This is a genomic window from Streptomyces sp. NPDC001980 (assembly GCF_040296885.1).
GTDB lineage: Bacteria > Actinomycetota > Actinomycetes > Streptomycetales > Streptomycetaceae > Streptomyces.
Genome location: NZ_JBEOYD010000007.1, coordinates 284,275 through 341,526, shown reverse-complemented (window position 1 = coordinate 341,526; position 57,252 = coordinate 284,275). Strand labels below are relative to the sequence as shown.

The 57,252-nt window shown below is 70.8% G+C and carries 52 protein-coding genes and 2 riboswitches (2 of these 54 cut by a window edge); of the genes, 39 read left to right on the top strand and 13 right to left on the bottom strand.

Annotated features, from left to right (window positions below):
• From ABT137_RS14040 to ABT137_RS14020, 5 genes are all read left to right on the top strand, one after another.
• Positions 1-1,400, top strand: the end of a protein-coding gene (locus ABT137_RS14040; RefSeq protein ID WP_351707457.1) for a type VII secretion EssC family protein. The gene continues 2,836 nt to the left of window position 1, outside the view; only the last 1,400 of its 4,236 coding nucleotides appear in the window; its start codon lies beyond the left edge, outside the window; it ends in the stop codon at positions 1,398-1,400.
• Positions 1,401-1,563: 163 nt separating this feature from the next.
• Entirely contained in the window at positions 1,564-1,854 is a 291-nt protein-coding gene (locus ABT137_RS14035; protein WP_351707454.1) for a hypothetical protein, read from the top strand.
• Positions 1,855-1,896: 42 nt separating this feature from the next.
• Complete coding sequence (locus ABT137_RS14030; RefSeq protein WP_351707451.1) at positions 1,897-3,555, top strand: protein kinase domain-containing protein; 1,659 nt, start codon at positions 1,897-1,899, stop codon at positions 3,553-3,555.
• A gap of 46 nt (positions 3,556-3,601) precedes the next feature.
• Positions 3,602-3,904, top strand: coding sequence for a hypothetical protein (locus ABT137_RS14025; protein ID WP_351707448.1), 303 nt, complete (start codon positions 3,602-3,604; stop codon positions 3,902-3,904).
• Positions 3,905-3,915: 11 nt separating this feature from the next.
• The gene (locus ABT137_RS14020; RefSeq protein WP_351707445.1) at positions 3,916-5,325 is read left to right on the top strand and encodes a hypothetical protein; all 1,410 of its coding nucleotides are present in this window, start codon (positions 3,916-3,918) and stop codon (positions 5,323-5,325) included.
• Between the two features lie 15 nt (positions 5,326-5,340).
• On the opposite strand, the gene ABT137_RS14015 is transcribed toward ABT137_RS14020, so the two are convergent.
• A complete protein-coding gene (locus ABT137_RS14015; RefSeq protein ID WP_351707442.1) occupies positions 5,341-6,141 on the bottom strand; it encodes a helix-turn-helix domain-containing protein in 801 nt (266 codons plus the stop codon).
• A 177-nt stretch (positions 6,142-6,318) separates the two neighbouring features.
• On the opposite strand from ABT137_RS14015, the gene ABT137_RS14010 reads away from it, so the two are divergent.
• A complete protein-coding gene (locus ABT137_RS14010) occupies positions 6,319-10,101 on the top strand; it encodes an nSTAND1 domain-containing NTPase (RefSeq protein WP_351707439.1) in 3,783 nt (1,260 codons plus the stop codon).
• A 283-nt stretch (positions 10,102-10,384) separates the two neighbouring features.
• Here the strand turns inward: ABT137_RS14010 and ABT137_RS14005 are convergent, their stop codons facing one another.
• From ABT137_RS14005 to gcvT, 4 genes are all read right to left on the bottom strand, one after another.
• Positions 10,385-11,752, bottom strand: a complete 1,368-nt coding sequence (locus ABT137_RS14005; RefSeq protein WP_351707436.1) for an L-serine ammonia-lyase — start codon at positions 11,750-11,752, stop codon at positions 10,385-10,387.
• Between the two features lie 56 nt (positions 11,753-11,808).
• A complete protein-coding gene (gene glyA / locus ABT137_RS14000) occupies positions 11,809-13,071 on the bottom strand; it encodes a serine hydroxymethyltransferase (protein WP_351707433.1) in 1,263 nt (420 codons plus the stop codon).
• Positions 13,072-13,110: 39 nt separating this feature from the next.
• Entirely contained in the window at positions 13,111-13,488 is a 378-nt protein-coding gene (gene gcvH / locus ABT137_RS13995; RefSeq protein ID WP_351707430.1) for a glycine cleavage system protein GcvH, read from the bottom strand.
• A gap of 123 nt (positions 13,489-13,611) precedes the next feature.
• Positions 13,612-14,739 (bottom strand): glycine cleavage system aminomethyltransferase GcvT, encoded by a 1,128-nt coding sequence (gcvT, locus tag ABT137_RS13990; RefSeq protein ID WP_351707427.1) that lies wholly within the window; start codon positions 14,737-14,739, stop codon positions 13,612-13,614.
• Between the two features lie 48 nt (positions 14,740-14,787).
• A riboswitch (glycine riboswitch) is annotated at positions 14,788-14,897 on the bottom strand.
• A riboswitch (glycine riboswitch) is annotated at positions 14,898-14,996 on the bottom strand.
• A gap of 183 nt (positions 14,997-15,179) precedes the next feature.
• Between gcvT and ABT137_RS13985 the strand changes: the two genes are divergently transcribed.
• The 10 genes from ABT137_RS13985 (at position 15,180) to ABT137_RS13940 (ending at position 26,692) form a co-directional block, all read left to right on the top strand.
• The gene (locus tag ABT137_RS13985) at positions 15,180-15,854 is read left to right on the top strand and encodes an AAA family ATPase (RefSeq protein WP_351707515.1); all 675 of its coding nucleotides are present in this window, start codon (positions 15,180-15,182) and stop codon (positions 15,852-15,854) included.
• A gap of 115 nt (positions 15,855-15,969) precedes the next feature.
• Complete coding sequence (locus ABT137_RS13980) at positions 15,970-16,761, top strand: enhanced serine sensitivity protein SseB (protein ID WP_351707424.1); 792 nt, start codon at positions 15,970-15,972, stop codon at positions 16,759-16,761.
• A gap of 150 nt (positions 16,762-16,911) precedes the next feature.
• A complete protein-coding gene (locus ABT137_RS13975) occupies positions 16,912-17,709 on the top strand; it encodes an enhanced serine sensitivity protein SseB C-terminal domain-containing protein (protein WP_351707421.1) in 798 nt (265 codons plus the stop codon).
• Positions 17,710-18,065: 356 nt separating this feature from the next.
• Complete coding sequence (locus ABT137_RS13970; RefSeq protein ID WP_351707418.1) at positions 18,066-19,064, top strand: ABC transporter permease; 999 nt, start codon at positions 18,066-18,068, stop codon at positions 19,062-19,064.
• Between the two features lie 58 nt (positions 19,065-19,122).
• Positions 19,123-20,877 (top strand): ABC transporter substrate-binding protein, encoded by a 1,755-nt coding sequence (locus ABT137_RS13965; RefSeq protein WP_351707415.1) that lies wholly within the window; start codon positions 19,123-19,125, stop codon positions 20,875-20,877.
• 72 nt (positions 20,878-20,949) lie between these two features.
• Positions 20,950-21,957 carry an ABC transporter permease gene (locus tag ABT137_RS13960; RefSeq protein ID WP_351707412.1) on the top strand — a complete coding sequence of 336 codons (1,008 nt, stop codon included), beginning with the start codon at positions 20,950-20,952 and terminating at the stop codon, positions 21,955-21,957.
• Positions 21,954-23,045, top strand: coding sequence for an ABC transporter ATP-binding protein (locus ABT137_RS13955; RefSeq protein ID WP_351707409.1), 1,092 nt, complete (start codon positions 21,954-21,956; stop codon positions 23,043-23,045). The genes ABT137_RS13960 and ABT137_RS13955 overlap by 4 nt, the downstream gene beginning before the upstream one ends.
• Positions 23,046-23,074: 29 nt before the next feature.
• Complete coding sequence (locus ABT137_RS13950; protein ID WP_502984514.1) at positions 23,075-24,493, top strand: ABC transporter ATP-binding protein; 1,419 nt, start codon at positions 23,075-23,077, stop codon at positions 24,491-24,493.
• Between the two features lie 100 nt (positions 24,494-24,593).
• On the top strand, positions 24,594-25,985 hold the full coding sequence (locus tag ABT137_RS13945) for a M1 family metallopeptidase (protein WP_351707403.1): 1,392 nt from the start codon (positions 24,594-24,596) through the stop codon (positions 25,983-25,985).
• 47 nt (positions 25,986-26,032) lie between these two features.
• Positions 26,033-26,692: a trimeric intracellular cation channel family protein gene (locus ABT137_RS13940; RefSeq protein ID WP_351707400.1), complete on the top strand. Its 660-nt coding sequence runs from the start codon at positions 26,033-26,035 to the stop codon at positions 26,690-26,692.
• On the opposite strand, the gene ABT137_RS13935 is transcribed toward ABT137_RS13940, so the two are convergent.
• Positions 26,601-27,830, bottom strand: coding sequence for an alpha/beta hydrolase (locus tag ABT137_RS13935; protein WP_351707397.1), 1,230 nt, complete (start codon positions 27,828-27,830; stop codon positions 26,601-26,603). The two genes, ABT137_RS13940 and ABT137_RS13935, sit on opposite strands and share 92 nt — an antisense overlap.
• Positions 27,831-28,006: 176 nt before the next feature.
• Between ABT137_RS13935 and ABT137_RS13930 the strand changes: the two genes are divergently transcribed.
• Entirely contained in the window at positions 28,007-28,858 is an 852-nt protein-coding gene (locus ABT137_RS13930) for a thioesterase family protein (protein ID WP_351707394.1), read from the top strand.
• Positions 28,859-29,085: 227 nt separating this feature from the next.
• Positions 29,086-29,466, top strand: coding sequence for a hypothetical protein (locus ABT137_RS13925; RefSeq protein ID WP_351707391.1), 381 nt, complete (start codon positions 29,086-29,088; stop codon positions 29,464-29,466).
• Between the two features lie 79 nt (positions 29,467-29,545).
• Here the strand turns inward: ABT137_RS13925 and ABT137_RS13920 are convergent, their stop codons facing one another.
• Positions 29,546-30,175 (bottom strand): TetR family transcriptional regulator, encoded by a 630-nt coding sequence (locus ABT137_RS13920; protein WP_351707388.1) that lies wholly within the window; start codon positions 30,173-30,175, stop codon positions 29,546-29,548.
• Positions 30,176-30,295: 120 nt separating this feature from the next.
• Between ABT137_RS13920 and ABT137_RS13915 the strand changes: the two genes are divergently transcribed.
• From ABT137_RS13915 to ABT137_RS13900, 4 genes are all read left to right on the top strand, one after another.
• The gene (locus ABT137_RS13915) at positions 30,296-30,463 is read left to right on the top strand and encodes a hypothetical protein (protein WP_351707385.1); all 168 of its coding nucleotides are present in this window, start codon (positions 30,296-30,298) and stop codon (positions 30,461-30,463) included.
• Positions 30,464-30,498: 35 nt separating this feature from the next.
• Positions 30,499-30,777 (top strand): DUF4190 domain-containing protein, encoded by a 279-nt coding sequence (locus tag ABT137_RS13910; protein WP_351707512.1) that lies wholly within the window; start codon positions 30,499-30,501, stop codon positions 30,775-30,777.
• A 123-nt stretch (positions 30,778-30,900) separates the two neighbouring features.
• Positions 30,901-32,064 carry a cysteine desulfurase family protein gene (locus tag ABT137_RS13905; RefSeq protein ID WP_351707382.1) on the top strand — a complete coding sequence of 388 codons (1,164 nt, stop codon included), beginning with the start codon at positions 30,901-30,903 and terminating at the stop codon, positions 32,062-32,064.
• A gap of 146 nt (positions 32,065-32,210) precedes the next feature.
• On the top strand, positions 32,211-33,065 hold the full coding sequence (locus tag ABT137_RS13900) for an intradiol ring-cleavage dioxygenase (protein ID WP_502984512.1): 855 nt from the start codon (positions 32,211-32,213) through the stop codon (positions 33,063-33,065).
• Positions 33,066-33,071: 6 nt separating this feature from the next.
• Here ABT137_RS13900 and ABT137_RS13895 read toward each other — a convergent pair whose 3' ends face one another.
• Positions 33,072-34,397, bottom strand: coding sequence for a hydroxymethylglutaryl-CoA lyase-like TIM-barrel protein (locus tag ABT137_RS13895; RefSeq protein ID WP_351707380.1), 1,326 nt, complete (start codon positions 34,395-34,397; stop codon positions 33,072-33,074).
• A gap of 179 nt (positions 34,398-34,576) precedes the next feature.
• On the opposite strand from ABT137_RS13895, the gene ABT137_RS13890 reads away from it, so the two are divergent.
• The 8 genes from ABT137_RS13890 (at position 34,577) to ABT137_RS13855 (ending at position 43,515) form a co-directional block, all read left to right on the top strand.
• Positions 34,577-35,413, top strand: a complete 837-nt coding sequence (locus ABT137_RS13890) for an SDR family NAD(P)-dependent oxidoreductase (protein WP_351707378.1) — start codon at positions 34,577-34,579, stop codon at positions 35,411-35,413.
• An 82-nt stretch (positions 35,414-35,495) separates the two neighbouring features.
• Positions 35,496-36,452: an amidohydrolase family protein gene (locus tag ABT137_RS13885; RefSeq protein ID WP_351707375.1), complete on the top strand. Its 957-nt coding sequence runs from the start codon at positions 35,496-35,498 to the stop codon at positions 36,450-36,452.
• Positions 36,453-36,548: 96 nt separating this feature from the next.
• Positions 36,549-37,919, top strand: coding sequence for an FAD-binding oxidoreductase (locus ABT137_RS13880; RefSeq protein WP_351707372.1), 1,371 nt, complete (start codon positions 36,549-36,551; stop codon positions 37,917-37,919).
• A 26-nt stretch (positions 37,920-37,945) separates the two neighbouring features.
• Positions 37,946-38,953, top strand: a complete 1,008-nt coding sequence (locus ABT137_RS13875) for an ABC transporter substrate-binding protein (protein ID WP_351707369.1) — start codon at positions 37,946-37,948, stop codon at positions 38,951-38,953.
• Complete coding sequence (locus tag ABT137_RS13870) at positions 38,950-39,717, top strand: ABC transporter permease (RefSeq protein WP_351707366.1); 768 nt, start codon at positions 38,950-38,952, stop codon at positions 39,715-39,717. Before ABT137_RS13875 ends, ABT137_RS13870 begins: the two co-directional genes overlap by 4 nt.
• Entirely contained in the window at positions 39,714-40,538 is an 825-nt protein-coding gene (locus tag ABT137_RS13865) for an ABC transporter permease (RefSeq protein ID WP_351707363.1), read from the top strand. The genes ABT137_RS13870 and ABT137_RS13865 overlap by 4 nt, the downstream gene beginning before the upstream one ends.
• Positions 40,535-41,344, top strand: coding sequence for an ABC transporter ATP-binding protein (locus ABT137_RS13860; protein WP_351707360.1), 810 nt, complete (start codon positions 40,535-40,537; stop codon positions 41,342-41,344). Before ABT137_RS13865 ends, ABT137_RS13860 begins: the two co-directional genes overlap by 4 nt.
• Before the next feature lie 131 nt (positions 41,345-41,475).
• Entirely contained in the window at positions 41,476-43,515 is a 2,040-nt protein-coding gene (locus tag ABT137_RS13855; protein WP_351707357.1) for a hypothetical protein, read from the top strand.
• 169 nt (positions 43,516-43,684) lie between these two features.
• On the opposite strand, the gene ABT137_RS13850 is transcribed toward ABT137_RS13855, so the two are convergent.
• On the bottom strand, positions 43,685-44,467 hold the full coding sequence (locus ABT137_RS13850; protein ID WP_351707354.1) for an SDR family NAD(P)-dependent oxidoreductase: 783 nt from the start codon (positions 44,465-44,467) through the stop codon (positions 43,685-43,687).
• Between the two features lie 30 nt (positions 44,468-44,497).
• A complete protein-coding gene (locus tag ABT137_RS13845) occupies positions 44,498-45,241 on the bottom strand; it encodes an SDR family NAD(P)-dependent oxidoreductase (RefSeq protein WP_351707351.1) in 744 nt (247 codons plus the stop codon).
• 107 nt (positions 45,242-45,348) lie between these two features.
• Between ABT137_RS13845 and ABT137_RS13840 the strand changes: the two genes are divergently transcribed.
• The 6 genes from ABT137_RS13840 (at position 45,349) to ABT137_RS13815 (ending at position 51,160) form a co-directional block, all read left to right on the top strand.
• The gene (locus ABT137_RS13840; RefSeq protein ID WP_351707348.1) at positions 45,349-46,233 is read left to right on the top strand and encodes a fumarylacetoacetate hydrolase family protein; all 885 of its coding nucleotides are present in this window, start codon (positions 45,349-45,351) and stop codon (positions 46,231-46,233) included.
• Between the two features lie 7 nt (positions 46,234-46,240).
• A complete protein-coding gene (locus ABT137_RS13835; protein ID WP_351707345.1) occupies positions 46,241-47,062 on the top strand; it encodes a fumarylacetoacetate hydrolase family protein in 822 nt (273 codons plus the stop codon).
• Positions 47,059-48,279 carry an amidohydrolase family protein gene (locus ABT137_RS13830; protein WP_351707343.1) on the top strand — a complete coding sequence of 407 codons (1,221 nt, stop codon included), beginning with the start codon at positions 47,059-47,061 and terminating at the stop codon, positions 48,277-48,279. Before ABT137_RS13835 ends, ABT137_RS13830 begins: the two co-directional genes overlap by 4 nt.
• Positions 48,276-49,739, top strand: a complete 1,464-nt coding sequence (locus tag ABT137_RS13825) for a carboxylesterase/lipase family protein (RefSeq protein WP_351707340.1) — start codon at positions 48,276-48,278, stop codon at positions 49,737-49,739. Before ABT137_RS13830 ends, ABT137_RS13825 begins: the two co-directional genes overlap by 4 nt.
• A 30-nt stretch (positions 49,740-49,769) precedes the next feature.
• Positions 49,770-50,321, top strand: coding sequence for a carboxymuconolactone decarboxylase family protein (locus tag ABT137_RS13820; protein ID WP_351707337.1), 552 nt, complete (start codon positions 49,770-49,772; stop codon positions 50,319-50,321).
• Between the two features lie 98 nt (positions 50,322-50,419).
• A complete protein-coding gene (locus tag ABT137_RS13815; RefSeq protein ID WP_351707334.1) occupies positions 50,420-51,160 on the top strand; it encodes a GntR family transcriptional regulator in 741 nt (246 codons plus the stop codon).
• Positions 51,161-51,194: 34 nt separating this feature from the next.
• On the opposite strand, the gene ABT137_RS13810 is transcribed toward ABT137_RS13815, so the two are convergent.
• Positions 51,195-51,983 carry an SDR family NAD(P)-dependent oxidoreductase gene (locus ABT137_RS13810; protein WP_351707331.1) on the bottom strand — a complete coding sequence of 263 codons (789 nt, stop codon included), beginning with the start codon at positions 51,981-51,983 and terminating at the stop codon, positions 51,195-51,197.
• Positions 51,984-52,304: 321 nt separating this feature from the next.
• Between ABT137_RS13810 and ABT137_RS13805 the strand changes: the two genes are divergently transcribed.
• Together ABT137_RS13805 and ABT137_RS13800 are read left to right on the top strand one after the other, a co-directional pair.
• Entirely contained in the window at positions 52,305-53,333 is a 1,029-nt protein-coding gene (locus tag ABT137_RS13805; RefSeq protein WP_351707328.1) for a formylglycine-generating enzyme family protein, read from the top strand.
• A 40-nt stretch (positions 53,334-53,373) separates the two neighbouring features.
• The gene (locus tag ABT137_RS13800) at positions 53,374-54,507 is read left to right on the top strand and encodes an FG-GAP repeat domain-containing protein (RefSeq protein ID WP_351707325.1); all 1,134 of its coding nucleotides are present in this window, start codon (positions 53,374-53,376) and stop codon (positions 54,505-54,507) included.
• Between the two features lie 74 nt (positions 54,508-54,581).
• Here the strand turns inward: ABT137_RS13800 and ABT137_RS13795 are convergent, their stop codons facing one another.
• Together ABT137_RS13795 and ABT137_RS13790 are read right to left on the bottom strand one after the other, a co-directional pair.
• The gene (locus ABT137_RS13795) at positions 54,582-56,198 is read right to left on the bottom strand and encodes a multicopper oxidase family protein (RefSeq protein ID WP_351707322.1); all 1,617 of its coding nucleotides are present in this window, start codon (positions 56,196-56,198) and stop codon (positions 54,582-54,584) included.
• A 223-nt stretch (positions 56,199-56,421) separates the two neighbouring features.
• Positions 56,422-57,075: an N-acetylmuramoyl-L-alanine amidase gene (locus ABT137_RS13790; RefSeq protein ID WP_351707319.1), complete on the bottom strand. Its 654-nt coding sequence runs from the start codon at positions 57,073-57,075 to the stop codon at positions 56,422-56,424.
• 60 nt (positions 57,076-57,135) lie between these two features.
• Here ABT137_RS13790 and mnmA point away from each other — a divergent pair, with 60 nt between their 5' ends.
• Positions 57,136-57,252 carry the beginning of a tRNA 2-thiouridine(34) synthase MnmA gene (gene mnmA / locus ABT137_RS13785; RefSeq protein ID WP_351707317.1) on the top strand. 1,020 nt of this gene lie beyond the right edge of the window, so the window shows 117 of its 1,137 coding nt (coding positions 1-117); the start codon lies at positions 57,136-57,138; its stop codon lies beyond the right edge, outside the window.

The following is a 57,252-nucleotide window of genomic DNA, read 5'->3' as shown; positions in this document are numbered from 1 at the left end:
CCGAGACCCCCGGCCTGCCCGCCTACGCGCTCGCCGACGACCCCGATCGCCAGCGGCAGTACCCGGTTGGCTGGGATCCGTCTGCGGGCAACGTGCTGATCTACGGAAGCGGCGGCTCCGGAACGTCCACCGCCCTGGCCGCACTCGCCCTGGCCGTCGCCGCCGCCCGACCGCCCGCACAGTGCCATGTCTTCGCCCTGGACCTCGGCGCCGGCGACCTCGCGCCGCTGACCGGCCTGCCGCACACCGGTGCGCACATCGGGTCGGCCGAACGGGAGCGGCAGGTGCGGCTGATCAGACTGCTGCGCAGGGAACTCGACGCACGCAAGTCCCGCGGTGCCGCCGACGCCCCCGACTGGCTGGTCCTGATCGACAACGTCGGGGCCCTGATCTCGGACTTCGACAAGGACGTGGCCGGGATGAACCTCATCGACGAGCTCGCCCGGGTCTATGCCGACGGCCCCGCCGTGGGCATCCGGTTCGCCGTCACCGCCGACCGCTCCGGTGCCGTCCCCGCGTCGTGGGCCGCCCTGACCCTGCAGAAGCTGCTGATGCGCATGGCCGACCCGGGGGAGTACGGGTACTTCGACGTGCCGCGCGGCTCCGTCCCCACGTATGTGCCGGGCCGGGCGGTGGTGGCGGCCAACCGCCGGGTCATCCAGATCGCCTGGCCCGGTGACGACCTCGACGCCGCTGTCACCACGACCGCCGCCCGCTGGGCGGCGTCGCCCCGCACGGCGCCGCGCATCGGCCTGCTGCCCTCCGAAGTACCGCTGACCGGCCTGACGACACCGGCCTCGGTGGCGGCCGAACCATGGCGGGTGCCCGTGGGCGTGGACGCCGACAGCCTCGACTGCGCCGCCCTGCGGATGTACGAGCACGAACACGCCCTGATCGCCGGCCCCCAGCGCTCCGGCCGTAGCACCGCCCTGTGCACCATCGCCCGCGTCGTCACGGCCACGGAGAACCCGCCCGCCGTCATTGCCTTCGCACCACGCCGCTCACCGCTGCGCGACCTGCCGGGCCTCACCGCCCTGGCCACCGCCTACGGTGACCTGGCGGAGACCCTCCTGCGGCCGGCCGGCCCCACCCTCCTGCTGGTCGACGACGCCGACACGGTGGACGACGACCATGGCACCCTGGAGAACTGGCTCGCCACGGCCGGCCCCGGCAGCCACCTCGTCGCCGCCGGCCGCGCCGAGGCCCTGCGCCGCCTCTACGGCCACTGGACCGGCCGGGCCCGCGACAGCCGCTGCGGCATCCTGCTCTCCCCCGACCACGACCTCGACGGCGACCTCCTCGGCACCGCCCTGCCCCGCCACGACCGGATGGCGGCCCTCCCGGGGCGGGGATACCTGGTCGTCGACGGGGTGGCGAGCGGGGTGCAGGTGGCGTGGTGAGGGGGTGTCGCACGCTGCGCACAAGGTCAACGAGACGGCGCCGGCGGTCAATGACTTCCGTCTGCCCCGGCGGAAGACTTTTCACGGTCGCGCATTCCGGGGCACCGCCGAACGGGTCCCGGCGAGTGCCCGATGAACATCCGGATATGAGGAGAGCCATCCCATGAGCCATGACGGACAGCACGTCGGGGTTGACGGAGCAGCACATGCCGCCAGCCGGAAGTTCCTGAGCATCATCCACGGAGGGCTTTCGGAGTCCATCAACCAGTTGGCGGCGGCCGGCAACACATTGAGCGACCAGTCCCACTGGAGCGGCCGGTACGCCGACGAGTTCCGGCAGGCCTGGGCGGGTGCGCAAACGGACCTGCACAAGATCAGTCAGTCGCTTCAGGAGTTCCAGCACAGGTTCGACAAGGTGCTGAACGACATCTCCACGGCAGGCGGCAACCACTGAACGGGCCGAACGCCACCCGCTTCACCGCGCCTTGAGGAAACCATGTCCCAGACAGAGTCGTCCCAGTCACCGGCCGAGGAACTGACACCAGCCGACCTCGACCGCCTCGGCGCACGGCCGCAGCACCGGTCGGACCCGCCGCACATCGGGGCGTACCGAGTGCTGGCCCGGCTCGGTGGCGGCGGCATGGGGCGGCTCTATCTCGCGCGGCTCGAGACCCAGGAAGGGGAGTACACGGCCCGATCGCTCGTCGCCGTCAAGGTGATCCGGCCGGAGTACGCCGAGGACGAGCGGTTCCGGCGGCGCTTCAACCGCGAGGTGGCGACGGTACGGCGGGTGCAGGGCACACACACGGCGGCGCTGCTCGACTCGGGCTTCGACGACGAGGAGCGCCTGTGGATGGCCACCGCGTACGTCCCCGGGCTGAGTCTCGCGGACGCGGTGGGCCGGGTCGGCCCGCTGCCTGCGCCGGTCGTGTGGCGGCTCGCCCACGAGGTCGGGCAGGCGCTGACCGCGTTCTCCGCGGCCGGGATCGTCCACCGGGACCTGAAGCCGTCGAACGTGCTGCTGGGTGCCGACGGCGCGCGGGTCATCGACTTCGGTGTCGCCCACGCCGCCGACACCAGCGCGCTGACGATGACCGGCCAGCACGTGGGCACCCCCGCGTACATGTCGCCGGAGCAGGCCGATGGCCACGCTGTGGGCACCGCCTCGGACGTCTTCTCCCTCGGCTCGGTACTCGCCCTGGCCGTCACCGGCACGGCCCCCTTCGGCGAGGGATCGACGGGCGACGTCATCCACCGTGTCATCTACTCGCCGCCGAGCGAGCAGGTGCTCGCCGAGGTGGCGGAGCGCGACGCGTCCCTCGCGGACCTCGTCAACCGCTGTCTGGACAAGGACGCGGAGCTAAGACCGAGCCCGCAGGACATCGTCAACGCCGCGCGGGAGCACACCCTCGCGAAGAGCTGGCCCGAGCCGGTCGCCGAGGTGATCGCCTCCCGCGACTCCTGGAGCGGTCGGGCGCTGGTCGTGCCGCCCATGGACCAGCCGACGGTCCTGCGCCGCCCGGAGCCGGAACGGAGCGAGCGGCGGGCGACCGCGAAGAGCCGGCGCCCTCTGGTGATCGCCGCGGCGGCGGCCCTTGCGGCGGTCGCCGCCGTCATCGCCTTCGTCGTGCCGGGCCACCAGGCCGCCCCTCGCGACACGCTCGCCGGACAGCACTCCTCGGTCACGGCCTCTTCGCCGTCCCATCCGACACCGACACACACGGCGTCGCGACCGTCCAAGCCGTCCGTTGGCACGACGGTCACTGTCGTGCCCCAGGCGCCGATACCGCAAGGCGGAAGCGGGGGAGGGGACGGCGGAGGGGGAGCCACAACTCCCACCACAGCGCCGAGTCAGGCACCCCTGCCCCGTCCCACCAGGACTGTCACCGCCACCGCCAAGCCGCCGTCCTCGAAGCCCTGGAAGTCGTGCACCTACTACTCCGGCACGGCCCTCACGGTGTACGGGCAGCGGAACAACCGGGTGGTGGAGTTGCAGTGCATCCTCAAGGCCCGCGGTTACGACATCGGGTCACACGGAGTGGACGGCGACTTCGGCCCCGACACCCTGACCGCGGTCAAGAAGTTCCAGAAGAACCACGGCCTGCGGGTCGACGGCGAGGTGGGGGTGAACACATGGGGGGCACTGCGGGGGTGACGGACCTCCCACAATCGGTTTCCACTCCTTCCGAAAAGAGCAGTCCATGTCTCAACCCAAAGGCGTCGCCTACGACTTCCAGGTGGCGCACGACCTGGTCCGAATCTGCAGTCAGCTCAACGAAAAGATCCATCAGCTGAACACACTGCGCGGTCCGGGCAGTAAACAACTCCTCGAGTCCTGGACCGGCGCCAGGCGCAGAAAGTTCGACACGGACCTCGGCACCGAGACCGCAGCGCTGAACTCCCTGGCCAATCAGATCAGGACGCTCATAGGGCTTGTCCACGAGGCGAATGAGGCGGCGACAGTGGAAGCAAAGAGGCTGCTCATCTCCGGCTCGGGGAGATGAAAGGAGCAACAGTGGGTGGAGACGATCGTGCGTCCGCGATTCCCCAGAAACTCTACGACTACTCGGATCAGCGTGTGCATGCCGCTCAGGAACTGCAGGACTGGGTGCGCACGGTTTTCACGCCCATGGTCCACGCCTACCTGAGCGGTGCCGTGGCCAAGGCAGATTATGCAGCCATTGACGTCAGCCGGGTGGTAAAGTTCACCCAGGGCTTCCTGGGTGATCTCCCAGCGCACATCGCGGCAGTCTACTATACCGACCGCGGTGTACGACTTACCGGCAGAGCGTTCGTCGAGGCGGACAGCGGCTGGCAATTCACGCACAAGGCATTTGTGACCCCGGTGGATCCGAACCGGCTCATCAACACTACCGACGCTGCTGTCGCCGACGCGCCGCGACGGATCGGGATTCGGGCGGCGGCCATCCTGATGACCGACCCGGCAGGGGCATTCAGAACGCTACAGGCCAACTCCGACGATCCAGCCGTATGCGCGGCCTTCCTTAAAGCACTCTCGCTCGCGCAGCGAAAATTCTTCCTCACGATAGGCTTCAAAGGGTACGCCAACGGTATCGACCTTCATGACCAGCGGACAACGCTGTCGATTCCCGATCCAGATGCCCCGGAACTGACTGGTTACCAGAAGCTGGTCCTGGCGGTGCTGGGATGTGGAATGCAGGGCATGCCCACTGCCGACACCAAGAAACTCATGACTGAAGTCCAGCCCTACGTCGCGGCTGTCACTCCGCACAGGCTCAGGGACATTCTCCCTGCTCTTACCCAATTTTTGCTGTCCGGAGTGGCCAACTCGACCGATCCCCCGGGTGATCAGCCTCCGGAGGACTGGGCACCCGGCTTTGGCGGGAGCGTGGCTTCGGAAATCGACCCCTACCTCGCCATTCTGAAGAAGGCAGACCTGGCGATAGACGACCATAATGCCCTCGTTGTGAGTATGGTACAGGGGGCCGCAATCAATGTCCTCACCGGGTTCGTGCCCGTCCCGCCGTTGAGGATAGCTTCCGCTGCTGCCCTCAATGCCGTCGTCGGCGCCATGCAGAGTTATGTCGGCTCGGTGGATCCCACGAACTCACTCGGTGTCGGTGGTCTGATGAGAGATTACAACGGAAACCAAGACGTTCTCACGCTGAATGCCTTGATCAGTGCGCGTGCCGGATATTCGGCGATGATTTCATCGCTGATTGCGAACGGGAAGCTGGTGGACAAACATGGAAAGGTGCTCAAGCTCCAAGGCGGGCCAGAAGACGGAGCATTGATCACCGAGGTGATCGATCATTCCCGCGACTATCATTTCAAAGGGCGTTCCGGTCTGACTATGACGTTTCTTCTGTACGGATTCAATGACGGGGCTCACAATATCGACCCCACATCCAGGCTCGCGCAGATCCTGATGACAGGGGGTTGAACATCACGCCGCACCTCACCGCCGATACTGCGCGGGCGAGACCCCGTACACCTTCTTGAAGGCCCGGCAGAACACCGCCGCGTCCTGGAAGCCCCACCGGGCCCTGATCTCAGCCACCGTGCGGGTGGCCAGTACGGGGTCGGCCAGGTCGGCGCGGCAGCCTTCCAGCCGGGTGGCTCGCAGGAAGCCGCTGACGGTCTGCTTGTCCTGCTGGAAAAGGCGTTGGAGGTAGCGCAACGAGATGTGATGGGCTCGGGCGATCCGCGCCGGCGACAGGTCCGGGTCGCCGATGTGGCGGCGGATGTACGCCTTGACGTCGTCCACGAGCTCGCTCTGCAGGGACCGCACCGGGCGCGCCGCGTCGGTCACGAACGCGGCGGCGAGATCGAGCGCCGCGTCCCCGAGCCTGCCCGCCGGCCCTGCCCGAAGCGTCTCCGCCTGTGCCGCGACCTCCTCTATGAACCGGGCGAGCACGGCCGCCGGACCGTGGTCCGTAGGCACCGGATGTCGCGCCAGTTCCCGCAGTTCGCGGTCGGAGACGGCCAGCACGTGGCGCGGCAGATGCAGTGTCAGCAGACGGAACGGCCGCCTCCCGGTTGGGACGGCGCAGTGTGGCGGCTCGGCCGGCCACACCACCAGTTGCCCTGGGCGCAGCAGGACCGCGTCCGGGTCCTGGCCCAGGGCCAGCGGGCCGTCGCAGGCCAGGCCCACCACGCACTCCGGCCGGGAGTCCTCACCGGTCGACGGGGCTGCTCCCGGTAGCGTCACCGTCATCCGTACCGACCCGAGCTCGATGTCCCCCTCGGCGTACCGCATCGCGCAGTCCACTGCTTCCCCCGTTCTCCGAAAGGCTTGTGCGCTCCTCCAGAGGCCCATGCGGGCCCGTGTTCCGCTGCCGATTCCAGCGGCCGGCGAATTGATCCGGCACCCTCTTCCGGCACCTGGATCAATGGCTAAGCTGCTGGCCCCGGGGCAACACGAGGGGGACATGCCATGGCGGGGCGTCCTGAGCAGCCGGTCGATCCTGCGGCCGGCCCGGTGCAGCGGCTGGCGTACGAACTGCGCGCGTTACGCGAGGCAGCGGACAGTCCGACCTACCGGGCGATGGCGGCGTGCACCGGGGTCGGGGCCAGCACGCTGTCCCGGGCGGCGGCCGGGCAACAGCTGCCGACACTGTCGGTAGTACTGGCGTACGTGCGGGCCTGCGGTGGCGACGAGGCGGAGTGGGAACGCCGCTGGCAGCGCGCGGCCGAGGAAGTGGCCGCAGTACCGCGCTCGGAGGACGACGCCACCTCAGCGCCGTACCGGGGACTCGCACGGTTCGAACCAGGCGACCGTGAGCTGTTCTTCGGGCGCGACCGGCTCGTCGCCGACCTGTTACGCGTGGTGCGAGCGCACCGGATCAGTGCGGTGGTCGGTGCTTCCGGCTGCGGTAAGTCATCACTGTTGCGGGCCGGTCTGGTGCCCGCCCTCGGGGAGCCCGACGACGAGGGCCGGCTCCCTGCCGCCATCCGGATCCTCACCCCCGGTCCGCGCCCGGCCTCCGCCCACCGGGCCCTACTGACGGCGGCGCCGGGCGACGGCGACACCGTGCTCCTGATCGACCAGTTCGAAGAACTGTTCACCCTGGCCACGGAGGCCGGAGAACGTACCGGATTCCTGGAGATGCTGCTGGCCGCTGCACAAGCCGGTAGCCGACTGCGGGTGGTGATCGCGGTACGGGCCGACTTCCTGGACCGGTGCGCCAAGCACCACCGGCTTGCCGAGGCGCTGCGCGAGGCCACCCTGCTGGTCGGCCCGATGAGTCCGGAGGAGCTGCGGGAGGCAGTGGTCAAGCCCGCCGCGGCCGCGGGTCTGACAGTGGAACGGGCGCTGACCGCGCAGATCGTCGACGACGTCGGCGCGGAACCCGGTGGCCTGCCGCTGATGTCGCACGCGCTGCTGGAGACCTGGCGGCGGCGCCAGGGCCGTACCCTGACCAAGGGCGCCTACGACGCGGTGGGCGGTGTGCACGGCGCCCTGGCCCGCACCGCCGAGGAACTGTACTCCGGGCTCACTCCCGAACAGGCGCAGACCGCCCAGCACATCATGCTGCGGCTGATCACCCCCGGTGCCGGCGCCCAGGACACCGGCCGTCCCGCAGACCGCGCCGAATTCGAGCCCGGTGGAGCGGGGAACGCTGCGGGCCTGGTCGAGCAGCTGGCCAGGGCCCGGCTGATCACGCTCGACGGCAACACCGCCACTCTGGCGCACGAAGCACTGATCACCGCCTGGCCCAGGCTTGGTGCCTGGATCGACTCCGAACGCGACCGGCTGCGCCTGCACCGCCAGCTCACCCGGGACGCCCAGGCCTGGCAGGCGCTCGGCCGCGACGCGGGCGCTCTGTACCGAGGAACCCGACTGGGCATGGCGGAGGAGACGTTCTCGGCCGACCGGCGGGGCGATCTGACGGCCCTGGAGGCGGAGTTCTTCTCCGCGAGTCTGGAGGTACGCGACCGCGAGCGCCGTACCGCCTCCCGCACCGCCCGACGTTTCCGGGCGCTGCTGGCCGCGCTGTCCGTCCTGCTGCTGCTCGCCTCGACGGCCGCCGCTGTCGCCTTCCAGCAGCGCTCGCTGGCCCGCTCCGACCGCGACCGGGCGGTGGCCGAGCAGGTGATGGCCGAGGCGGGCCAGCTGACCGCGACCGATCCGTCACTGGCGGCGCAGCTGTATCTAGCGGGGTACCGGCTGCGGTCGGCCCCCGAGGCGGCCGCAGGACTGCTGGACGCCCAGAACTCACCACTGTCCACCGTGCTGTCCGGACACACCCAGGCGGTCTACGCGGTGGCGTTCTCACCGGACGGCCGCATCCTCGCCACCGGCGCCGGTGACAACACGATCCGGCTGTGGAGCCTTGCCGACCCCGCCCACCCCGTCCCCCTGGGCAGGCCCCTGACCGGGCATACCAGCTGGGTGTACTGGCTGCAGTTCTCGCCCGACGGCCACACCCTGGCCAGCGCGAGCCGGGACCGCACGGTACGGCTGTGGGACGTCCGGAACCCCTTGCACCCCGCGGCCCTCGGCGCGCCGCTGACCGGGCACCGCGACTACGTGTTCTCCGTCTCGTTCAGTCGCGATGGCCGTACGCTGGCCACCGCGAGCCACGACCGCACCGTGCGACTGTGGGACGTTTCCGACCCCGCGCACGCCAGGGCGCTGGGCCACCCGCTCACCGGTGCGGGCGACTCCGTCGCCTCGGCCGCGTTCAGCCCGGACGGCAGAACGGTGGCGGCCCCCGGCCACGACCACATGATTCGGCTGTGGAACGTCACCGACCGGACACATCCGAAGCTGTGGCGAACGCCGCTGGGCAATCCCGATGTCGTCTACGCGGTCGCCTTCCGCCGGGACAGCCGACTGATGGCCAGTGTGGGCAACGACCGCACTGTGCGGCTGTGGGACGTCTCCGACCCGGCGCATGCCAGGGCGCTTGGCACACCGCTCAAGGGGCACACCGACACCCTCCTCGCGGTGGCGTTCTCACCGGACGGCCGGACGCTGGCCACCGGAGGCGCAGACCACACAATCCGGCTGTGGGACGTCTCCGACCCGCTGCACCCTGCTCCCCTGGGGCAGCCGCTGATCGGCCACACGGGCTTCGTGAACTGGCTTTCGTTCAGCCCGGACGGCCGGTCGCTCGCCAGCGCGAGCGATGACCACACCGTCCGGCTGTGGCACCTCCCGAACACCGCTCTGACCGGCCACACGAGCGCTGTCAACTCCGTGGCCTTCAGTCCGGACGGCCGCACTCTGGCCAGTGCGGGCGACGACCGGACGATACGGCTGTGGGACGTCCGCGCATCGGCGCCCGACCGGCGGCTGAGCGAACTGACAACCGGGCAGCCCGCCACCCGGGTGGTGTTCCGCCCGGACGGCCGCCTGCTGGCGAGTGCGGGCGCGGACGGCACCGTGCGGCTTTGGGACGTCACCCTTCCCAGGCGCCCCCGTCCGGTCGGCACGGTCCGCACCGGCGGCACCGACCCGGCCTACGTGCTGGCGTTCACACCCGACGGGCGCGTGCTGGTCACCGGCGGCCCGGAGCACAGCCTCCAGCTGTGGGACGTCTCCCGCCCGGCCCACCCCACCGCGCTCGGCAGCCCGCTGACCGGACACATCAGTGTCGTCCACTGGGCGGGGGTCAGCCCGGACGGCCGCACCCTGGCCAGCACCAGCGAGGACGACAAGGTGCGGCTGTGGGACATCGGCGATCCGGTGCACCCCCGGCCCCTGCCGGACATCCGTACCGGCGACACCGGCGGCACCCTCTGGGGCACGTTCAGCCGTGACGGGCGGATGCTGGCCACCGCCGGCGTCGGCCACGACGCGCGGCTGTGGGACGTCTCCGATCCCGCGCACGCGACCGCCCTGGGCAACCCGCTGACCGGCCACACCAGCGCGGTGACCTGGGTGGGGTTCAGCTCGGACGATCGCACCCTGGCCGCCGCCGGCGAGGACCGGACCGTCCTGCTGTGGAACGTGACCGACCCGGCGCACCCGGCTGCGTGGGGCAAGGGGATCACCGCCGCCCATACCGACGCGATCGCGACGGCCGCCTACAGCCCGGACGGGCGGTTGCTCGTCACCGCCGGACCGGACCGCGCGATCGAACTCACCCCTGTCGGCGTCGACCGGGCGGTCCGGTGGGTCTGCGCAGGCACCGCCACACTGCTCACGGCACCGCAGTGGCGACAGTACATACCGGAACTTCCCTACGCCCAGCCATGCCGAGGTCAGTGAGGTGTTCTGCACCCGACGTCGGATCGGCCCCTCCACCACGGCGCGATACGTCCGGGGCCGGGCTCCACGGCTACCGAAGACGCCGGCGCAGGCCGACGCGTCAGGAACGCCGGTCCTCCTGCAGCCGGACCCGTGCCCACCCGCAGACAGCGACGTGCTCCGAGGGACATCCTGGGGACTTTCAAGCCTGTCCCAGGGACTTCTCGGGGACTTTCCGCCCCGTAAGCGGGGAAGGCCCCGACAGCGCCGAAAGACAGTAACGGGCCGGTCAGGGCCCATTCCCCTAGCACTCGATGATGTTCACCGCCAGCCCGCCCCGGGCCGTCTCCTTGTACTTGACGCTCATGTCGGCGCCGGTGTCCTTCATGGTCTTGATGACCTTGTCGAGGGACACCTTGTGGGAGCCGTCGCCGCGCATGGCCATGCGGGCCGCGGTGACCGCCTTGACCGCGGCCATGCCGTTGCGTTCGATGCAGGGGATCTGGACCAGGCCGCCGACCGGGTCGCAGGTGAGGCCGAGGTTGTGCTCCATGCCGATCTCGGCCGCGTTCTCGACCTGTTCCGGGGAACCGCCGAGGACCTCGGCGAGCGCGCCCGCCGCCATCGAGCAGGCCGAGCCGACCTCGCCCTGGCAGCCGACCTCGGCGCCGGAGATGGACGCGTTCTCCTTGAAGAGCATGCCGATCGCGCCGGCCGCGAGGAGGAAGCGGACCACGCCGTCCTCGTCGGCGCCGGGCACGAAGTTGAGGTAGTAGTGCAGGACCGCCGGGATGATGCCGGCCGCGCCGTTCGTGGGCGCGGTGACCACGCGGCCGCCCGCCGCGTTCTCCTCGTTCACGGCCATCGCGTAGAGCGTGATCCACTCCATCGCGTGCGCCAGCGGGTCGCCCTCGGCGCGCAGCTGGCGGGCGGTCACGGCGGCCCGGCGCTTCACCCGGAGCCCGCCCGGCAGGATGCCCTCCCGGGACATGCCGCGGGAGACGCAGGCCTGCATCACCCGCCAGATGTCCAGCAGGCCCTCGCGGATCTCCTCCTCGGTGCGCCAGGCCCGCTCGTTCTCCAGCATCAGCGCGGAGATCGACAGACCGGTCTCCTGCGTCAGGCGGAGCAGCTCGTCGCCGGTGCGGAAGGGGTACTTCAGGACGGTGTCGTCGAGTTTGATGCGGTCCGCGCCGACCGCCTCCTCGTCGACGACGAACCCGCCGCCGACCGAGTAGTACGTCTTGGAGAGGAGCTCGGCCCCGGACGCGTCGTAGGCCCAGAGGGTCATCCCGTTCGCGTGGTACGGGAGCGTCTTGCGGCGGTGGAGTTTCAGGTCGTCGTCGAAGGAGAACGCGATCTCGTGCTCGCCGAGCAGCGACAGGCGCTTCGTGGCCTTGATCGCCTCGATCCGGTCGTCGGCCGTCTCCACGTCCACCGTGCGCGGCGAGGCGCCCTCCAGACCGAGCAGCACCGCCTTCGGGGTGCCGTGGCCGTGGCCGGTCGCGCCGAGGGAGCCGTACAGCTCGGCGCGTACGGCGGCGACGGAGGGCAGCAGGTCCTCGTTGTGCAGGCGGCGGGCGAACATGCGGGCCGCGCGCATCGGCCCGACGGTGTGGGAGCTCGACGGGCCGATGCCGATCGAGAACAGGTCGAAGACCGAGATGGCCACGGGAACTCCTCCAAAGAGGGTGGGGGCACACGCCTTCGGGTGCCCCCACCAGGGAACTACTTGTTCAGACCGGGGTAAAGCGGGTGCTTCGCCGTCAGTGCCTCGACCCGGGCCTTGAGGGCCGCCGCGTCGTAGGACGGCTTCAGCGTCTCGGCGATCACGTCCGCGACCTCGGCGAAGTCCTCGGCCGTGAAGCCGCGGGTGGCCAGCGCCGGGGTGCCGATCCGCAGACCCGAGGTGACCATCGGCGGCCTCGGGTCGTTCGGGACGGCGTTGCGGTTGACCGTGATGCCGACCTCGTGGAGACGGTCCTCGGCCTGCTGCCCGTCCAGCTCGGACTCGCGCAGGTCCACGAGGATCAGGTGGACGTCCGTACCACCGGACAGGACGTTCACGCCGGCCTCGCGGGCGTCGGCGGCGGTGAGCCGCTCCGCCAGGATGCGCGCACCCTCCACGGTACGACGCTGGCGCTCCTTGAAGTCCTCGCTCGCCGCGACCTTGAAGGAGACCGCCTTCGCCGCGATCACGTGCTCCAGGGGACCGCCCTGGAAGCCCGGGAAGACGGACGAGTTCAGCTTCTTCGCGAAGGCCTGGCGGGCCAGGATGATCCCGCCGCGCGGGCCGCCGAGCGTCTTGTGGGTGGTGGAGGTGACCACGTCCGCGTAGGGGACCGGGTTCGGGTGCAGCCCCGCCGCGACCAGGCCGGCGAAGTGCGCCATGTCGACCCACAGGTACGCCTCGACCTCGTCGGCGATCCGGCGGAACTCCGCGAAGTCCAGCTGCCGCGGGTACGCCGACCAGCCCGCGATGATCACCTTCGGCCGGTGCTCCTTGGCGAGCCGCTCCACCTCGGCCATGTCGACGAGACCGGCGTCGTCGACGTGGTACGCGACCACGTTGAACTGCTTGCCGGAGAAGTTCAGGCGCATGCCGTGGGTCAGGTGGCCGCCGTGGGCGAGGTCCAGGCCCAGGATGGTGTCGCCGGGCTGGGCCAGCGCGAACAGGGCCGCCTGGTTGGCGGAGGCACCGGAGTGCGGCTGCACGTTGGCGTACTCGGCGCCGAACAGCTCCTTCACCCGGTCGATGGCGATCTGCTCGGTGACGTCGACGTGCTCGCAGCCGCCGTAGTAGCGGCGGCCCGGGTAGCCCTCGGCGTACTTGTTGGTGAGGACCGAGCCCTGCGCCTCCATGACCGCGAGCGGAGCGAAGTTCTCCGAGGCGATCATCTCCAGGGTGGACTGCTGGCGCGCCAGCTCGGCGTCGACCGCGGCGGCTACCTCGGGGTCGAGCTCGTGCAGGGGCGTGTTCAGAACGGACATCTGTTTCTACGACTCCTAGGCCGGGGTCTGCGGCGGCTCTCAGCCGGCGGTGAAGGCGGTGTACTCGTCGGCGGCGAGCAGGTCGTCGGGCTCGTCCGTGACCCGCACCTTGAACAGCCAGCCGCCCTCGAAGGGGGCCGAGTTCACCAGGGACGGGTCGTCGACGACGTCCTCGTTGACCGCGGTGATCTCACCGGTGACCGGCGCGTACAGGTCGGACACCGACTTGGTCGACTCCAGCTCACCGCAGGACTCGCCCGCGGTCACCGTGTCGCCGACCGCCGGGAGCTGGACGAAGACGACGTCACCGAGCGCGTTGGCCGCGTGCTCCGTGATGCCGACCGTCGCCACGCCGTCCTCGGCGGCCGTCAGCCACTCGTGCTCCTTGCTGTACCGCAGCTGCTGGGGGTTGCTCATGGCCTGAATTCTCCTGTACGCGGGGGAGTGCTGGTGAATGAGGAACTGCTGGGAACGTGCGTGACCAGCGGCGATGTGCGCCAGGTCACGCCCGGTGGCTGCTGCCGACGCCGGTAGCGGCGATCACTTCTGGCGCTTGTAGAACGGCAGCGGCACGACCTCGTACGGCTCGTGACTGCCCCGGATGTCCACGCCGACGCCCGCCGTGCCCGGCGCCGAGTGCGCCGCGTCGACGTACGCCATGGCGATCGGCCTGCCCAGGGTCGGGGAGGGGGCGCCCGAGGTGACCTCGCCGATCACCTCGCCGCCGGCGACCACCGGGTATCCGGCGCGGGGCACCCGGCGGCCCTCGGCGACCAGGCCGACGAGCACGCGCGGCGGGTTCTGCTCCGCACGGGCGGCGGCCTCGGCGAGCGCCGCGCGTCCCACGAAGTCGCCCTCCTTCTCGAACTTCACCACCCGGCCGAGCCCGGCGTCGAAGGGGGTGAGCGAGGTGGTGAGCTCATGGCCGTACAGCGGCATGCCCGCCTCCAGCCGCAGCGTGTCCCGGCAGGACAGCCCGCACGGCACCAGGCCCACCGCGGAACCCGCCTTGGTCAGCGCCTGCCACAGCTCCACCGCGTGCTCCGGCTTCACGAACAGCTCGAAGCCGTCCTCGCCGGTGTAGCCGGTGCGCGCGATCAGCGCCGGGACGCCGGCGACGGTGCCGGGCAGCCCGGCGTAGTACTTCAGCCCGTCCAGGTCGGCGTCCGTGAGGGAGGCGAGGATGCCCGGGGACTCCGGGCCCTGGACGGCGATCAGCGCGTACGCGTCCCGGTCGTCGCGCACCTCGGCGTCGAACCCGGCGGAGCGGTCCACGAGCGCGTCGAGGACGACCTGGGCGTTCGAGGCGTTGGCGACGACCAGGTACTCGGTCTCGGCCAGCCGGTAGACGATCAGGTCGTCCAGGATGCCGCCGTCGGCGCGGCAGATCATGGTGTAGCGGGCCCGGCCCACGCCGACGGAGGCGATGTTGCCGACCAGGGCGTGGTTCAGCAGGGCGGCGGCCCGGGGGCCGGTCACGGTGATCTCGCCCATGTGGGAGAGGTCGAAGAGCCCGGCCCTGCTCCGTACCGCGACGTGCTCGTCGCGCTCGGAGCCGTAGCGCAGGGGCATGTCCCAGCCGGCGAAGTCGGTCATGGTCGCGCCGAGCGAGCGGTGCAGGGCATCGAGCGCGGTACGGCGGGGTGCGGCGGAATCGGTACTGCTCATCGGTCGGTCGTCTCCCGAAGGTCCCAAGGGCATGACAGGCGAGGGCTGTCCTCCCCATCTGTCATCGGAACCTGAGAGGTTCGCCCTGACCACGAACGTGATCACGGCTTGCACCTTGGGTGGAGCCACTGACACAGCGGCCCGCTTTTCAGATGTGCCTCGCCCGCGCGGTAACGGGGGCCTGAGAGATTCAAGGGAGGGACTTGCTCCTTCGGCGCCCCAGCGAAGACGGCTGGGGACTCTCCCGCGCGGATTCAAGCGGCCGGTATGCAGTTGGCGCGGACATCATTGCACGCCGCCCGGGGCCGTGGCAGGCCGGACGTGCCCCTCCGTTCTGTGACGGGCCTGTGGCAGGACGCGAACGGAACCGCGAGACACCGTGCATTACCTTCTCTTTACGTTAAGTGGGGAGAACCTTTCCTGAATCCCCAGGGAGGACGATCACGGTGACAAGGACCACGGCATACGCGACGACGACGGGCCTCGCCCTGCCCCAGCAGTCGACGGCCCCGGCCCGCGAGCGGTGCGGCGACGGCCCCGCACCGGTCGTCCGCGACCTGCGCGACCGCGCCGGGCACAGCCCGCACGGCCTGCTCTTCGGCCCCCGGGACCTGGTCGTGGTCACCGGGCTGCCCGGCAGCGGCAAGTCCACCCTGATGCACCGCACCGTCCAGGGCATCCGCATCGACTCCCAGGACACCCGCGACCGCTGGGACGCCCGCCTGGCCCGTCTCCTGCCGTACGCCGTCTACCGCCCGCTGGTCCGCCTCGCCCACTACGCCGGGCTGCGCCGGGCCCTTCGCACCGGCGAGGGCGTGGCCGTGCACGACTGCGGGACCCAGGCCTGGGTGCGGGACTGGCTGGCCCGGGAGGCCCGCCGCCGCGGCGGCACCCTGCACCTGCTGCTCCTCGACGTCACGCCGGGCACGGCACTGGACGGCCAGCGCGAGCGCGGCCGGGGCGTCTCCCGGTACGCCTTCCTGCGCCACCGCCGGGCGGCCGGCCGGCTGCTGCGTGCGGCGGAGAAGGGGAAACTGCCCGAGGGCATCGGCTCGGCGGTCCTCCTCGACCGGGACGCGGCGGACGTCCTGCGCCGGATCGCCTTCGCGGGCTGAGATCGCCTTCGCCGAGATCGCTTTCGCGGCCCGAATCGGCTGGTGGGGTGGCTTTGTCGGCGTCACCCGCTAGCCTTTCCAGCCTCAGCAGCGGTTTCCAGCAGGCGGTAGGCAGATGGACTTCCCGGCGGACATTCCCGCGGACTTCCCGGCACAGGCGCACCCCCACCCGCACGGCGGGTGGCCCGGCAACGAACTGGAGGAGGTCCTGTCGGCCTCCCTCGGCGTGCCCGCGGCGGCGGGCCGGCTCATCGAGGTACTGGGCCGGAGTTTCCTGTGGATCCCGCTGCCGGAGGGCGGCGGCCCGCACAGCGGCCCGCTGGACCTGCCCACCACACAGATCGAGGGCCGGGTGTACGTGCCGGTCTTCAGCTCCGAGGAGCAGTTCCGCCTGGTGGCCGGCTCCCACCTGTCGTACACGATCGCCCCGGCGGTCGAGTTCGCCCGCGGCCTGCCCCCGCAGGTCGGCATCGCCGTGAACCCCGGCGGAGTGGTCGGTGTCCCGCTGCCGCCGGAGGCGGTCGCCCAGCTCTGCCGGACCGGCCGCACCGAACTGGACGGCCCCGCCTCCGGCGGCCGGGTCCGCCTCTTCGAACCGGACTGGCAGGACGACCCGATGGACTTCCTGACCGCGGCGTCGGCGGAGTTCGCGGCGATCGGCGTGGTCGCCACGGCCCGCCGTTGCCTCGCCGCGATCGAGACGGCGGACCCGGTGATGTTCGTGGGCGTCGAACTCTCCCAGTGGGAGGGCGACATGCGCGCCCTGCCCCTGGAGGCCCTGGGCAAGGCGCTGGGCCGGGTCCCGGTGCGGTGGCCGGTGAACCTGGTCCTGCTGGACGTGGCGGACGACCCGGTGGCGCACTGGATGCGCGAGAACGTGCGCCCCTTCTATCAGTACGGCCACTAGAAACGCCCTCGGGGCAGCCAACCCAGGGGCGCGGAGACCTGCGCGAAGTAACACCACGATCCCGCACCCGCGCACGGGCAATCGGCCCCCGCCCCCTGGGCGCATAAGCTGTCTCCGAACGCGGGGCACCAGATGAAGGGGCGGTAACACGTGAGCGCCAGCGGCACCGCGGCGACCGGACAGGTCGAGCACATGCTGCGCCAGGTAACCCCCGGGCGCTACGACGCCTACGAGGCACTCCTCCGCGCCCTCGCCACGCCCTCCTCCGGCCAGATCTGGATGCTGCTCTGGCACGGCCAGGCCGGCTCCCCCGACGCCCAGTACGGGAACATGGAGGTCGACGGCCACGGCTACGCCCCCTGCGTGACCTCGGCCCAGGAACTCTCCGCGAGCGGCTGGAACCGCTCGTACGAGGTGGTCGACGGCATCGACGTGGCCCGCACGCTCTACCCCGACCACTTCGGCCTCTGGCTCAACCCGCACGCCCCGGGCGGCGGTGTCGGCATTCCCTGGCTGGACCTGCGCCGCATCGCCACCGGCCTGGACCGCCAGCCGGCCGGCCCGCTGCGGCTCACCGAACCGGCGATCGAGGTTCCGCAGTTCTACGCGCTGCTCGCGCAGAACGCCCACCGCACCCCCGCGGTCCGCTCGCTGCGCCGCGCCTGGGTGCAGCCGGCCCTCGGGGCGCCGTATCTCGCGATCGGTCTGGACGTGTACGACACCTCGCCGCCGACCGTGGACTCGGTGCGAGGGATGATGCAGCAGTCGATCGGGGCGGTGCCGGACGGGCTGCCGGTGTCGACGGTCGCGATGACCGACGAGTACGACCCGGTCGTGATGTGGATGCGGGCGACGGCACGGCCGTTCTACGACCGCGAGGCCCACGGGGCGCTGCCGCCCGCACCGGCGACGGGGTACGGGTATCCGCCGGCCCAGGGCGGTTACTGACGCGACGGGACGCTCTCCGCTCGGGTCGGTCGGGCGGGTTCACAAGATTTACGTAACGAACACATTTCTCCGCGCGTAGATAGCGGTGGAACGTTCCGTTCCGGCCGGATTCGGCGTTCTGTCCCAACTGACCGGCGTCCGAGGGGCGTTACCCACTGTTCGGATAACGGAATCCCTCGGACTGCATCACGGTTGCGCATACTTTCTTCGCCAGATCTGGCGGGTGATCGCGACGACGCTGAAGACTCGCCAGTCAGACGTGAGGTCTGTTTAAACCTCATGATCGAGCAAGTCGACAAAGCCGCAATCCGCGGCTGGCGTAGGCCGGTCACCGCCGGCGAGAGGGGTCGCTCACCGTGACCGCACCGATCGAGACCACCGGGGCGTCATCCGAGGCGCAGCCGGAGGCTGTGCTGGAGGGTGCCGGTAAGGGGCAGATCGAGGGTCGTTCCCTCGGGCAGATCGCCTGGACCCGGTTCAAGAAGGACAGGGTCGCCGTGGCCGGCGGCATCGTTGTCGTTCTGCTGATTCTCGTCGCGATCCTCGCCCGCCCCATCCAGGCCCTGTTCGGTCTCGACCCCAACGCCTTCCACCAGGAGCTGATCGACGCCAACACCTCGCTGCCCACCGGCGGCTGGGGTGGCATGAGTCTTGATCACCCGCTGGGTGTGGACCCGAAGTTCGGCCGTGACATCGCCACCCGCGTCCTGGAGGGCTCCTGGGTGTCGCTGGTCGTCGCCTTCGGCTCGACGATCCTGTCCAACGTGATCGGCGCGATCATGGGCGTCGTCGCGGGCTACTACGGCGGCCGGGTCGACTCGGTCATCAGCCGGCTGATGGACACCTTCCTGGCCTTCCCCCTCCTGCTGTTCGCCATCGCCATCTCCGCCACCCTGCAGGGCGGCGCGTTCGGCCTGAACGGACTGCCGCTGCACCTCAGCGTGCTCATCTTCGTCATCGGCTTCTTCAACTGGCCCTACCTGGGCCGGATCGTGCGCGGCCAGACCCTCGCCCTCAGGGAGCGCGAGTTCGTCGACGCCTCCCGCGGCATGGGCGCCAAGGGCCCGTACATCCTGTTCCGCGAGCTGATGCCCAACCTGGTCGGCCCGATCATCGTCTACTCGACGCTGCTGATCCCGACCAACATCCTCTTCGAGGCGTCCCTCAGCTTCCTCGGCGTCGGCATCCAGCCCCCGCAGGCTTCCTGGGGTGGCATGCTCCGCGAAGCGGTGACGTACTACCAGGTCGATCCCGAGTACATGATCGTGCCCGGCCTTGCCATCTTCGTGACCGTGCTGGCGTTCAACCTGCTCGGTGACGGTCTCCGCGACGCTCTCGACCCGCGCAGCCGCTGACGCCTGCTGTCACCGAGAGCCCGAAAAGTTTCCGACAATGGAGGGGAACCCGCCCATCATGCGAAGGTCAGCGCTGGCCGCGATCGCGGCCATCGGCTCCGCCACCCTGCTGGTTGCAGGGTGCAGCAAGGCCGATGACAACAAGGACGGCAACAACGGCGGCAGCTCCGCCGCGGCCAACGCCGCCACCAAGGGTGTCGTCAACGCGTCCGACAAGAAGGGCGGGACGGTCACCTACGAGCTGTCCGACGTCCCGGACTCGTTCGACCCCGGCAACACGTACTACGCGTACATGTACAACTTCAGCCGGCTGTACGCCCGCCCGCTGATGACGTTCCAGCCCGGCCCCGGTTCCAAGGGCAACACCCTGGTCCCGGACCTCGCCGCGAGCAAGGGTGTCTCCAGCGACGGCGGCAAGACCTGGACGTACAAGCTGCGTTCGGGCCTGAAGTACCAGGACGGCACGGCGATCACGTCCAAGGACGTCAAGTACGCCGTCGAGCGCTCCAACTTCGCGCGTGACGTGCTCTCCCTCGGCCCGAACTACTTCCAGCAGTTCCTGGTCGGCGGCGACAAGTACAAGGGCCCCTACAAGGACAAGAGCGCCAAGGGCCTCTCGTCCATCGAGACCCCGGACGACACCACGATCGTCTTCCACCTGAAGCAGGCCTTCCAGGAGTTCGACTACCTGGTCTCGGCCCCGCAGACGGCCCCGGTCCCGCAGGCCAAGGACAACGGCGTCGACTACGTCAAGAACATCGTGTCCTCGGGCTCGTACCAGTTCCAGAGCTACCAGGACGGCAAGCAGGCCGTGCTGGTCCGCAACAAGAACTGGGACGCGAAGACCGACCCGCTGCGCAAGCAGCTGCCGGACAAGATCGTCGTCAACCTGAAGGTCAACCCGGAGACGATCGACAAGGACGTCCTGGCCGGCGACGCGATCGACCTCGCCGGATCGGGTGTCCAGGCCGCCACGCAGGCCCAGGTGCTCACCGACGCCAGCAAGAAGGCCAACACGGACAACACCTACGGTGGCCGTCTGGTCTACATGGCGATCAACACCAAGCTGAAGCCGTTCGACAACGTCGCCTGCCGCAAGGCCGTCGAGTACGCGATCGACAAGGTCTCGGTGCAGACCGCCGAGGGCGGCCCGATCCGCGGTGACATCGCCACCACGGTGCTGCCCCCGGACATCCCGGGCTACTCCAAGGCGGACGTCTACGCCACCACCGGCAACAAGGGTGACGTCGCCAAGGCCAAGGAGCAGCTGAAGGCCTGCGGCAAGACGTCGATCAACACCAACATCACGGCCCGCTCGGACCGTCCGCAGGAGATCGACGCCGCCACGGCGATCATCAACTCGCTGAAGAAGGTCGGCATCAACGCGACCCTCAAGCAGTACCCGTCGGGCAAGTACTTCACCGACTACGCCGGTGTCCCGAACTTCGTCAACAAGCAGAACGTCGGCCTGATGATGATGCAGTGGGGTGCCGACTGGCCGTCCGGCTACGGCTTCCTGCAGCAGATCCTGAACGGCCAGGCGATCAGCCAGTCCGGTAACACCAACCTGTCGCAGTACGACAACAAGTCGGTCAACACCCTGCTGGCCAAGGCGATCGGGACGCAGGACGACACCGAGCGCAACAGCATCTACAAGCAGATCGACGCGCAGACCATGGACGACGCCGCCCTGGTGCCGTTGACCTACTTCAAGGTCCTGCTGGCCCGCCCGACCACCTTCACCAACCTGGTCTCCACGGCGGCATTCAGCGGCGAGTACGACTACCTCAACATCGGCGTCGCGTCGAAGTAGCAGCCCCGGAAGGCAGGTGAAGGCATTGGTGCCCGCGGGCCGCGAGGCCCGCGGGCACCAGCGCCGATCCCCGTGATCTCGTACATCCTCCGTCGGACGCTCGCAGCGGTGATCCTGCTGCTGGTCGTCTCCGCGGTCACCTTCGCCATCTTCTTCGTGCTGCCGCGACTCGCCGGGCAGACCGCTGATCAGCTGGCGCAGCAGTACATCGGCAAGAGCCCGTCGAAGGCGGACATCGCCGCGGTCAAGCACAACCTCGGTCTGGACCAAGCCGTCTACGTCCAGTACTGGCACTTCATCAAGGGGATCGTCTCCGGCGCCACCTATGATCTGGGCCCCACCACGGTGCACTGTGACGCACCGTGCTTCGGCTACTCCTTCAAGACCCACCAGGCGGTCTGGCCGCAGCTGACCTCCCGGATGCCGGTGACCCTGTCGCTGGCCCTCGGCGCGGCCGTGCTGTGGCTGGTCTCCGGCGTGGCGATCGGCGTGGTCTCCGCGCTGAAGCCGCGTTCCTTCTTCGACCGCACCTTCATGGGTGTGGCCCTCGCCGGCGTCTCGCTGCCCATGTTCTTCACGGGCAATCTGGCGATCCTGCTCTTCACCTACCAATGGCCGATCTTCGGCCGAACGTACGTCCCGTTGACCGAGAACCCGGCGCAGTGGGCCAACACCCTCATCCCCGCCTGGTGCTCGCTCGCTCTCCTGTATTCGGCCATCTACGCGCGGCTCACCCGCTCGGGCATGCTGGAGACGATGAACGAGGACTACATCCGCACCGCCCGCGCCAAGGGCCTGCGCGAGCGCAAGGTCGTCGTCCGGCACGGACTGCGCGCCGCGCTCACCCCGATCATCACCGTCTTCGGCATGGACCTCGGTCTGCTGCTCGGCGGCGCGGTGATCACCGAGACCGTGTTCTCGCTGCACGGCATCGGCCAGTACGCGGTGCAGGCCATCGACGACAACGACCTGCCCCCGATCCTCGGCGTGACCCTGCTCGCCGCCTTCTTCGTCGTGATCGCAAATCTCCTGGTGGACCTGCTCTACGCGGCCGCCGACCCGCGGGTGAGGCTCTCGTGACCGAACTCTCCAAGACCGGCGCTGCCGTGGGCGAGCCCACGCCGGCCGCCCCGTCCGACGCCTTCCTCGAAGTCCGCGACCTCAAGGTGCACTTCCCGACGGACGACGGCATCGTCAAGTCCGTCGACGGCCTCAGCTTCTCGCTGGAGAAGGGCAAGACCCTCTCCATCGTCGGCGAGTCCGGCTCCGGCAAGTCCGTCACCTCGCTGGCCATCATGGGCCTGCACCGGCTCGGCGCCCGCGGCAAGAACGTGCAGATGTCCGGCGAGATCTGGCTCGGCGGCAAGGAGCTGGTGAACGCGTCCCCGGACGAGGTGCGTCGGCTCCGCGGCCGCGAGATGTCGATGATCTTCCAGGACCCGCTGTCCGCGATGCACCCGTACTACAAGGTCGGCGACCAGATCGTCGAGGCGTACCGGGTGCACAACAACGTCAGCAAGAAGGTCGCCCGCACCCGCGCCATCGAGATGCTCGACCGGGTCGGCATCCCCGAGCCCGCCAAGCGCGTCGACGGCTACCCGCACGAGTTCTCCGGCGGTATGCGCCAGCGCGCCATGATCGCCATGGCCCTGGTCAACAACCCCGAGCTGCTCATCGCGGACGAGCCGACCACCGCCCTCGACGTCACCGTCCAGGCGCAGATCCTCGACCTGATCCGCGACCTCCAGAAGGAGTTCGGCTCCGCGGTCATCCTCATCACCCACGACCTGGGTGTGGTGGCCGAGATCGCCGACGACGTCCTGGTGATGTACGGCGGCCGGTGCGTGGAGCGCGGCCCGGTCGACGAGATCTTCGAGAAGCCGCAGCACCCCTACACCTGGGGCCTGCTGGGTTCGATGCCGCGCATCGACCGGGAGACCTCCGACCGGCTCATCCCGGTCAAGGGCCAGCCGCCGAGCCTCATCAACGTCCCCTCGGGCTGCGCCTTCCACCCGCGCTGCCCGTACGCGGACCTCCCCAAGGGGAACGTCACCCGCACGGTCCGCCCCGAGCTGCAGCAGGTCGACGGCGGCCACTGGTCCGCCTGCCACCTCTCGGCCGAGGACCGCACGCGGATCTGGACCGAAGAGATTGCGCCGAAGCTGTGAGCGACACGAAGAAAACCGATGACGCCGTCATCCCGCAGCAGGCGTCGGCATCCGAGAAGGCGTCCGAGAAGGCCTCCGGAGACCGTGAAGTGCTGCTGAAGGTCGAGGGCCTGCAGAAGCACTTCCCGATCAAGAAGGGCATCCTGCAGCGGCAGGTCGGCGCGGTGAAGGCCGTCGACGGCATCGACTTCGAGGTGCGCAAGGGCGAGACCCTCGGCGTCGTCGGCGAGTCGGGCTGCGGCAAGTCGACCATGGGCCGGGTCATCACCCGCCTCCAGGACCCGACCGGCGGCAAGGTCACCTTCGAGGGCCAGGACATCACGCACCTGTCCACCGCGAAGATGCGCCCGCTGCGCCGCGACATCCAGATGATCTTCCAGGACCCGTACGGCTCCCTGAACCCGCGGCACACCATCGGCTCGATCGTCTCCGCGCCGTTCCGGCTGCAGGGCGTCGAGCCGGAGGGCGGGGTCAAGAAGGAGGTCCAGCGCCTCCTGGAGCTGGTGGGTCTGAGCCCCGAGCACTACAACCGCTACCCGCACGAGTTCTCCGGCGGCCAGCGCCAGCGCATCGGCATCGCCCGCGCGCTCGCCCTGAAGCCGAAGCTGGTGGTGGCCGACGAGCCCGTCTCCGCCCTGGACGTGTCGATCCAGGCGCAGGTCGTCAACCTCATGGACGACCTGCAGGAGGAGCTGGGCCTCACCTACGTGATCATCGCCCACGACCTCTCCGTCGTCCGGCACGTCTCGGACCGGGTCGCGGTGATGTACCTCGGGAAGATCGTCGAACTCGCCGACAGCACCAAGCTGTACGAGTCGCCGATGCACCCGTACACCAAGGCGCTGATGTCGGCGGTGCCGGTCCCGGACCCGAAGCGCCGCGGGCAGAAGAGCGAGCGCATCCTGCTCCGCGGTGACGTGCCGTCGCCGATCGCCCCGCCGTCCGGCTGCCGCTTCCACACCCGGTGCTGGAAGGCGACGCAGATCTGCACGACGACCGAGCCGCCGCTCCTCGAACTCCGCCCGGGCCAGCGGGTGGCGTGCCACCACCCGGAGAACTTCGCCGACCAGGCCCCGCAGGACACGGTCCTGCTGACCGCGGCGAAGGAGGCCTCGGAGCTGGTGGGCGAGGCGGTCCTGGAGGAGTCGGCGCAGCCGGCCGAGGCCACGGAGGCCGCGCCGGCGGACGCTCCCGAAGCCGAAGCCGAAGCCGAAGCCGAAGCCGAAGCCGAGGTCGAGGCCGAGGTCGAGGCCGAAGCCGAGGTCGAAGCCGAGGTCGAAGCCGAGGTCGAAGCCGAGGTCGAGGTCGAAGCCGAGGTCGAGGCCGTAGCCGAAGCCGAAGCCGTAGCCGAAGCCGCTGAGGAGCCCGCGGCCGAAGCCGTCGAGAAGCCCGCGGCCGGTGACGCCACAGCCGAGTCACAGGCGTCACAGGAGTCAACCGACAAGTAGCCCATGACACGACTTTGCAAAGTCATGTACATGTCTTAACGGGAGAGCGCAGAGTCAACCGTGTCCGTCAACTGACCGGCACGCTCGAAAGGGACGACTCATGCGCCTCTCCCGTTCGGCACGTCTGGCGGCCGTCGCAACCGCGGCGGCCGCCTCCTTCGTCATAGCCGCCGCCCCCGCCCCCACCCCGGGCGCCGACGGCATCGGCGACCCCTACTTCCCGCAACTCGGCAACGGCGGCTTCGACGCCCGCCACTACGACCTCGACGTGGCCTACGCCCCGGACACCGGCCGCCTGGACGGCCGTACCACCCTCACCGCCCGCGCCACCCAGAACCTCTCCGCCTTCGACCTCGACCTCCAGAAGCTGGAGGTCACGAAGGTCGAAGTGAACGGCAGACGCGCCGAGTTCACGCGCACCGGCGACGAGATCACCGTCACCCCGCGGGACGCGCTCCGCAAGGGCCGTGACTTCACCGTCTCCGTCAGCTACGGCGGGATACCCGAAGCCCTCAACGGCCCCATCGTGTTCGGCTCGGACTACGGCTGGATGAAGACCGCCGACGGCGTCTTCGTCGCCTGCGAGCCCAACGCCGCCTCCACCTGGTTCCCGTCCAGCGACCACCCCTCCGACAAGGCCACCTACGACATCCGGATCAAGGCTCCCGAGGGCCTGACCGGCGTCTCCAACGGCCGGCTGGTGTCGACGTACGACAAGGGCGGCTCGACGTACACGCACTGGCGCGAGTCGAAGCCGATGGCGACCTACCTCGCCACCGCCACCATCGGGAAGTTCGACGTGCGGACCGGGAAGACCCCCTCGGGCATCCCGATCTACGTCGCCATCGACCCGGTCCTCGCGAACAGCAACACCGTCGACGTGTACGCCGTCACCGCCGCCGCCACCGACTACTGGTCGCAGGTCTTCGGGCCGTACCCCTTCGAGGAGACCGGGGCCATCGTCGACGACATGCCCGAGGCCGGGTTCTCGCTGGAGGTGCAGAGCAAGCCGGCCTACTCGGCGGTGCGCAGCGAGACCACGATCGTGCACGAGCTGGCCCACCAGTGGTTCGGCGACTCGGTGAGCGTGGCGCAGTGGAAGGACATCTGGCTCAACGAGGGCTTCGCCACCTACGCCCAGTGGCTGTGGGCCGAGCACCAGGGCACCAAGTCCGCCCACGACTCCTTCCTGACCGCTTACAACTCCCGGGCCGCCGACAACCCCTTCTGGCAGATCACCGTCGCGGACCCGCAGCGCGACACCATGTTCGCCTCGGCCGTCTACCAGCGCGGCGCCATGACCCTCCAGATGCTGCGCGAACGCATCGGCGACACCGCGTTCTTCAAGCTGCTCCCGGCCTGGACGAAGCTGCACCGCTACGGCAACGCCGACACCGCCGACTTCATCCGCCTCGCGGAGAAGGTCAGCGGGCAGCAGCTGGACGACCTGTTCCAGACCTGGCTGTTCACCACAGGGAAACCCACCCTGTAGGCCTGGCTTTGTAAGGTTCATGCACCCTGGCGGGTCACAATGTCAGGGTGCAGCTCCAGCAACTCTTCTCTCCCTCCGTCCAGCACACGCTCGACGTCATCGGCATCTTCGTGTTCGCCATCTCCGGCGCGCTGCTGGCCGTCCGCAAGAACTTCGACGTCTTCGGCATCGGAGTGATGGCCGAGGTCACCGCGCTGGGCGGAGGGATCTTCCGGGACGTGATCATCGGGGCCGTCCCCCCGGCCGCCTTCACGGACCTCGGGTACTTCATCACCCCGCTCATCGCCGCCCTGGTGGTGTTCTTCCTGCATCCGCACGTCGAGCGGATCCAGTCGGCGGTCCTGGTCTTCGACGCCGCCGGCCTCGGCCTGTTCGCCGTCAGCGGCACGACGAAGGCGTACTCCTACGGCCTCAACCTCACCGCCTCCGCCGCCCTGGGGCTCGCCACCGCGGTCGGCGGTGGCGTGCTCCGGGACGTGCTCGCCAACGAGGTTCCCTCGCTGCTGCGCTGGGACCGCGACCTGTACGCGGTCCCGGCGATCGTCGGGGCGACGACGGTGGTGCTCTGCATCCACTACGACGCGCTGAACCCGTTCACCAGCGGGCTCGCGGTCGTCACCGCTTTCGTACTGCGCCTGCTCGCGATGCGGTACCACTGGCGAGCGCCGCGTGCGTGGAACCGGCGTTCGACGGTTCGGGAGGAGTAGCCCCGGCCCGTACGTGGCTCTGGCCCATGTTGAGCGTGAGCCACTCGAAGACCGTCGGCACCTGGGGCCGCCACAGCGCCATGTTGTGGCCGCCCGCGCTGTGCGGCAGGTACACCACGTGCACGGTGGTCGGAGCCTTGGCGATCTGTTCGAGCGCGACTCCGGCCTGGTAGCCGTCGCCGGACTCGCCGGAGATGTAGAGCGCGATCCGGGGCGGGGTGGCCGCCTTGCGCAGCAGCAGGTAGGGGTTGTTCTGCTCGCGCAGGGTCACGCTCTGCGCGGCGAGCGAGTTGCGTTCGCCGATCGGGTCGTTGTATCCGGAGAGGCTGATGGCGGCCCGGTAGCGGTCCGGATGGGCGACCGCCAGCTTGACCGCGCAGTGCGCGCCCGCCGAGTAGCCGGCCACGGCCCAGTTGGCGGGGGCGGCCGCGGCGCGGAAGTTGTCGGTCACCATCTTCGGCACGTCGATGCTGAGCCAGCTGTCCGCGTTGACCGTGCCCGGGATGTTGGCGCAGCCGGTGTCCACCCCGGCCAGCAGGTTGGTGCGCGGCGCGACCAGGATGAAGGGCGCGACCCTGCCGCTCTTCATCAGCGGCTCCAGCTGCTCGGTCACCTTCAGCGAACCGAACCAGGCCTTCGCCGAGCCGGGGTAGCCGGGCAGCAGCTCCACGACCGGGAAGCGGTGGTTGCGGTAGGCGGGCTCGTGGTACTGGGGCGGCAACCAGACGTAGACCTCGGCGTTGACGCCCGAGACCCGGCCCTTGAGCTGGGTGACCTCGACCCCGCCGGCCGCCCGCATGCCCGGTCCGTCGGCCGCCGCGAAGGCCTGCTTCACCTTGGGCAACCGTTTCAGCGCTATGCCGCCGGTACCGTCCTGGCCGAGGTTCGCGGCCTGCTGGACATGGTTGCCGGTACCGAGGAGGTCGGCCCAGTTGTCGTACAGGTTGTTCTCGTTGTTGACCAGCACGAAGATCAGCGTCACCGCGGTGGCCTGAGCGAACAGCAGCATCAGGACCCGGGCCGCGGCACGCACGGCCTTGGGCCCGCGCATCCTCGACCACAGGACGAGCGGCAGTATGAGGGCGACCACGGACAGCACGACGGTCGTGTAGAGGAACGGAGTCCCGGTGAGGCTCATGTCCCCATAGAGGGGAATTGCGGGCTCCGGGTTACGGACGTGTCCGGACACTTACCTAGAAATTGCCGGAACCTCACTCGGTGGAGGGATCCTTTACCGACGGGACGCCGGCCGGACCGCTGGTGCGTGGATCACAAAAGCTACCGCTTAGTAATCACTTCTTGTACTGTTCAGGCATGCCAGAAGCAGCATCCACGCGGGCCGTGATCGGTGACAGCGAGTTCGACCGCGACACCGCGGTCACCCGGCGCGCTCCCGGCGTCTACGACATCGACCTCTCGGCCGGCTGGACCATCATCAATGCCGTGAATGGCGGCTACCTCCTTGCCGTGCTCGGCCGGGCGCTCGCGGACACGCTCCCGCACCCGGACCCGTTCACCGTCTCCGCGCACTACCTGACCGCGTCCCAGCCGGGCCCGGCCGTGATCCGCACGGACACCGTCCGCACCGGCCGCACCCTCTCCACCGGTCAGGCCTCGCTCTTCCAGTACGACGACGAGGGCAACGAGGTCGAACGCATCCGCGTCCTCGCCTCCTACGGCGACCTCACCGCCCTCCCCGACGACGTCCGTACGACGGCGACCCCGCCCACGATCCCGCCCATGGACCAGTGCTTCGGCCCGGAGGACGGACCGGCCCCGGTCGAGGGCAGCTCCGCCATCACCGACCGCCTGATGCTCAAGCTGGACCCCGCCACCCTCGGCTGGGCCCTCGGCGCGCCTTCCGGCAAGGGCGAGATGCGCTCCTGGTTCGGCCTCGCCGACGGCCGTGACGCCGACCCGCTCTCCCTCCTCCTGGCGGTGGACGCGCTGCCGCCGACCGCGTTCGAGATCGGCCTCAAGGGCTGGGTCCCGACGGTCGAACTCACCGTCCACGTCCGCCACCGTCCCGCCCCCGGCCCGCTGCGCGTGTCCATCACCACCCGCAACCTGGCCGGCGGCTTCCTGGAGGAGGACGCCGAGGTCTGGGACACCGAGGACCGCCTGGTGGCCCAGTCCCGCCAGCTGGCCCGGGTCCGCCTCGGCTGAACCCGGCCGGAGCGTCCCGGTTTCGACGGCCAGAACCCCGTTCTGTCACGGGCGTGTACCAGCGAGTAGGCGCCGCCGTGGAGCGAACTGCCAGGTCAGCGCCGTCTCTTGGAGAGTGCTTTACCTCTTTGGCAGGCGGCGAACAGCGCGGGCCCAAGAAGGCCTTAAGCGCCGTTGATTGAGTGCCACTCCTCAGGACTCCCTCATCCTCAATGGAGTTGTCTCTCATGAAGCGTGTACGTCTCGTCCCCGCCGTGGCCCTGCTCGCGCTGTCCCCGCTGCTGCTGACCGCGTGCGGCGGTTCGGACGACTCGTCGTCGTCCGGCAGCGGCAACTCCGGCCGGTCGCAGTCCTGTCAGGCTCCGTCCGGGATGCCCACCGGCAATGCCTCGGGCAGGCCCAGTGGCGCGCCGACCGGCAACTCCACCGTCAAGCCGACGGGCACTCCCACCGGCATGCCGAGCGGTGGCCCGGGCGCCGGCGGCCAGGGCGGTCAGGGCGGCCCCGGCGGCGGCATGGGCGGCGGCTGCGGCGGTGGTCAGGGCGGTCCCGGTGCCGGCGGCGCGGCGCCCAGCGGCGCACCGACCGCGCAGGCGACGAAGAGCTGACCGCAGGGGTCGTACGACAGGGGCGGCGCGTCCGGTGGACGGATGTGCCGCCCCTTCGCGTTGCCGCCGGACGTCCCCGCTATTCCAGCCAGTGCTGCCGGCCGAGGCTGATCAGCCGCAGTTGCCGGGTGGCGACCTGGACGACGCGCTGCCGCTCCGCCTCCGAGGGCTCCGGGGACTCCAGGGTCTCCAGGAACAGGGAGGCGGTGATGAGCATCTGGTCCACGTAGAGGTGGGCGAGCATCAGCAGGTCGTCGTCGCTCCAGCCCTCGGCCTCCGGGTCCTTGGCCAGCTCGGTCTTGACCTCCTCGGCGAACCGGGCGAGCTGGGCCCGGATCGCCTCCCGCACCGGCTGCACCCCGCCGTGCCGCTCCCGGGCGATGAACCGGACGTGCGCCGGGTGTGCGGAGACATGGCCGGCGATCAGCTGCACGGCCCGGGTGATGCGCTCCGCGCCGGCCGTGGCGACCGTCGTGCGGACCATCGGATGCAGGCTGCCCAGCGCCTCGTCGACGAGGGCGACGCCGAGGTCGGCGGTGGAACGGAAGTGCCGGTAGAAGGCGGTCGGGGCGACGCCCACGGCCCGGGTGACCTCGCGCAGGCCCAGGCTGCTCAGGCTCTGCTCCTCCAGCAGGGCGAGCGCCGCGTCCAGGAAGGCCTGGCGGGTCTTCTGCTTCTGGGCCTGTCGGATGCCGAGGGTGTGACTCATGTCATCCAGTTAACAACTGTTCTCCGGAATTGAAAAGCCGTGCGAGTTGCTAGACTCAAAGTCAGTGAACAACTGTTACTACAACCGTTCACCCAAATGTAACGGAGGGGGATCGACCCCATGCTGTTCCTCGTCGCCGCACTCATGCTGCTCGGCGTGGTGCTGGGCACCGTGGCCCACGCGCCGCTCGACGTCACCGCAGGCCTCGCCACCGTGATCGTCGTCTGGCTGGCCGTCTTCGCACTCCGCGAGCGCCTCGCCCGCCGCCGCCAGACCTCGTCCAACTGACCGTCCGTCCCCGCTCACTTGAGGAGCTGAGCATGATGCAACTCACCGCCCCGGCCACCCCCCGCCCCGAGAACCGCACCCGCACCCGGGACGCCGACGGCATGGCCGTGGCGTCCTTCATCCTGGGCCTCCTCGGTCTCCTGGTCCTGAACCTGTTCCTGGGCCCGATCGCGATCATCCTGTCCCTGGTCTCCCTGTGGCGCGGCACGGCCCGCAAGGGGCGCGCCTACCTGGGCCTGGCCCTGGGCGTGGCGGACCTGGCGGTCCTGGCGATCGCGATGGCGGCGTCGAACACGATCTCCTGGAGCCTGTAGCGCCCCGAAGGGGCGCGGGTACCTGCGCGACCAGCCCCGCACGGCCCGCATCGACCCACCGGTCCGAGCCACCCACGGCGCCCCTCGGTCCTACGGCGGAGCCCCCCGTAGAATCGACTCACCATGGCCTACCTCGACCACGCCGCCACGACCCCGATGCTCCCGGAGGCGGTAGAAACCCTCACCGCCACCCTCGGCGTCACCGGCAACGCGTCCTCCCTGCACGCCTCCGGCCGCAAGGCCCGCCGCACGGTCGAGGAATCCCGGGAGACCCTCGCGGAAGCGCTCGGCGCCCGCCCCAGCGAGGTCGTCCTCACCTCCGGCGGCACCGAGGCCGACAACCTCGCGGTCAAGGGCCTCTACTGGTCCCGCCGCGACGCCGATCCGGCCCGCACCCGGGTCCTCGCCAGCCCCGTCGAACACCACGCGGTCCTGGACGCCGTCGACTGGCTCGGCGAGCACGAGGGCGCCACGGTGGAGTACCTCCCCGTCGACACCTACGGCCGGGTCCACCCCGAGGCGCTGCGCGAGGCCATCGAGCGCAACCCCGACGACGTGGCGCTCGCCACCGTCATGTGGGCCAACAACGAGATCGGCACGGTCCTGCCGGTCCGTGAACTCGCCGCCGTCGCAAACGAGTTCGGCATCCCGCTGCACGCCGACGCGGTCCAGGCCTTCGGCCAGGTCCCGGTGGACTTCGGCTCCTCCGGCCTCGCCGCGATGACCGTCTCCGGCCACAAGGTCGGCGGCCCGTACGGCATCGGCGCCCTGCTTCTCGGCCGTGAGTACACACCCGTACCCGTCCTGCACGGCGGCGGCCAGGAGCGGCACGTCCGCTCCGGCACCCTCGACGTCCCGGCGATCGCCTCCTTCGCGGTGGCGGGACGGCTCGCCGCCGAGCGCCGCGAGTGGTTCGCCCGGGAGATCGGCGCCCTGCGCGACGCGCTGATCGACGCCGTCCGTACGGCCGTGCCCGACGCGATCCTCGGCGGCGACCCGGTGGACCGCCTTCCCGCCAACGCGCACTTCACCTTCCCCGGCTGCGAGGGCGACTCGCTGCTCCTGCTGCTCGACGCCCAGGGCATCGAGTGCTCGACGGGCTCCGCGTGCACCGCCGGGGTCGCCCAGCCGAGCCACGTCCTGCTGGCCACCGGGACCGACCCCGACCTGGCTCGCGGCACCCTGCGCTTCTCGCTCGGCCACACCTCGACCCAGGCCGATGTCGAGGCGGTCGCGAAGGTGATCGGGCCGGTGGTGGAGCGGGCGCGGGCGGCCGGGCTCAGCTGACCGGACCGGCCGTTCGGAGCGCCTGCGCGACACGCGGAATTCGCGCCGACTCGGCTCCAAAGAAGGTGAGTTGGGGGTTTTGCCTCCAGGGATCTCACAGTGCGTGGCCATGGCCCGCCTCAGGTCGGTCTTTAAGTTCTCCTGACATGACAGACAACGCCTCTGCCTCCGAGCAGACCCCCGAGCCCGTTTCCGTCGACTCCGTCTCCGCCCCGTCGGGTCGTCACCGTACGGACAACACCATGAAGCGGCGGCGCGTGCTGATCGGCGGCGCCACCATCGCCGCGGCCGGCGGGCTGATGGCGGCGGGCCTCGCCTCCGCCGACACCACCACCTCGGAGAGCGACTCCGCCGCCACCACGGTCAGCAGCGACGCCTCCTCCGACGTCTGCACCCTCACCGAAGAGGTCACCGAGGGGCCGTACTGGCTCTCCGGTGCGCTCGTCCGCGAGGACATCCGGGAGGACAAGGACGGCTTCGAGGTCCAGTACACCTTCACCGTCGTGGACCAGGCGAACGACTGTGCGCCGCTGGAGAACGCGCTGGTCGAGATCTGGCACGCGGACGCCCTCGGTGAGTACTCCGGCTACGTCGGCAAGAACGGCCACACCGAGACCGACGACAGCACCTTCCTGCGAGGCGGTCAGACGACCGACTCCAACGGCCAGGTGAGCATCACCTCGATCTGGCCCGGCCACTACGTGTCCCGGGCCGTGCACGTCCACATGCGGGTGCACACCGACGTCACGCTGACCGACGACTCGTACACGGGCGGCTCGATCGTCCACACCGGTCAGCTCTTCTTCGACGCGGACATCAACTCCGAGATCCAGGCGACCTCGCCGTACTCCGGCAACACGACCACGGAGACCCAGCTCGACGACGACTCCATCTACGACGACGGCGGCGCCTCCTCCGGCCTGCTGACCCTGACCGCGCTCGGCGACAGCGTCTCCGACGGGTACGCGGCGACGCTCACCGTGGGCGTCAGCACCTCCTGAGGCCGCTCACCCCGGTTCGCGGGCCAGCGCGCGGAGATCCGCGTCGGTGGCGAGGCGGTTCTCCCGGGACATCAACTGCTGTACCTGATCCAGCAGTTGGTCCAGGGCGGCCGGCGGCAGCTCGATCCCGAGGGCTGCCGTCCGGTCGGCCAGGGTGTAGGGCCCGCTGTCCGGGGTGAACGGGACCCGGCGTTCGTTGCCCACCAGGGACGGCTCCACGCAGTTGTGCAGCAGCGGGTCGACCGCCGTCTCCTGGGTGATGAAGTCCAGGCCGCCCCAGCAGAAGGCGTCCGGGCCGGTGACCGGATGGTTCCGGGCGGTGCGGTACCCCGTCAACTCCGCGCCGAGCCGGGCCAGTCCGGTGAGGGTCTCGGTGCGGATCCCGGTGCGGACGCCGTAGACGGCCTCGAAGGCCAGCGCGGTGGCGGCGAGATCGGCGTTGCCGGGGCCGCCGCAGTAGCCGTTGACCGACAGTTCGACGGCGCCGGCGCCGGCCCGGACGGCGGCGACCGCGCAGCCGACGGCCAGTCCGAAGGTGTTGTGGGGGTGCAGGCCCACCGCCACGTCCGGCGCCAACTCCTTCGTCCGCCGCACGAGATACCCGTACGCCTCGGGGCTCAGCGCGCCCGGCCCGTCGAAGAGGGTCAGCTCGCCGGCCCCGGCCCCGGTGAGCGCCGCAACGGTCGTGGCGTGGTCCTCCTCCGTCAGGTACGACACCATCAGCATCGGCGCGATCACCTCCAGGCCCAGCGAGCGGGCGTACCCGATGAGGCGGGCGGCCCGGTCCAGCACGGCGGTCCGGTCGCGCGGGGTGTCCGGGGTGCGCCACTCCGCGCCCCGCCACGCGGCCGCGTACACGTCGGGCCGGTAGAGCAGTGCCGTCTCGCCGAAGCCCTGCACCCACACCTGCACGGCGTCGTAACCGGCCCGCGCGGCACGGTCGATGTCGTCCGTCGAGCGCATCAGCGGGCAGATCACCCGGCACTCCGGGTTCTCGCCCTTGACCAGGTCCACCTCCGCCTTCAGCACGTCCTCGGCGCGCCCGCCGGGACCGGCGGTGACGACCTCCGGCACCCCGGTCGCCACCACCCGCCGCAGGAACGCCCGCTTCGCCGCGGCCGTGGCCGTGACGCCCGGGAGGGTCTCCAGGGAGCGCAGGGTCGCGTCCCGCAGCCGGACCGTCCCGGGCAGCGAACCCACCACGTCCGTACGGCGGTTGAGCGGGCTCACCGACCAGCGGCCGGGCTCGTGGGCGCCGGGCGCCCGCCGGGCGGCGAGCTCGGCACGGAAGCGGGCGATCTCCTCCGGGGTGAAGACGGTGGGTTTCCGCACGGAGCTCCTCCAGGTTCTTCGCGTACGCCTTCCTCGCGTACGCCCCATACAAGCCCTCTGTCGACACCCTTGGCAAGAAGGTGCCGAGGATCGGTGCATCGCTGGTCTCATGTTTACTTTGTGTCGACACTTGGTTATGACTGTCGGCAGGCTCCGATCCCCCATGGAGGGAGGCTCCTGTGCTTCAGGACTCGCCAGAACACCCGCTCAGTGCCCGTTACGGGCGGCTCGCCGGCAAGGTCGCCGTCATCGGCGGCGCCGGAAGTGTCGGCCCCGGCTGGGGCAACGGCCGTGCCGCCGCCGTGCTCTTCGCCCGCGAAGGCGCCACGGTCCTGCTGACCGACCGGGACAAGGAGGCACTGGAGGTCACCGCGGACCAGGTCCGCGCCGAGGGCGGCACGGCCCGCACCGACCTCCTGGACGTCACCGAACCCGACGCCGTCCAGGCCTACTTCACCGAGACGGCCGCCCGGACCGGCCGCATCGACATCCTCGTCAACAACGTCGGCGGTTCCCGGCCCGGCGGCGCCGCCGAACTGAGCCTGGAGGACTGGGAGAGCCAGCTGCGGACCAACCTGACCAGCGCCTTCCTCGCCTGCAAGCACGTCATCCCGGTCATGCGGCGGAGCGGGGGAGGGGCGATCGTCAACACCGCCTCCTGCTCCGGGCTGCGCTGGACCGGGGCCGCCCAGGTCGGGTACGCGGCGGCCAAGGCGGCGGTCGTCCAGCTGTCCCGGGTGACGGCCGTCCAGTACGCGCCGGACGGCATCCGGGTCAACACCGTCGTCCCCGGCCAGCTGCACACCCCGATGGTGGAGGCCCGGCTGGCCGGCCAGCGCGCCGGCGGTGACGTCGGGCGGCTGCTCGCCCAGCGCCAGGCCCGGATCCCGCTCGGCTTCATGGGGGACGGGCGGGACACGGCGTACGCAGCGCTGTTCCTGGCCTCGGACGAGGCACGGTTCGTCACCGGCACCGAGATCGTCGTCGACGGCGGAATGACGGCGCGCTGTGACTGAATCCGCCGCGACCGTCCCGCCCCGTACGCCGCCTCCCCGCGCGCCCTCGCCGGGTTGCCCGCCCCCGCATCCGGCGCCCCGGGTGCCGAAGCTCCGCCTGCCGCCGGGCAGTTGCGACGCCCACTGCCACGTCTTCGGCCCCGCCGACGTCTTCCCGTACGCACCCGGGCGCACCTTCACCCCACTGGACGCGCCCAAGGAACAACTCCACGCCCTGCACGCCCACTTGGGCCTGACCCGGGCGGTGGTCGTGCAGTCGTCCTGCCACGGCCCCGACCACCGGGTCCTGGTCGACGCCCTCGCGGCCGGAGCGGGCCGGATCCGGGGCGTGGCCCTGATCGGTACGGCGACCAGCCGCGCCGATGCCGAGGAGCTGCACCGGGCGGGCGTACGGGCCTTCCGGCTCAACTTCCTTCCGCACCTGCGGAGTCGGCCCACGAGCGCGGAGATCGAAGCCGTACTGGAACGCGTGGACGGCCTCGGCTGGGCCGCCCAGCTCCATGTGCGCGGCGAGGACCTGCCGGGCCTGACGGACCTCGTCCGTGCGCTGCCCGGCCGGGTGGTGATCGACCACATGGGCCGGGTCGAGCTGGGCGCCGGCCGGGACGGGCCGGCGGTGCGCTGTCTGCGCGCGCTGCTCGACACGGGGGAGGTGTGGGTCAAGGTCAGCGGGGTCGACCGCGTCTCCGCCCAGGGGCCGCCGTACGCCGACGCCGTCGAACTCGCCGCGTCCTTGGTGGCGTACGCCCCCGAACGGGTCGTGTGGGGGACCGACTATCCCCACGTCAACATCGTCGGTCCGGCTCCGGACGACGGCCTGCTGGTCGACCTCCTCGAACGCATCGCATCCAACCCCGCCCACCTGCAACGACTACTGGTGGACAACCCCGCCGAACTCTTCGATTTCGAGCCGATAGCGCGCCCCAAAGGGCGCTGGGGGTACCCCCGGCCGAAGGCTGGGGGAGGAACTGCGCGACCAGCCCCCACGACGCCGCACTCGAACGACGACCCAATGCGGCCTCCCCAGCAAAGCGCCTAGTGTCGCCAGAGATGCCAGATATTTCGATTGCAGATGTCTTGTAGGGCACAAAGTGTCGACAGTATGGTCCCGGATGAAACGCGTGAGGAGACGGCCATGCACCAGCTGCCCCAGGGCACCCTCGTCCGGCGCGGCGACGCGGCCTACGAACGGGCCCGTCTCGACGCCGTCTGGAACGAACGCAAACCCGACCGCCACCCCGACGTCATCGTGGTCGCCGAGAGCGAGCGGGACGTCGTCGCGGCCGTCCGGCTGGCCCGCGCCGAGGGCCTGCGGATCGGCATCCGCTCCGGCGGGCACAGCTGGGTCGGCAACGGAGTCCGCGACGGCGGAATGCTGCTCGACCTGTCCCGCCTGACGGAGGTCACTGTCGACCCGGCCGGCCGGACGGCGACCGCGCAGCCCGCCGCCACCGGACCCGCCCTGCTCGACGCCCTCGCCCCGCACGGCCTGTTCTTCCCCACCGGCCACGCCCCGACCGTCGGCCTCGGCGGCTTCCTGCTCGGCGGCGGCTACGGCTGGGACTCCCGCCACCTCGGCCCCGCCTGCCTGAGCATCCGAGCCGTGGACGTCGTCCTCGCCGACGGCACCCCGGTGCACGCCACCGATGCGAACCACCCCGCGCTGCTCTGGGCGGCGCGCGGCAGCGGCCCCGGCTTCTTCGGCGTCGTCACCCGCTTCCACCTCGCCCTGCACCCGGCCCCGAAACGGCTGCTGCGCACCCTCCACAGCTATCCCCTCGACCTCCGCGACGAGGTGCTGGCCTGGACGTACGACATGCTCGAACTCCTCCCGAAGGAGGTCGAGTTCTCGGCCAAGGTCGGCTTCGTCGAGGGCCTCGGCCGGCACACCGTGTCGGTCACCGCCACCGCCTTCGCGCAGGACGACGCCTCCGACCCGCTCGCGGTGCTGGAGACCGCGCCCTTCCGGGACCGGGCGCTGCGCGCGGTCGTGAGCGCCGGGACGACGATGACCGAGCTGTACGGGCACGCCGACCGGATGACCCCGGCCGGGATGCGCTGGGCCCTCGACGGCATCTGGACCGACGAGCCGGTCGGCAAGGTGCTGGCGGCGGCCCGGCCGCTCTTCGACACCGCGCCCGGCACCACCAGCCATGTCCTGTGGATGCTGTGGGGCGGCTTCCCGGAGCACCCCGACGCCTGCTGGTCCAGCCAGGCCACGCTCTACCTCTCGCCCAACGCGGGCTGGACGGACCCGGCCGAGGACCTCGCGCACGAGCGCTGGGTGCACGGCGAACTCGCCGCGATCCAGCACCTGTCGACGGGGCTGCAGTTCTCCGACAACAACGTCGCGGACCGCTTCGACCACGGGCTCAGTCCCGCGAGCGCGGCCCGCCTGGAGGAGATCCGGGCCGTGTACGACCCCGACGGCCTGTTCCGCAGCTACATGACCCCCGCCGAGTCCACCACCGCCTATGCCGCCGCGGGCCCCGCGCGGACGCACTGATCCCCGCCCTGAAGGAGAGCCGTTCCATGCCCACTTCGAGAATCCCGCGGCGCCGGACCCTCGTCCTGCTGACCGCCCTGGCCGCCACCGTGTCCCTGACGGCCACGGCCTGCGGCGGGGACTCGGCCGCCGGTACGCAGACCGCCGACGGCAAGGCGAAGATCACCGTGCTGCGTTCCAACGGCGCCATCTTCGAGCCGCTCTACATAGCCGAGCAGCAGGGCTACTTCAGGGCCGCCGGCCTGGACGTCACCATCAAGGCCGGTGCCCAGGACACCTCGCAGAACGCGCCGTCCGTCCTCAACGGCGAGGCCCAGTTCGCGATGACGGACAGCTCGGGCTTCCTCAAGGGGGCGGCCCAGGGCCTCCCGATCCGGATCGTCACCGGCCTCCAGTCCGCGACGACGAAGACCGATCCCACCGACGGCCTGCTGGTGAAGAAGGACAGCAGGATCACGTCCTTCAAGGACCTGGAGGGCAAGACGGTCGGCGTCCCGGCGCTCGGCGGCACCATCCAGTTCATCTGCGAGTACCTGACCCAGAAGGCCGGCGGCGACCCCTCCGGGATCAAGTTCGTCGCGCTGCCGACGACCTCGCTCAACGACGCCGCCACCTCCGGGAAGACGGACGCAGTGTTCTCCTTCAGCACCTTCTACTTCGCCGGCAAGGACAGCGGCCTGCGCTCCATCGGCAACGGCATGAACGACCTGCCCGGCATGGTCCAGGGCCTGCTCTTCGCCGGCCAGAAGTACCTGTCGGCCAACGGCGACACCGCCAAGAAGTTCATCGACGCCGTCGCGAAGGCCATCACCTACGCCGACGCGCACCCGGCCGCGGTCAAGGCGATCGACAAGAAGTACACGCAGGTCGACGCCGGTTTCATCGACGCGCACGACATCAGCTACTACGACAAGAACCTGAACAGGGCCATGATGCGCACGGTGATCACGAAGATGCACGAGTTCGGCCTGCTCGACAAGGAGCCGACCGACGACGACGTGTACTGGGACCAGGCGCCCGTGGTGACCCGGTGAAGGTCCGGCTGCTCCAACTCGGCGCGCTGGTCGCGGTGGTGGCCCTGTGGGGGATCGTCGCGGCCGCGGGCCTGGTGAGCTCCACCGCGCTGCCCGGCCCCGCCGCCGTCGCCACCGCCCTCGGTGACCTGCTCGGCAGCGGCGCGTACTGGCAGGCCGTCGGCGACACCCTGGACGGCGCGGTCGTCGGGCTCGCGGCGGCCGTCGCCGTCGGCATCCCGGTCGGCCTGGTCACCGGGGTGTACGCGGCGGCCGAGGAGTCCTCGCGGCTGCTGGTGGAGATCCTGCGCTCCTTCCCGGTGATCGCCCTGCTCCCGGTGTTCCTGCTGGTCCTCGGCTCGACCCCGGGCATGAAGGCCACGGTCGTCTTCATCGCCTGCGTCTTCCCGATCCTGCTCCAGTCCCAGTACGGCGCCCGCAGCGTGACCCCGGCCGTCCACGAGACCGTGCGCGGCTACCGCATCCCGCGGCTGCTGAGGTTCCGCCGGGTGATCCTGCCCGGTGCCGTTCCGTCGGTGATGACCGGACTGCGGCTCGCGGCCACCACCTCCGTGCTGGTCGCCATCGGCGTCGAGGTGCTCACCACGCTCCCCGGCATCGGCCACATGATCATGGAGTCGCAGCAGGCCGGCGCCTCGGACCGGGCCTACGCCTACATCCTCACGGCGGGCGCGATCGGCTACTCGATCACCCTGCTCGCCCAGTACGCCGAGCACCGGCTGCTGCGCCGGCGGGCCCCGGCCCGGGCGGGGGAGGCGGCATGACGGTCCGTGCGGCGATCCGCCAACTCTGGCTGCCCGTCCTGGTGTTCGTGATCCTGCTGGTCTCGACCGCGGGCAGCACCAGCTTCTACTTCCCGCCCCTGACCACCGTCCTGCACACCCTGTGGGACCGGCTCGCGGGCGGCGGCCTCCTGGACGACCTCTGGTTCAGCCTCCGCAACATCGTCCTCGGCCTGGCCCTCGCCACCGTCGTCGGCGTCGGCGCGGGCCTGGTCATCGGCGAGGTCCGCACCCTGCGCCTGGCACTCGGCCCCCTCCTCGACTTCGCCCGCGCCACCCCGACCGTCGGCTTCGTGCCGGTCATCATCCTCACCCTGGGGATCGGCTCGGGCCCCAAGGTCTTCCTGATCTTCCTCGGCTCGGTCTGGCCGATCCTGCTCAACACCATCGCCGGGGTGGGGCAGATCAACCCCGCCGTGCACGAGACCGCCCGCGGCTACCGCGTCCCCTGGCACCTGCACCTCCGCCGGGTGGTCCTCCCCGGCGCCCTGCCGCAGATCTTCGCCGGCATCCGGGTCGCCCTGTCCATCGCCGTCGTCCTCATGGTCGTCAGCGAGATCTACGGCTCGCCGATCGGCCTCGGCAACTTCATCCTGCAGAGCGGATCCGGCTTCCGGGTCGCCGACACCTGGGCCGGCACCCTCCTCATCGGCGTCCTCGGCTACGGCCTGAGCGTGCTGCTCCTGCTCTGCGAGCACGCGCTGCTCGGCTGGTACCACCAGCGCGCACCCCGGGCGCGCCGTCCCCGGCCCGCCATGACCGCCGAGTCCGCCGAGAAGAACAGCAACGGAGTGGTCGTATGACCCGCGGATCCGCCCTCCACGTCGAGGACCTCTGCATGACGTTCGGCCGGGGCGGCCCGCAGGAGCACCGGGTGCTCGCCGGGCTCAGCCTGCGGGTGGACCCGGGGGAGTCGGTGTGCGTCGTCGGGCCCTCCGGCGCCGGCAAGACCACCCTGCTGCGCTGCCTGGCCGGACTCACCCCGCCCACCTCCGGCACGGTCCGCTACGGCGACCAGCGCCTGACCGGGCCGCACGCCGACATCGCCGTGGTCTCCCAGGACTACCGCGGCTCCCTGCTGCCCTGGATGCGGGTGTGGGACAACGTGGCCTTCCCGCTCCAGGGGCGGGGTGTGAGGAAGGGCGCTCGAAAGGCGACCGCCCTTGAATGCCTGGACGCCGTCGGCCTCGCGGACGTCGGCGACAAGTACCCCTGGCAGCTCTCCGGCGGCATGCAGCAGCGCGTCGCGATCGCGCGCGGCCTCGCCTACGACGCCCCGGTGCTGCTCATGGACGAGCCGTTCGGCTCGGTCGACGCCCAGTCCCGCTTCGACCTGGAGGACCTGACCCTCCAGCTGCGCCGCAGCCTCGGCATCACGGTCGTCGTCGTCACCCACGACATCGACGAGTCCGTGTACCTCGGCGACCGCGTGATCGTCCTCGGCGGCCGCCCCACCGCCGTACTCGACACCCTGACCGTGCCCTTCGGCACCGACCGCGACCAGCTCACCACCCGTGCCGACCCGCGCTTCGCGGCGCTGCGCACGAGAGTGCTGGCCCGGATCCGCGGCGAGCGCCTCGACCAGGACGCCGAGCCCGCCCACAACTGACCCGCCACACCACCGAGCAGGGGGCGTGCGCCCGCGGGCGCCACGCGTGGCTCACCCCTGCCCGCGCCACCGCACGTCGCCGATCGGCGATACCCCCTGCCCGAAAACGCGGCCGAACAAAGGAGTTCACAGTGCTGCCCACCAACCGGACGGACCACGAGAGCACGTCGCCCGTCACCGACCTGTTCGACATGCCCGTCGCCAACCGGGCCCGCACCCGCGCCCTCATCGTCGCGGTGGCCGCCGCCTTCGCCCCCACCCTGCTCGCCCCCGCCCCCGCACAGGCCGCCGCCGGCAAGAAGGCCAGGAAGGTCAAGAAGGCCAAGGCGACCACGATCACCGTCGGCTCCGACGAGACCCTCACCCTCACCGAGACCACCACCGCGACCGAGCTGGTGATCGAGGAGGGCGGTGTCATCACCGTCCCCGACGGCTACAGCCTCAGCCTCACCGTCAACGGGGTGGAGACGGGCAGCGAACTCGCCGCGCTCACCGACGGATACGGCGGGGTCGCCACCGCCGTCGCGGCCGGCACCTACACCGGCACCGTCGTCCTGAACGTCGCCGAGGCCACCGACGTCGCCTACTCCACCCTCACCTTCCCCTTCCGCCAGGCCGTCTACGTCGACGCCGACGGGGTGGACGAGGACAGGTCCGTCCCCTCCGGCGTGCTGGACGGCACCGTCACCGACACCGGGGCCTCGGACATCACCCTGCTCTCCGACGGCGAGGCCTTCAACGGCGTCTACGTCGCCGGCGGCGGCAGCTACACCCTCACCGACCCGACCATCGCCTTCGACGGCAACGGCCGCTGCGACTTCGTCGGCTACGGCGCCGCCGTGGTCGGCACCGGGTCGGGCACCACCCTCGTCCTCGACGGCGCGAACATCAGCAACGTGGGCGTGGTCCGTACGGCGGTCATCGCCGACGCCACCGCCAACGTGATCGTCAAGAACTCCACCATCAAGTGCGCCGACGGCGTCGTCCCCGACGAGTACCCGGCCGCCGGCACCGGCGACACCCGCTACATGATCACCGTGCCGTGGATGCTGGGCATCTCCGGCAACGTCCGTGCCACCAACCTGCTCGGCGCGAGCACCAAGGCGTCGTACATCAACTCCTCGATCTCCTCCGAGAAGTGGGGCGCCCTCTCGGTCGACGGCGGCAGCTACTGCACCCTCACCGCCATCAACAGCACCATCGCCAACACCGGCGGCCAGGGTTACGGCAGCTACGCCATCGGCAACGTCACCGAGCACTTCCTGGGCTGCACCTTCGACGTCGGCGACTACGCCCTCATCCACTGGGGTGCCTCGGCGCACTACGGCGACAGCACCAAGGACGCGGTCTCGGACCTCAACGACTCCCTCTCCCTCGGCCTCACCTCGGCCGAACTGGACGACCTGCCGGTGCGGTCGACCACCGTCGACGCGGGCCGCTTCATGGTCATGTGGTACGCGGCGGGATCGGTGGCCATCGACGGCGGCACCCAGGTCAGCACCGGCGAGACCACGTTCATGTGCAAGGCGGTCGCGGGCACCGTCACCGTCGACGGCTCCGACGGCGCCACGATCACCTCCGGCAACGGCGTCCTCTTCCAGCTGATGGACACCGACCGCCCGAGCAGCGTCACGGTGTCCGGCAAACCCTGGTCCAGCGAGACGACCGGCACGTACACCGAGCCGACCGGCTCCCCGGCCAAGTCGTCCAGCTGGGACCCGACCACCTCCCAGTCCACCGACGCGAAGGGCACCTTCACCGACATCGCCCTGGCCGGCGACTTCTACAACTCCGTCCGGGGCGGCGGCAACGCGAGCCTCCAGGGCCAGAACCTCACCCTCTCCTTCACCCGCACCACCGTCGAGGGCGTCATCTCGGCGAGCACGGCCAAGCACAGCGTCTCCACCATCACCAAGACGGAGTACCGCGAGATCAGCGAGGTCACCAACACCCCGGGCGCGGTGGTCAACAACGGCGTCCTGGTGACCCTGGGCGAGTCCGCCACCTGGACGGTGACGGGAACGTCGTACCTCAGCGCCCTCACCCTGGCCTCGACCGCCTCGATAACGGCCCCGACCGACAAGACGGTGACCCTGACGGTCGACGGCACGACGACCACCATCGAGCCGGGGACCAGCTACACGGGCGCCCTGACCCTGACGGTGTCGTAGGACCAACAGAAGAAACCCGGCCCCCGAGGATGGATGCGAACCGAATCCCGGGGGCCGGAGTCTTTGGACGGAGTGCCTGAGCCTTTCGGCTTGGGGCGCGGCAACTTACCCAGGGGCGCGGGGAACTGCGCGACAAGCCCCCACCCACCCGCACCCGAATCACCACGTTCTACGCCCCAATCATGTTGTATCCCCCATCAGCCACCAAGAAGCCTCCTGTGATGTGCCCGGCATCCTCGGTCGCCAGAAACAGAGCCGCACCGGCCAACTCCTCCGGCCCCGGAATCCGCCCCATGGGCGTGTTGGCCCGCAACACATCCCCCCGCCCGCTCCTCCAGTCTTCGCGCCCGAGCGTCGCCGCCGTCTCGATGAACCCCGGCGCGAAGACGTTCACCCGCACCCTCGGCGCGAACGCATGCGCATAGGACTTGGTCAGCCCGATGATCCCGTACTTCGCCGCCGCATACTGCGGCGCCCTGGCACTGCCCCGCACCACCACCGTCGACCCGATGTTCACGATCGCCCCGCCCCCCTCCTGCGCCAGCATCCGCCCCCCGAACTCGTGCGTGCACAACAACGTCCCCTTGATGTCGACGGCGAGCACATGGTCGATGGACTCCTCCGTGACGTCCCGCCAGGACATCTGCTCACGCGCGACGTCGCCCACGTTGTTGACCGCCACGTCCAGCCGCCCGAAGTGCGCCCACACCTCCTCCGCGAGCCGTGTGATCTGCGCGTGCTCGGAGATGTCGGCCTGCACGACGAGCGCCTTGCGGCCGAGCGCGGTCACCCGCTCGGCCGTGGCCTCGGCCCCCTCGCGGGAACCGCGGTAGTGGACGGCGACATCGGCGCCCTCCCGCGCCGCCCGCACGGCGATCTCGGCACCGAACCCGGTACCGGCACCGGTGACGAGCACGGTCTTCCCGGCGAAACGTTCGAACACGGCGGTCATACGGCCTCCAAGGCGATCGTTGAGGGGAGTTCAGACGAGCGTCCGCCCGCCGTCGACGTACAGCACCTGCCCGGTGACGAACGCCGCCGCGTCGGACGCGAGGAAGAGCACGGGCCCGGTCAGGTCCGCGGGCCGGCCGAGCCGGCCCGCGGGGACGAGGGACTCCAGCGACGCCCGGACCCCCGCCCCGGCGAGGTACGCACGGGTGAGGTCGGTCTCGGTGTAGCCGGGCGCGACCGCGTTGACGGTGACCCCGCTCGCCGCCCACTCGCGGGCCATGACCCGCAGCAACTGGTCGACACCGCCCTTGGTCGCGGCGTACGGCGCGTGGTTCGCGTGGGCGAGCCGCCCCGAGACCGACGACAGATAGACGATCCGGCCGTACCCGGCGGCCACCATGACCCCGCCCACGGCCCGCCCCAGCCAGAACGCGCTGTCGAGGTTGACCGCGGTGATCCGCTCCCACACCGCGTCCGGGGTGTCGAGCACGGGCCGCCGGTCGTTGACCCCGACCGCGTGCACGAACACGTCGACACCGCCGAGCAGGTCCACCGCACTGTCGACGGCGACCCGGCAGGCGTCCGCCGACGTCAGGTCGGCGGACAGTCCCTTGACGGGGCCGGGCCCCACCAGCTGGTCCAGCTTGCCCTCGTCCACGTCCAGGACGACCACCGCCGCTCCCGCCCGTGCGAGCTCTCCCGCGACCACCGCACCGATCCCGCCGGCCCCGGCGACCAGCGCCCGGCTCCCCGTGAAGTCCCACGTCGTCCGCATGCCTCGGACGGTAGGTCACCGCACCGATTGGTGTCCACACTTCGCGCATCTATTGACGATCAGACGGGCTCAAGGGAGGCTGTCTGTCGACAGTTGAGGGAGGTCTGATGAAACTGGTGACGTTCTCCGACGGACGGGACGACGGACTGGTGGGCCGGCTCGACGGAGACACCGTCGTGGAACTGGAAGTGCCCTCCACCCGCGTCTGGTTCGAGCGGGAGGGCCAAGTGGACGAGACGGGGCGGACGTTCGCGCTCGCCGACGTCCGGCTGCGCGCGCCGATCGTGCCGAAGAAGTTCTTCCACACCGCGGGCAACTTCCGTGAGCACCACGAGGACCTGGCCCGCGTGGACTGGTCCCACCCGGTCAACAGGGGGATCGTCTTCTTCCAGAACGTCGACGCGGTCATCGGCCCGGACGAGCCGATCGTGTACCCGGCGAACCTCACCCGGGAACTCGACTACGAACTCGAACTCGCCGTCGTCATCGGCAGGCCGGGCCGCTTCTTCTCCGCGGAACAGGCCGTCGAGCACATCGCCGGGTATGTCGTCTTCAACGACATCACCGCGCGGGACATCCAGCGCCGCGAGATGGAGTCGGGGGTCTTCTCCTTCTCCAAGGCGATCGAGACCTTCTGCCCGGTCGGCCCGTACATCGTCACCGCCGACGAGATCGCCGACCCGCACGCCCTGGACATGGAGCTGAGGGTCAACGGCGACGTGCGCCAGAAGTCCAACACCGGCCGGATGTCGGTCTCCCTCCCGCAGCTGGTCGCCTACCACTCCCCGCAGACCTACAGCGCCGGCGACCTCGTCACCACGGGCACCGTCGCGGGCGTGGCCGCGAGCACCGAGGACCCGTTCGCGAACTACCTCAAGCCCGGTGACGTGGTCGAGGCCGAGATCGAAGGCCTGGGCGTGCTGCGCAACCCGGTGGTCTCCTGGAGAGACGCCTACGGCGAGGACGAGCCGCCGGCCGGGCACTGGGTGTGAGCGGCAGATGCGCCTCGCCCGCCTCGCCGGCCGTACCGTCCTGCTGACCCCGGACGGCGCCGTCGACGTACCGCCCGCCCTCGCCACCGACCCCTTCGCCCGCTGGGACGACCTGCGCCTGTGGTCCGCCGCGGCGACCGGCGCCCGCCCGTACGACGAGGCCGACCTGGAGCCCCCGGTGCCGGCCCCCCGCCAGATCTTCGCCGTCGCCCTCAACTACCGCCCGCACACGGTCGAGGCGGGGTACGAGGAGCCCGAAGTCCCGCTCGTCTTCACCAAGTTCCCCACCTGCCTCACCGGCGCCCACACCACGGTCACGCTGCCGCCCGGTCACGTCGACTGGGAGCTGGAACTGGTCGCGGTCATCGGCCGCGAGGCCCACCGGGTGCCGGAGGAGAAGGGCTGGGACCCGGTCGTCGCGCTCACCGTGGGCCAGGACCTCTCCGAGCGGATCGGTCAACTCGCGGGCCGTCCCGCCCAGTTCTCGCTCGGCAAGTCCTATCCGGGCTTCGGGCCGGTCGGCCCCGCACTCGTCAGCCTCGACGAGATCGACGACCCCGACGACCTGGAGCTGACCTGCGAGCTGAACGGCGAGACCGTCCAGCACGACCGCACCGCCAACATGATCTTCCCGATCCCCCGGCTCGTCGCCCACCTCAGCAGTTTCTGCACCCTTCTCCCCGGCGACCTGATCTTCACCGGCACCCCGGCGGGCGTCGGCAACCGCCGGGTCCCGCAGCGCTTCCTGACCCCCGAGGACGAACTGGTCAGCAGGATCGGGGGAGTCGGCGAGATGCGGCACCGCTTCTGGAGGCCCAGGACCCCATGACCGGCACGCTCTTCACCGACGTCCACGTCTTCGACGGCACCGGCCGCGACCCGTTCCCCGCACAGGTCCTGGTCGAGGGCAACCGCATCGTCGCGGTCGCCGAGCGCATCCCGCGCGACCTGACCGCCGCCGCCCGCGTGATCGACGGAGGCGGCGGCACCCTGCTCCCCGGACTCGTGGACGCCCACACCCACCTCGGCTTCGGCTCCACCGTCGAGCACCTCTCCCGGCGCCGCGACGAACCCGACGAGGAGAAGGCCCTGCTCGTCGCGCACGCCGGCCGGGTCCTCCTCGACCACGGCATCACCAGCGCCTACTCCGGCGGCAACCGGCTCCCCGGTACGGAGGTCGCCGCCCGCAAGGCCTTCGCCGAGGGCTGGATGCCCGGGCCGCGCCTCAGGGCAGCCTCCTGGGAGGGCAGCGCCGGCATGGTCGAGCCCGGCGTCTACGACTTCCCCGGCGTCGAGGGCCGGGCCTCCGACCCGGAGTCGGTCGCCCGGTTCGTCGCCGACATGGCCGAACTCGGCGTCGACATCGTCAAGTTGTCCCTCTCCGGCGAGAGCGCCGTCGTACAGGGGACCTCGCGGATCGTGCAGTTCACCGACGAGGAGGTGGCCGCCGCCGCGTACACCGCGGAGAAGCACGGCGTGTGGCTCACCGCGCACGCGCACGCGGCCGAGTCGGTCAAGACGGCCGTACGGCACGGCGTCCGCGCCGTCTACCACTGCACCTTCGCCGACGAGGAGGCCCTCGACCTCCTCCAGGCCGCCCGCGCCCGGATCTTCGTGGCCCCCACCCCGGGCATCATCCACGCCAACCTCCACGAGGCCGGCCGCGAACCCGAGCCCGGCATGGAGGTCGAGGCCACCCGGGACGCCGTCCGCGCGGTCGTACCCGAACTCGTGGCGCGCGGGATCCGGGTCGTCCCCGGCGGCGACTACGGCTTCGCCTGGAACCCGGTCGGACGCAACCTGCGGGACCTGGAGCTGTTCGTGGACTGGTTCGGCTTCACCCCGGCCGAGGCGCTGCGCGCGGCGACCGAGTACGGCGGCCAGGTGATGGGGATGGCGGAGGAGCTGGGGCTGGTCCGGGAGGGGTATCTCGCGGACCTGGTGCTGGTCGACGGCGACCCGCTGGCCGACATCCGGATCCTCCAGGACCCCGGCCGGCTCCGGGTGGTCATGAAGAACGGCGCGCTGCACAAGGCGGCCGGGTGAGCAAGGCACAGGTGCGCGGCGGGCGACTGGCGGGGGAGCGGGACGGCGAGGTGGCCGTCTTCCGCGGCATTCCCTTCGCCGAGCCGCCCGTCGGCGATCTCCGCTGGCGGCCCCCGCGTCCCGCCGCGCCCTGGGACGGCGAGCGCCGGGCCGACACCTTCGGACCGGCCCCGCTGCAACCCCAGCCGCCCCGCGACTCGCTCATGTACCACGCCAACTTCGCCGACCGGCGGGCGCTGGTGATGAGCGAGGACTGCCTCTACCTGAACGTGTGGACCCCGGATCCGGCGCCGGGCGCCCGGCTGCCCGTGCTGGTCTGGATCCACGGCGGCGGCAACCGCTACGGCCACGGCGGCCAGGAGATCCACCAGGGCCGTGCGTTGGCCCGGCGTGGCCTGGTCTTCGTCACCCTCAACCACCGGCTCGGCGCCCTCGGCTTCCTCGCCCACCCCGAACTCGCCGCCGAGGACGACCTGGGCGCCTCCGGCAACTACGGGCTGCTCGACATCGTCGCCGCCCTGACCTGGGTACGCGAGAACATCACGGCCTTCGGCGGCGACCCCGACCGGGTCACCCTCGCCGGCAACTCCGCCGGTGCCGCCCACGTCTGCCACCTCATGGCCTCGCCGGCCGCCCGGCACCTCTTCCACGCGGCGATCGGCCAGAGCGCCTCGGGCGTCGGGCGGGCCGAGGGGCCCTTGCCCGGCCAACTCGCGGCGCAGCGGCAGGGGCTGCGCTGGGCGGAGGACCGTGGCCTCGACGCGCTGCGCTGCCTGGACGGTGTCGGACTCGTCCTCAACGGCCACTTCGGGCCGGTCGTCGACGGCCGGGTCCTCACCGAGCCGAGCGACGACGTCTTCGGCGCCGCCCGGCAGCACGCCGTACCGCTGCTCGTCGGCACCAACGACGACGAGGGCTCGGTGTACGCCACGCCGGACGTCCTGCGCCGGCTGCCCGTCGAGCCCGGCACGGACGCGGTGTACCCGGTGCGCAGCGCCGCCGAGGCCCGACGTACGGCACGGCGGTTCACCGGCGAGAGCCGGTTCGGCCACCCGGTGTGGCACTGGGCGCGCACGCATGCGGCCGTCGCGCCCACCTGGATGTACCGCTTCACCCGGACCCCGCCCCTGCCGCCCGGCCTGCCCCTCGCCCCGCCCCGCGACGGGCTGCCCGGTTACGGCGTCCACCACACGGCCGAACTGCCCTACGCACTCGACACGTTGACGGCCCGTGCCTGGCCGTGGACCGACGCCGACCGGGAGCTGGCCCGCACCATGGCCGACACCTGGGCCCGCTTCGTCACCGACCACGACCCGAACGGGGGCGCGCTGCCCGCCTGGCCGGCGTTCACGGGGGAGCGGGCGATGGTGTTCGGGGCCGGCGAGGCGGCGATCGGGCCGGTCCAGCGGCTCGACGCCCTGCGGCTGCTCGCCCGCCTGCCCCGCCCCCTGCTCGGCTGACGCGACCGTACGGACGGAAGGAACCTCCCCATGGCACGACTCCCCGGCACCGACGGCAGCGGCGAGATCGCCGACCGCGTCCGCGCCCGGCGCGGCGGCACCCTGCATCCGCTGGACCGGATGCTGCTGCACAGCCCGCCGGTGGCCGACGGCTGGAACAGCCTGCTCGGCGCGGTACGGGAGCGGCTGTCGCTGCCCGCCGATCTGCGTGAGCTGGTCATCCTGCGGATCGCGGTCCTCAACCGGGCGCCGTACGAATGGGCGGCGCACGAGCCGGAGGCCCGGCGGGCCGGGGCGGACGACGCGCAGCTGGCCGAAGTGCGCAAGGAGAAGCCGGAGTTCGAGGGGCGCCTTGCGCGGGTCATCGCCTACACCGACGCGATGACCCGTGATGTCCAGGTCCCGGACCCGGTGTTCGACGCCCTGCGCGCCGACTTCGACGAGACCGGCCTCGCCGAGCTGACGGCGACCGTGGCGGTGTACAACATGGTGTCCCGGTTCCTGGTCGCCCTCGACATCCAGCCCTGGACGGCTGCCGGCCCGGCATCGGCCGCCCGGACGGCTGTCGACAGACAGCCGTAGACCGGTGTTCTGGACCGTGTTGGAGTGCGATAGTGTCGACACCGATGGATCCGCTGTGAACCCGGCACCGGGCCGGGCACGGACCGGGAGGCCGCCGGATGACCGATCAGGACACGCATGTCGTGCTCGCCCGCCTGCTGCGGCTGCGGGACCGGCGGGAGCCGCTGGTCGCGCAGATCGCCGAGTGGGTGGGCGCCGGGATCATCGAGGGGCGGCTGGCCGCGGGCCAGGACCTCAACAGCGTCGACCTGTCGCGGCGGTTCGAGACCAGCCGGACCCCCGTGCGCGAGGCCCTGATGCTCCTGGAGCAGGAGGGCCTGGTCGAGATGAAGGCGCGCCGCAGGCCCCGGGTCGCCGCGCCCTCCCTCCAGGACATCCGGGACATCTACCAGGTCCGCCGCCAGCTCCTGTCGATGCTCGCCGCCCTGCTGGTGGAGCGGGCCACCGACGAGGAGATCGGCGAGCTGCGCGGCCGGGTCGAGAAGATGCGCGGACTGGCCGACGAGGGCGACGTGGACGCGTACTTCTGGAGCCATGTGCAGCTCCAGGAGCGGATGACGTGGATCGTCGGCAACGCCACCCTCAAGCAGATCCTCGACTCCCTGGCGCTGCGCACCCTCATGCTCCGCCACCTCAGCCTGACCCGCCCAGGACGGCTCGCCTACAGCGTCGACGACCAGGAACGGCTGATGCAGGCCTGCGAGGAGCGGGACGGCGAGCTGGCCGCCGCGCTGATCGCGGGGGCGACGGTCCGGGCGCTGCGCTCGGTGGAGGAGCAGATCCAGGAGCAGGAGGCCGGCCGCAAGCCGGCACGCCGGCGGCGCACCCCGTCGACGTGACGGCCCGGGACTTCCTGAGGCGACGCGGGGCCCTTTACTTCGCCAGTACCCCGCCGTCCACCGGGAAGTTCCCGCCGGTGACCCACGCCGACTCGTCGGACGCCAGATAGACCGCGCACCAGGCGATGTCCTCCGGCGTGCCGACCCGGCCCAGCGGGATACGGGCGAGGAGGGCCGCCCGGGCGGCTCCCTGGTGCGCGCCGGCCGACTCGGTGGCCGGGGTGCGGACCATGCCGGGGGAGATGGTGTTGGCCCGGATCCCGGACGGGCCGCCCTCCACGGCGAGCTGCCGGGTCAGGCCGAGCACCGCCGACTTGCCCGCGCAGTGCGCGACCATGCCGAAGGTGCCGCTGCCCCGGAAGGCGTTCACCGAGGCGAAGTTGACGATCGAGCCGCCGCCGGAGGCCACCAGGTGCGGCCAGGCCGCCCGCACCGGCAGGAACACCACGTCGACCTCGCCGCGCAGGGTCGGCGTCCACTGCGCGTCGAAGTCCATCTCCGCCGCGCTCGCCATGTGCGGGGCGATCGCGCCGGCCGTCACCAGCACGTCGGTCCGGCCGTACCGCTCGAACACCGAGTCCGCGTACTGCTGGGCGTCCCCCGGGACCGTCATGTCCAGCGGGGCCATGACCTCGACCTTCGCCCCGCGTTCGGCGGCCAGCTTCCGGGTGCGCTCGGCCGCGTCCGCGTCGATGTCGCAGCCGACCACGGTCGCGCCCTGCTCGGCGAAGAGCAGCGCGCAGCCCTGCCCGATCCCGGCGCCCGCACCGGTCACGAGGGCGACCTTGCCCGAGAGGCGCTGTCCGGGCCGGGGATCGGTCATGGCGTGCTCCTCGTCGCGTGGGAAGGTCCTCCGCTAACTGTCTAGTGTCGACAGTAAGCCTCGGTCAAGGGGTTGAGGGGCATTCACAGTCCAAGGTGTCGACACTGTGCCTCTCTTCGGGCAGACTGCGGGCTCAACGGGAACGACCGCGCATCCGGCGCGGCACCTGTGGGCGCGCGTCCAGAGAAGTCACAGGCCGGCATTGGCCGCAGCAAAGGCGCGCACTTTACGTTCCGTTGAACGGCCGGTCACGCGGCGCGCTGTCCCCCTGAAATGCCGCGTGACCGGCCCCCAGCCACCGAGTCGACGGAGGGCCGCCCCATGACCGTCGTACCACCGCACCAACAGCCTTTCGGCAGAAGGACGTTGCTCCAACTGGCCGGCGCCGGAGCCGCCGCGTCGCTGCTCGGCGCGGCACCGGCGTCCGCGGCGGACTCGGCCACCGTCGCCGGGCAGACCCTGGTGCCGGCCCCCGCGGACCCGGACTTCGTGTTCACGGCCGACCTGTCCAACACCACCGGCGCGGGCGAGGCCTCGCCGATCGACTCCGCCTACTGGCTGGGGGCCTACCAGGTCACCAACGCCCAGTACGCGGCCTTCCTCGACGCCAACCCCGGCCACACGGTGCCGTCCTCCTGGGGCGACGGCACGGTCCCCGCCGGCAAGGAGCAACACCCGGTCCTGGCGGTCGCGTTGGCGGATGCCGAGGCCTTCTGCGACTGGCTCACCGGGCAGGCGGACGGCTGGACCTTCCGGCTGCCGACCGAGGCCGAGTGGGAGAGCGCGGCCCGCGGCCCCGACTCCTACGCCTACCCGTGGGGCGACACGGCCGGGACGACCTACGCGGACTCCGTGCTCACCAGCAGGTACAACTACAACGCGGTGTGCGCCGCGTACTACCTCGCGAACTACGGCTCCACCGAGGCCACTTACGACCACCCGGAATCCACCCGGTACGGCGAGAGCGAGCCGGTCTCCGAGATCCTCACCGTCACCGCCACCGGCGGGGTGACCGGCTGGATCGACCACGACACCTGGACCGGGTTCGTCTACACGGACCTCTTCGACGCGCTGATGGCGACCGGCGGACTCACCTCGGCCGTGGGCGCGTACGCGGACGGCGTCAGCGTGTACGGCGCCTACGACATGGCCGGCAACTGCTTCGAGTGGACCTCCAGCGTCGTCACCGCCACCAACGGCCAGGAGGCCGGTCTGGACGTCAACGCCGTGCGCGGCGGCTCCTGGTACGCGACAGGCCGCAGCTGCACGACCCACTACCGCGGCGAGGGCCGCGACGGCAGCGGCGGCTACCCCACGGTCGGCTTCCGGGTCGCCGCCGACCAGGGCTGAGCCGGTCGGTGAAACCTCTCGCACTGAAAGGCGGTACGGCATGACCCGGTACCTCTGCTTACGGCTGGCCGTGGCCGGTGGGCTGCTCCTCGCCGGCGCGCTGCCCGCGATTCCGGCCGTGGCCGCCGACACCACCGCCTGCGTCCCGGCGTACACCCCGACCGGCTCCGCCACCGCCGCCACCAACACCCGCCATGTCGTCACCGCCGACCTGAACGGCGACGGCGCGGTGGACGTGGTCGCCACCAACCTCGAAGGCGACTCGGTGACCGTGCTGCTCGGCGCGGGGGACGGGACGTTCGCGGCGGGCAGCACCTACGCGGTCGGGACGCACCCGTACCAGACCGTCGTCGCCGACTTCGACGGCGACGGGCATCCGGACCTCGCCACCGCCGACTTCGGGGGCGCACAGGTGAGTGTGCTGCTGAACTCCGGTGACGGCACCTTCGGTACGGCGTCGGCGATCGATGTCTCCGGTTCGCCCCGGGCGCTCGCCACCGGCGATCCGAACGGTGACGGTCTGGCCGACCTGGTGGTGGCCGAGCAGCAGACCAGCACCGTGCGGGTGCTGCTGGGCAACGGGGACGGCACCTTCACCGACACCGGCGAGACCGCCACCGGCAGCCAGCCGCACGGCATCGTCGTCGGCGACTTCGACGGCGACGGTGCCGCCGACGTGGCCACGGCGAGCGTCGGCGGCGCGGGGGTGAGCGTGCTGCTCGGTGACGGCACCGGAGCCCTGGGTGCCGCCACCGAGTACACCGCCACCGCCCGCCTCTACTCCCTCGCCGAGGGCGACTTCGACGGCGACGGCAGCCTCGACCTGGCCACGGTGAGCAACGGCGCCGACACCCTGGACGTGCTGCTGGGCAACGGTGACGGCACCTTCGGTGCGGCCACCGCCCACAGCACGCCCGCGCTGCCGGTCGCCGTGGGCGCCGCCGACCTGGACGGGGACGGCACCACGGACCTGCTGGTCTCTTCTCTTCAGGGCAACTCGGTCACGCCGTACACGGGCGACGGCTCGGGTACCCTCACCCGGCTGACCGACGTGCCCGCCACCGGCGCCTACGACGCGACGGCGGCCGACCTGGACGGCGACGGCGTCCGCGACCTCGTGGTCGCGGACAGCACGGGCGGCCAGGTCGATGTGTTCCGGGGGAGCTGTCGGTGACCGGAGCCCCGCGAACGGCTGCCGCCGGCACTTCCACTGCCGGCGGCAGCCTGCTCAGGAGGCCCGGGCCGCGACTAACTGTCCGTCACCATGAGGGCCGCCATCATGCCCTCGTCCTCGTGCTGCAGCAGATGGCAGTGGAGCATGTACATGTACGTGTCGTCGGAGAAGTCGGTGAACTCCATGGCGATCTTGATGGAGCCGCCGCCGACCACCTCATAGGTGTCGTACCAGCCGAGCTCGACGCCGGTCGGATCCTCGCCGTTGATGGAGATCAGCTGATACGGCACGTCGTGCAGATGGAACGAGTGCTCCAGCTGCGTGCTGTTCGTGATCGTCCAGATCTCCTTGGATCCCAGCGTGGTGCTGATCATGGCCATGGAGGACATGCTCGTGCCGGCCGACCCGTTGATGAGCATCTTCGTGCCGCTCTGGCCGAGGGTGATGGTCCGCGCGGTGAAGTCGCTGGTGTCGTACCGGTCGATCGTCCGCAGCGAGCTGGGCAGGTCGTCCGGGGTGTCGGTGCCGCTCGCGGTGACGGTCAGGAAGTCGTACGTGCCGCTGCCGCCGCGGACCCAGCCGGTGGTGACGACCGCCTGCAGGGTGACGTCGTCCGACATATCCATGACCATCTCGGCGCGGGCGCCGGCCACCAGCCGGATCGTGGTCACGTCCGCCGCCTCGGCCAGGTAGCCCTGGTCGGTGGCGATCTGCGTCATCGTGCCGCCGTCGCTGCGCTGGACGGTGATGATGTCCGACGGCGAGGCGTTGAGCAGTCGGAAGCGCGTCCGGGTCTTGGTCGCGGTGAAGGTGAGGGTGGTGTCGTCGACGTTGGTGCCGTTGACCAGCAGCGGGTAGCTCAGGCCGCTGCTGAGGTAGCCGGTCAGGTCGTACTTGATGTCACCGGCACTGTCGACGGCCAGGCACTGGAAGATCAGCGGGATGTCGTCCGTGCCGTAGGTGGTGGGCAGCGCGGCGCTGGTGGTGTTGTCGGCGTCATCGACGATGATCATGCCGGCCAGGCCGTGCACCGCCTGCTTCGCCGTGGTGCCCAGCGCGTGCGGATGGTACCAGAGTGTCGTGGGGTCGTCCTTCACCGTGAAGGTCGGCGCCCAGGTGTCCCCGTCGGAGAAGGCGACCTGGGGACCGCCGTCCATCTTGGCCGGGACGTGCGCGCCGTGGAAGTGGACCGTGGTGTCCTCGCCCAGGCTGTTGGTGATGTTGAGCAGGGCCGTGTTGCCCTTGGTCCACTTCATGGTGGGGCCGAGGAAGGACTGGTTGTAGCCGGCGGTGGTGCTGGTGACGCCGCTGAGCACCTCGGCGGTGCCGGTCTTCGCCTCCAGCGTATAGGTGGTGGTGCTGTCGGAGGTGGTGCCCTCCAGGAGGTCCGGGATGGTCAGGGTGGCGGTGTTGGTGGCCGCGCCGGCCTTGTTGCCGTTCGCGTCGGTCAGCAGGGCGAAGGTGGAGCCGGCCGCGGCGACGGCGCCCAGACCGACGCCGGCCATGCCGCCGAGGAACTTCCGGCGGTGAACGCCCTTGCCGCGCTTGGCCGTTCCCTCCTTGGAGTGCTCGGCGTCGGTGACACGCGCCGCCTTGGCGTGCTCCGTGCCCTTGGCGCGCCGCCGCCTGCCGCCGGTGGCCTGCTCTTCGTTCCCGTCCGCCTCGAAGGCGGGATCTGTGGTGTGGGTCATGGCCCCGGATGTTTGACCTGGGGACTGTGTGAAATCTGAGGCGAAGTTAGGAGCAGACCGGGGGGACTGTGAAGCGGCCGTGGATGATGGTAATTCTTAACTCCCTTGGAAAAAGGGCTAGTTGAGCAGTCGCAGCTAGTGCCCGGGGTGCGGGACGCAACGGACACAGACGGCGCGCAGCACAGGCACAGGATAACGATTAAGTCACAGGTGGAACCGGGGGTCAGGCCTGTCCGACGCGCCGAACAAGCCCCATGTAACGACCCCAGTCCCAGTGCTTTCCCGGGTCGGTGTGATCCGTCCCCGGCACCTCCACATGACCGATCACGTGCTCGCGGTCCACGGCCATGCCGTACCGCCGGCATATCGCGGCCGTCAGCCGTGCCGAGGCCGCGTACATCGCGTCGGTGAAGTCCTCCGGGCGGTCCACGAACCCCTCGTGCTCGATCCCGACACTGCGCTCGTTGTACGACCTGTTCCCCGCGTGGAACGCCACGTCCAGCTCGCGGACCAGCTGGGTGATCCGCCCGTCCTTGCGCACGATGTAGTGCGCCGCCGCCTCGTGCGCCGGGTCCTGGAAGGCCTTCACGGCGCTCTCGTAGCCGCCCTGGGTGACATGGATGACCACCCGGTCGATCGGGTAGTCGGACGGCCGGTCCGCCGTCCGGTAGTTCGCCGGGGACGCCGCCACCCAGCGCGCACCCACGAAGTCCACCGCGCCCGCCACCCGCGCCTTGCGCACCCCCGGCAGCCGCCAGTACAGCCGTGCCAGCTCGTCCCTGGTCAGTGCCACCGTGCCCGCGGCCGCCGCCGCCCCGCCGATCAGCAGCGCCCGCCGCCCGAGCCTGCGGTCGCCGTCACCCGTTCTCGCCCCCATGTGATCCCCAACGGATACTCGCGGGCCCCGGTTCCCGCGCCCCCGTACCCTGGAGGGGCTATGACTGAGACCCCGCAGCGCACCCGTCCCCTCCGCGTCCTCGCCGCCATGTCGGGCGGCGTGGACTCCGCCGTCGCCGCCGCCCGCGCGGCCGAGGCCGGCCACGACGTCACCGGC

Bases quoted from the DNA above. Each gene is read 5' to 3' on its own strand.
- gcvH (WP_351707430.1), bottom strand. From the start codon at position 13,488: ATGAGCAACCCCCAGCAGCTGCGGTACAGCAAGGAGCACGAGTGGCTG.
- ABT137_RS13815 (WP_351707334.1), top strand. From the start codon at position 50,420: ATGACCGATCAGGACACGCATGTCGTGCTCGCCCGCCTGCTGCGGCTG.
- ABT137_RS13980 (WP_351707424.1), top strand. From the start codon at position 15,970: ATGGACTTCCCGGCGGACATTCCCGCGGACTTCCCGGCACAGGCGCAC.
- ABT137_RS13850 (WP_351707354.1), bottom strand. From the start codon at position 44,467: ATGACCGCCGTGTTCGAACGTTTCGCCGGGAAGACCGTGCTCGTCACC.
- ABT137_RS13900 (WP_502984512.1), top strand. From the start codon at position 32,211: ATGACAGACAACGCCTCTGCCTCCGAGCAGACCCCCGAGCCCGTTTCC.
- ABT137_RS14025 (WP_351707448.1), top strand. From the start codon at position 3,602: ATGTCTCAACCCAAAGGCGTCGCCTACGACTTCCAGGTGGCGCACGAC.
- ABT137_RS13945 (WP_351707403.1), top strand. From the start codon at position 24,594: ATGCGCCTCTCCCGTTCGGCACGTCTGGCGGCCGTCGCAACCGCGGCG.
- ABT137_RS13880 (WP_351707372.1), top strand. From the start codon at position 36,549: ATGCACCAGCTGCCCCAGGGCACCCTCGTCCGGCGCGGCGACGCGGCC.
- ABT137_RS13910 (WP_351707512.1), top strand. From the start codon at position 30,499: ATGCAACTCACCGCCCCGGCCACCCCCCGCCCCGAGAACCGCACCCGC.
- ABT137_RS13865 (WP_351707363.1), top strand. From the start codon at position 39,714: ATGACGGTCCGTGCGGCGATCCGCCAACTCTGGCTGCCCGTCCTGGTG.
- ABT137_RS13845 (WP_351707351.1), bottom strand. From the start codon at position 45,241: ATGCGGACGACGTGGGACTTCACGGGGAGCCGGGCGCTGGTCGCCGGG.
- ABT137_RS13805 (WP_351707328.1), top strand. From the start codon at position 52,305: ATGACCGTCGTACCACCGCACCAACAGCCTTTCGGCAGAAGGACGTTG.
- ABT137_RS13810 (WP_351707331.1), bottom strand. From the start codon at position 51,983: ATGACCGATCCCCGGCCCGGACAGCGCCTCTCGGGCAAGGTCGCCCTC.
- ABT137_RS14035 (WP_351707454.1), top strand. From the start codon at position 1,564: ATGAGCCATGACGGACAGCACGTCGGGGTTGACGGAGCAGCACATGCC.
- glyA (WP_351707433.1), bottom strand. From the start codon at position 13,071: ATGTCCGTTCTGAACACGCCCCTGCACGAGCTCGACCCCGAGGTAGCC.
- ABT137_RS13925 (WP_351707391.1), top strand. From the start codon at position 29,086: ATGAAGCGTGTACGTCTCGTCCCCGCCGTGGCCCTGCTCGCGCTGTCC.
- ABT137_RS14015 (WP_351707442.1), bottom strand. From the start codon at position 6,141: ATGCGGTACGCCGAGGGGGACATCGAGCTCGGGTCGGTACGGATGACG.
- ABT137_RS14030 (WP_351707451.1), top strand. From the start codon at position 1,897: ATGTCCCAGACAGAGTCGTCCCAGTCACCGGCCGAGGAACTGACACCA.
- ABT137_RS13790 (WP_351707319.1), bottom strand. From the start codon at position 57,075: ATGGGGGCGAGAACGGGTGACGGCGACCGCAGGCTCGGGCGGCGGGCG.
- ABT137_RS13800 (WP_351707325.1), top strand. From the start codon at position 53,374: ATGACCCGGTACCTCTGCTTACGGCTGGCCGTGGCCGGTGGGCTGCTC.
- ABT137_RS13905 (WP_351707382.1), top strand. From the start codon at position 30,901: ATGGCCTACCTCGACCACGCCGCCACGACCCCGATGCTCCCGGAGGCG.
- gcvT (WP_351707427.1), bottom strand. From the start codon at position 14,739: ATGAGCAGTACCGATTCCGCCGCACCCCGCCGTACCGCGCTCGATGCC.
- ABT137_RS14010 (WP_351707439.1), top strand. From the start codon at position 6,319: ATGGCGGGGCGTCCTGAGCAGCCGGTCGATCCTGCGGCCGGCCCGGTG.
- ABT137_RS13915 (WP_351707385.1), top strand. From the start codon at position 30,296: ATGCTGTTCCTCGTCGCCGCACTCATGCTGCTCGGCGTGGTGCTGGGC.
- ABT137_RS13920 (WP_351707388.1), bottom strand. From the start codon at position 30,175: ATGAGTCACACCCTCGGCATCCGACAGGCCCAGAAGCAGAAGACCCGC.
- ABT137_RS13860 (WP_351707360.1), top strand. From the start codon at position 40,535: ATGACCCGCGGATCCGCCCTCCACGTCGAGGACCTCTGCATGACGTTC.
- ABT137_RS13875 (WP_351707369.1), top strand. From the start codon at position 37,946: ATGCCCACTTCGAGAATCCCGCGGCGCCGGACCCTCGTCCTGCTGACC.
- ABT137_RS13965 (WP_351707415.1), top strand. From the start codon at position 19,123: ATGCGAAGGTCAGCGCTGGCCGCGATCGCGGCCATCGGCTCCGCCACC.
- ABT137_RS13930 (WP_351707394.1), top strand. From the start codon at position 28,007: ATGCCAGAAGCAGCATCCACGCGGGCCGTGATCGGTGACAGCGAGTTC.
- ABT137_RS13820 (WP_351707337.1), top strand. From the start codon at position 49,770: ATGGCACGACTCCCCGGCACCGACGGCAGCGGCGAGATCGCCGACCGC.
- ABT137_RS13840 (WP_351707348.1), top strand. From the start codon at position 45,349: ATGAAACTGGTGACGTTCTCCGACGGACGGGACGACGGACTGGTGGGC.
- ABT137_RS13835 (WP_351707345.1), top strand. From the start codon at position 46,241: ATGCGCCTCGCCCGCCTCGCCGGCCGTACCGTCCTGCTGACCCCGGAC.
- ABT137_RS13795 (WP_351707322.1), bottom strand. From the start codon at position 56,198: ATGACCCACACCACAGATCCCGCCTTCGAGGCGGACGGGAACGAAGAG.
- ABT137_RS13935 (WP_351707397.1), bottom strand. From the start codon at position 27,830: ATGAGCCTCACCGGGACTCCGTTCCTCTACACGACCGTCGTGCTGTCC.
- ABT137_RS13830 (WP_351707343.1), top strand. From the start codon at position 47,059: ATGACCGGCACGCTCTTCACCGACGTCCACGTCTTCGACGGCACCGGC.